Origin of the sequence: Rhodococcus yunnanensis NBRC 103083 (assembly GCF_001895005.1) — a bacterium.
GTDB classification, from domain to species: Bacteria; Actinomycetota; Actinomycetes; order Mycobacteriales; family Mycobacteriaceae; genus Rhodococcoides; species Rhodococcoides yunnanense.
Map to the genome: position 1 here is coordinate 1 of NZ_BCXH01000010.1, position 57671 is coordinate 57671.

Genomic DNA, 57671 nt, shown 5'->3' on the forward strand with positions numbered 1-57671 from the left:
GGATGCGGCGTTCGCGAAGTTCGCCAAGCCTGGGATGTGTAATCCGGCGGATGCGTCGCCGGTCGTCGACGAACCCGACACCGATACCGACAGCAGCAGTAGCGGTAGCAGTAGAAATAGCGACACCAGCAGGACCAGTAGCAGCGATACCAGCAGCAGTGGTAGCGGTGGCTCGGGTGGTGGCGGTCGGGGTGGGCCGACCTTGTTCGACGACCCCGACGACAGTCCCGGCCCTGACGACCCCGACGACAGTCCCGGCCCTGACGACCCCGACGACAGTCCCGGCCCAGACGACCCCGACGACCCAGGCAATGACGACCCAGACGCCGGTCCTGGCAGTGACAGTCCTGGCGGTGGTGGTTCGGCTGGTGGTGGCTCAGGTGGTGATGGTCCGGATGGTTCGGCTGGTGGTGATCCAGACAGTGGCGGTTCCGGTGATGATGCTGTGGTGCGGGCGGGGCGGGATCGGCGGGGGCAGGGGCGGCGTCAGCATGATGCGTTGAAGGTGATTGTGCGGGCGATGTTGGCGTCGGGTCGGTTGGGGCAGCATCGGGGGTTGCCGGTGACGGCGGTGGTGTCGATGACGTTGAGGGAGTTGGAGTCGGCGTCGGGGCATGCGGTGACGGCGACGGGGTCGTTGGTGCGGATGCGGGATGCGATTCGGATGGCCTCGCATGCGCATCATTATTTGGTAATTTTCGATGATGATGGTCGGCCGTTGTATTTGGGGCGGTCGAAGCGGATTGCGTCGGCGGATCAGCGGTTGGTGTTGATTGCCTCTGATCGGGGGTGCAGTTTTCCGGGGTGTTCTCGGCCGGCGTCGTGGTCGCAGGTGCATCACATCGATGAGTGGGTCGGTGGTGGGAATACTGATATCGATTCGTTGACGTTCGGGTGCGATGAGCATCATGGGTGGGTGGGTTCGGGTGATGGTCAGTGGGCGACGACGAAGGCGGGTCCGGGTCATGAGTATCCGGGTCGTACGTTGTGGCATGCTCCGGTGTCGGTGGATCCTTCTCGTCGGGGTCGGGTCAATCATTTTCATCATCCGAACGAGTACATCTATTCTGCGCAGTCCGGGGCGGGGTCGGTGCAGGTGCCGAAAGACCGGGCAGCGCAGGACATAACAGCGCAGGGCAGGCAAACGCAGGGCGGGCAAGCGCGGGACGGTGGATTCTGGGGCGGCACTGGATTCTGGAGCGGGACAGGACCGGACAGCGCAGGATCGGACAGCGCAGGATGGAACGGCGCAGGATCGGACAGCGTAGCTTCCGACAGCGCAGGATCGAACAGCGCAGGATCGGACATCACAGCTTCCGGCCGTGCAGGATCGGGCAGTGCAGGATCGGACAACTCTGATGGGCCTGGGACCTGCGGGTCGGAGCCGGGCATACCACCGCCTGCCTGACCGCGGGGCGTAGGGGGCTTGTCATCCCTGCGCCCCGCGGGTGGGGCTCCGCGCAGGGGGCCTGAGACGCCAGGAGCGGCACAGAGCATCACATGTGCCGCCTACAGTCATGCCCTCACGTGCCCTCACGGCCCGCACGTGCCTTCACAGGCCCCCGAACCGACGCGCCGCATTCTGCTCTAGCCAGCACACCACAGCGGGCGCAATAATCGATCCCTATGCAGGCGGCGGGCAGAGCGGCACTTCTCCTAGCGCTGACGGCTGCTGCATGTGCATTCGCGTCGCCGCTCACACCGGGAGTGCTCGATGCACCGCCATCACCGTCAGCACCACCGCCGGCTGTCGCGGATCCTGTCCCGCCGCCACTGAACCCCCAGGAACTCGCCGCGCGAGTGAATCCCACCGTCGTCACCATCACCGCCGAGTGGGGGTACTCCGGGATCGCAGGGACGGGCTTCGTCGTCGACCCTGACGGTCTGGTTCTCACCAACTTTCACGTCGTCGAGAACGCCACCGACCTGACAGCGGTGCACATCGGCAACGGACTGATCTACGACGCCTCGGTGCTCGGTTACGACAAGACTCGCGACCTCGCCGTCATTCAGCTCGCTGCAGGCACAGACTTGCCGACGGCAGCGATCGGGCGATCCGCAGATGCAGCCGTCGGTGATTCGGTCACTGCAATCGGAAATGCCTCGGGGGAAGGCGTTCTCGTACCGGCGCCGGGAAAGATCGTCGGCCTGGACTCCACCGTCATGGCGCAGAGTTCCGTCGACGGATCACGCAACGAACTGACGGGCATGATCCGGATCGACGCGGACGTCAGGCCCGGTGACTCCGGAGGTCCGCTCGTCGATGCGTGGGGACGCGTCATAGGGGTCGACGCGGCCGGCCTGTCGGACGAAGCCAGGCTCACTCGGGCTCCCGAGGCGTACGCGATCCCGATCGACGACGCGATGGCCGTCGTCGAGCAGATCCGTGAAGGCCGTTCCGAGGGAACGGTTCACGTCGGCCCGACGCCGTTTCTCGGTGTCGGTGTCCGAGACGTGTCGGCGTTCAACGGATCTGGGCCCTCACAGGGTGCTGCGGTTGCATCGGTGCAGTACGACTCGCCCGCCGAGCGAACCGGCATTGTCCGAGGCGATGTCATCGTCTCGTTCGACGGCAGACCCGTCCGCACATCGGATGACCTGACGGCGGAGATGGTCACCCGCCGGCCGGGTGATCTCGTCCGGCTGGAATGGGTCACCGCTCAAGGCCTACGTCAGCAGAAGTCCCTCACACTCGACACCGGCAGCCCCACAGCCTGATACAGCCTGATACAGCGCTTGATACAACAGCCGGTCAGGCTTCCAACACCGACAGGACGTTGCCCGCAGGGTCGGTGAACCACGCGATCAGTGGACCGCCGCGGCGGAAGATGCCGCGCTGATCGGTACCCATGTCCGGGTAGTGCTGGAAGGTCACACCTTTGGCTGCGAGGGCGTCGACGGCAGCCTCGATGTCGGCGACGGGGAAGTTAAGGATGGTGTAGGGCGCGGGTTCGTGGTGGGGTCGTGGATAGATCAGCACCTCGGAGGTCTCGGTGAGCTGCAGGTGGATCAGTCCCATCTCACCATCGACGACGGTCAACCCAAGTGTGTCGGCGTAGAACGTTCGGGCTGCCTCGATATCGTCGACGGCGAATCCGGAGAACGGCGGTCGGGTGAGTTCGAGTGTCGGCATGCGCCGATTGTTCACCCGATCGCCGAACCCTGCAATGGAATCTAGATCCGCTCGAGGATCTAGATTCTCTCGAGGATCGTTGCGTTCGCCAGGCCACCTGCCTCGCACATGGTCTGCAGGCCGTATCGCGCGTCGTTCTGCTCCATCGCATTGACGAGGGTCGTCATGATGCGCGCGCCGCTCGCGCCCAGCGGGTGCCCGATCGCGATGGCGCCGCCGTTGACGTTGACGCGTCTCGGGTCGACGCCGGTCTCCTGCTGCCACGCCAGCACTACCGACGCGAATGCCTCGTTGACCTCGAACAGGTCGATGTCGCCCAATTCGAGGCCCGCTCGCTTCAATACCTTCTCGGTCGCGGGAATGACGCCGGTCAGCATGTACAGCGGATCGGACCCGACGACGGCGAAGCTGTGCAACCGCGCGAGCGGCCGCAGCCCGAGACGCGCGGCGATCTCCGACGTCGTGATCAACAGCGCAGCACTACCGTCGCTCAACGGACTGCTGTTACCTGCGGTGACCGACCAGTCGATCTGCGGGAAGCGCTCTCCTACAACCGGATCGACGAAGGCAGGGCGCAACCCTGCCATCGATTCCAGCGTCCCACCGGCCCGGATGATCTCGTCGTGATCGAGCTCGGGTAGTGGCGCGAGCTCCTTGACGAACCCGCCTCCCGACGCTGCGGCATATGCCTTCGCGTGACTGTTCAACGCGAACCGGTCCTGCGTCTCCCGGTCGAATCCCCACTTCGCGGCGATCAACTCCGCACTGTGCCCCTGCGCGACGAGCCCTTCGGAGTATCGCTCCGCGAAGGCGATTCCGCGAGGGTCGGCACCTGCCCTGATACCCGAGCCCATCGGCACACGGCCCATCGATTCGACTCCGGCGGCGACGACGATGTCGTACGCACCGGACATGACACCTTGCGCGGCAAAATGCACTGCTTGCTGACTACTTCCACATTGTCTGTCGACTGTGGTGCCTGGCACGGACTCGGGATATCCGGCGGCGAGCAGCGCAGTGCGTGCGATGTTGGCCGCTTGTTCGTCGACCTGACTGACTGCGCCGGTGATGACATCGTCGATCAGCGCCGGATCGATTCCGGCCCGTTCGACGAGTGCGCGCAGGCTGTGTGCAAGCAGGTCCACCGGATGTACGCCGTGGAGGGCGCCGCTGGCCTTGCCCTTTCCGACGGGCGTTCGTACTGCTTCCACGATGACCGCATCGCGGCCGAACATGTGTGATCGTCCAGAGTTCACGGGCATGGCAGGACTCCTTCATCTGACTTCACATTTATCAACCTAGCCTGACTATATATTTCCGTAGTCACCTCGTCGACGTGGCATACGTCACCGACGGGAGTAGCGTTACTTTCGTGACTATTCGTCTCGGTTACCAGATGCCCAATTTCAGCTACTCAGGTTCCGTCAAGGAGCTGTTCCCGAAGGTCATCGCGCAGGCGCGCGAGGCCGAAGCCGCGGGATTCGATACCGCGTTCGTCATGGACCACTTCTACCAACTCCCCGGACTGGGCAAGCCCGACGAGCCGATGCTCGAGGCCTACTCCGCACTCTCCGCGTTGGCGACGGCCACCGACACCATCCAGCTGTCGGCCCTCGTCACCGGCAACACGTACCGGAATCCGGCGATCCTCGCCAAGACCGTCACCACGCTCGACGTCGTCAGCGGCGGCCGAGCGGTGCTGGGGATCGGTGCGGGCTGGTTCGAGCTCGAGCACACGAGCTTCGGTCTCGAATTCGGCACGTTCACCGACCGCTTCGAGCGCCTCGACGAGGCACTGCAGATCATCGAGCCGATGCTGCGCGGCAAGCGTCCGACGTTCGACGGCCTCTGGTACCAGGTCGAGGACGCCATCAACGAGCCTCGCATCCGCGACGACCTGCCGATCATGCTCGGCGGCGGAGGCGAGAAGAAGACGTTCGGCCTCGCTGCTCAGTTCGCCGACCACCTCAACATCATCTCCAACGCAAGCGAATTGCCGCGCAAGGTCAAGGCTCTCGAAGCCCGATGCGAGGAAGTCGACCGAGACCCGAAGGATCTCGAGACGAGCTTCCTCGCGTTCGTCATCATCGACGAGGACGGCGACAAGGCCAGGAAGCAGCAGAGCGACTTCCTGCTGTCCTCCGGCGTCGACCTGTCGAACCTCTCCGACGACGACAAGGCCGCGGCGACGGACCGTCAATTCTGCGGCACTCCCGACGACGTCGCCGAGCAGATCCAGAAGCGCGTTCTCGATCACGGTATCGACGGGATCATCATCAACCTCGTCACCAACGGCCACGAGCCCGGCGTCGTCGAACTTGCAGGCAAGGCACTGAAGCCTCTCGTCTGATTCATCTCTGGCACGGGGGAACTGTGCATGACATAGTTCCTCCGTGGCTCAGCTGACAACGAACGGGCACAGGGTGCTCGTCGCAAGTCTCCAAACGGGATCACCGCAGGGCGATACGCTGCGCGCGATTTCAGGATCGATGGTCGCGTACGAGGGCGACGTCGCCTTCAAACACGCAGGCATGGGCGGTGGCGGCGGCTTCCGCGCCGCGCTCAAACAGAAGGTCACCGGTGAATCCCTCTCTCTCATGGAGGTTTCCGGTAAGGGGACCGTGTACTTCGCTGTCGACGCACAGGACATCACCCTCGTCGAACTCGCAGGCGACGCCATGCACGTCGAAGCATCGCAGCTACTCGCGCTGTCGGGCCGGCTGCAGACCGAGGTGAAATTCGCTGGCCTGCGCGGAGCATCGTCCGGGCAGGGCCTGTTCACCACCATCGTCAGCGGATCCGGCACGGTGGCGTTGCTGTCCAAGGGCGGCCCGCTCATCGCATTGGCAGTGGACCCGCAGTATCCGCTCGTCGTTGATCCCGACGCCTTCGTCGCACATCGTGGTCAGCTGAACCAGAGCTTCGTCACCGACGTCACGTGGCGATCCGCCATCGGCGGCGGCAGCGGCGAGGCGTTCTCGCTCCGTTTCGACGGCCAGGGCGTCGTCTACATCCAACCCGAGGAGCGCTGACGTGCCGCTCGAACTCGTCAACAGCAAGGTCGTCAAGTCCAGTCTCGCGCCGGGCCAGAACGTGTTGGCGCGCAAGGGTTCCATGCTCTACTACACCGGCGACGTCCACTTCGTCCCGCATTCGATGGGCGGGTCGGCCGCCGGAATGCCCAGCATGGGCGGCGTGGCGGGAATGGCGGGCCGGATGATGTCCGGTGAGCACGTCGCGATGATGGCCGCCGAGGGACAGGGCGAGGTGTTCTACGGCCACGCAGGCCTGTACGTCGAGGTGATTCACCTCGACGGGTCGTCGATGCTGACGGTGGAGGCAGACCGGCTGCTCGTGCACGACGGCTACCTGCAGAGCTCGATCGTCGCGCTCACCTCGCAGGGCGGCGTCCGCGGCGCGGTACGTGGGGCGATGACGGGCCAAGGCCTGTTCACCACCCAGCTCACCGGACAGGGAAGCGTCGCGGTTCTCTCGCACGGAGGCGCTATTGAATTGCAGGTCGGGCCCGAGCACCCGCAGGTCGTCGTCGATCCGCAGGCGTACGTGTGCCATGTCGGCAATATCGACGTGGAGATCTCGGCGAACGTGGGCTGGCGCGACGCCGTCGGCAAGGGAAGCGGCGAGGCCGTCCAACTGAAGATGACCGGCTTCGGGACCGTGTGGGTCCAGGCGTCCGAGCAGAAGTTCTGAAGGGTCCTGAACATGACACTCGAGATCCACACTCCGCACACACTCCCGGTCGACGACAACGTTCCCGGCAACGACTATGCCTTCTGCGTCGAACTCGCGGGCCAGCCGTGGTTCACGTCCAAGGGCGCGATGATCGCCTATTACGGGAACGTGCGTTTCGAGCCGCTCGGCCAGACGTCGATGCCGGCGATCGTCGCGGCACGGTTCTCGTCGCCGCTGTACTCGAACGACTGGGTGCTCGCGCAAGGCCAGGGAAAGCTGATCCTCGGCGACCGCGGGTTCAACATCAACTCCTACGACCTCGACGACGGCAATCTGACGATCCGGGCGTCGAACCTGCTCGCCTTCGAACCGACGCTCGATCTGAAGCAGTCCATCGTGCCGGGGTTCCTGACGCTGCTGGGCACCGGAAAGTTCCTGGCGTCGTCGAACGGGACGGTGATGTTCGCCGAACCTCCGCTACGCATCGACCCCGAAGCGCTCGTCGGATGGGCGGACTGCCCGTCGCCGTCGCACCACTTCGACGCCGGGTGGATGCAGAACTTCCTCGGTGCGGCGCGTGGATTTCTCGGCGCGAACAGCGGTGAGGAGCGTCAGTTCGACTTCACCGGCACAGGCACCGTCCTCATCCAATCCAGCGAGAAGGTGCTCGACGACGGCCATCTCCTGCGGCACATCGAGTCGCAGACGGTCTCACTCGGGCAGAACAGTCTCCGGGCTCTGCACAGCACCATCGGTTCGCGTTTGCAGCAGTGATGCGCGCGCAGGCGCACACTGGAGAGATGACCAACAACGGACCGTTCAACATCGACCCCGAGGATTTCGATCGATTCGCCAAGGAGGCGAGCGATGGACTCCGCGACGTCGTCGATCAGGTAGGCAAGTTCATCGGCCAGTCGGGTGCCACCGGGCCCTGGGGCGCGTTCTTCGGTGACGCCGCGGCGCCCACCCGCAAGGCAGCTCCGGAGCCCGAGACCACCGGCGACAAGGGCGACGGCGTCTGGGCCATCTACACCGTCTCCGAGGACGGGGCTGCGCACATCGACCAGCTCTACGCCACCGAACTCGACGCCCTCCGCGCTCACAAGGACAACCTCGACCCGACGCGTAGGGTGCGATTTCTGCCCTACGGCGTGAGCGTCAGCGTCCTCGAGGACTAGCTGCGAGCACGGCCTCGACTGCCGTGTCGATGCCGCCGTGCGCGCGGACGTCTGCGCTGATCTCGGCCAGTCGGGCAGCGACGGCTGCCGAGGTGGCGACAGTGTCGACTGCCTCACGCAGGGCGTCGGCCGTCACGTCCTCCTCGGCCAGTTGCACTCCGACGCCGAGCGCGTCGAGGGTCGCCGCGTTGCCGAATTGATCGACCGCTTGCGGTATCGCGACGGTCGGCACACCGAACCACAGAGCTTCGGTGCAGCCGCCCATGCCTGCGTGGGTGACGAACGCCGATGCGGCCGCCAGCACTGTCAGCTGTGGGACCTGCCGAAGGATCTCGATGTTCGACGGCACATCCCCGAGAGATGTCGCATCGACCCGGTAACCGATGGCGATGACGACGTGCCATTCGGAATCCCTGAACGCCTCGATGCACGTTCGGTAGAAATCCGGTCGCTCGTTGAATCCGGTTCCGAACGACACGAGTAGAACTTTCCTGTTCTCCGGCGCAGTCCAGCACGCATCCGCCATGCGCACCGGGTCCAGACACGGACCGACGAACTGCACCGACGTCGGCACCCGATCGGCGTTCGGTTGCATCACCCGCGGAATCAGCGACAACACCTCGGACGGATGCGATATCCAGTCCCAGGGATCGGCGTCGATACCGTTGTCTCGCAGCCACTTCGCGTACACATCGCGGTATCGACTGCCCGACGGCGAGTTCCGGATCGACGCGAGCACCTCGCCCATGTCCTCCTCGTACCCGTCCCACGCCACGTAGGTAGGCGAAAGCTGTACTGCCCGAATGCCGTAGCGCCGACCGAGCAGCGGCGCCGCCAGCCCACCGATGTCGTAGAGCAGCAGGTCCGGGCGCTGCGCGTCGTAGAAATCGGTCAGCACCGCATAGGACCCGATCGCCTCGTCGAGAAACACCCGCATCGCCGACGCCGGATCCTCGGGCCAGGCCTCGCTGCCCTGCGGCAGCGTCGAATCGTACGAAACGATATCGACCCCAGCAGGTTCGACGACGTCCTTCATCGAAGCACCGACCGCATACGTCACTCGGTGGCCGCGCGCCACCAACTCGGCGATCAGGCCGAGCGACGGATAGATGTGGCTGGGAGCGGTACATCCGATCATTGCAATATGCACGTCACGACGGTAACTCCCGGGCGATGTCCGATTCCACCGAATTACGGCTCGTTGGCCAGCAGATCCAGCAGACCGGGGAATCGTTCGTTCACCTCGGTGCGGCGCAAGGTGACCTTGCGACTGTTTCCTCGATCGACCTGAAAGACGAGCCCCGACTCACGGAGCACCCGGAAGTGATGTGTCAGAGTCGATTTGGTGACACCGAGATCGAAGGACATGCAGGTGCGCTCGGCGCCGTCGTCGTCGCCGACGAGCTCGGTGATCACTTTCCGTCGCAATGGATCGGACAGCGCGGACATGACCGCACCCAGTTCCATCTCGGACACGTCCGGATGCCCGCTGACGTCGACCATGTCACCTCTCCCAATAGGTACGGCTTGCGTCGTACCTAGATTTCTGCTGTTCTTGGTACGGCATTCATCGTACCTAAGGGGGGCTCGGTGCACTCGAAACCGACATTGGTCGTAGTACTCGCAGCACAGTTCGTCATACCGATGTCCATCGCGGGCACCGCGATCGCGCTGCCGGAGATAGCCGCCGACCTCGGCGAAAGTCCCGGGCCGCTGCAGTGGGTCGTCAACGGCTTCAATCTCGCGTTCGCGCTGTTCACCGTCGTGTGGGGTGCGGTGTCGGACCGAATCGGGCACCACGTGTCCTTCCGCGCGGGCGTCGCACTGGCCGGTCTTGCAGGCATCGCCAGCGCCGCGGCACCGAATCTGCTGGTCCTCGACGGCGCCCGGATACTCGCGGGCATCGGCGCAGCTGCCGTGCTCGTCGGTTCGACGTCGATTCTGTCGAAGACCTACTCCGGCGCCGCCCGCGCGAGCGCATTCGCCGCGTTCGGCACCGTCAACGGACTCGGCCTCGCACTCGGACCCACCATCGCCGGAATCCTCGTCGGCGGCATCGGATGGCGCGGAGTGTTCGTCGCCCAGGCCGTCGTCCTCGGCCTGGCCTTCGCCGGCACGTTGGCCATCACCGGAACGACGGGCGCCACTGGAACGACGGGAGCCGAGCCAACACGCCGCGCCCCGATCCTGGACCTCGGCGTGTTGGCTAACCCGCGGTTCCTTGGGCTGTGCCTGGTACCCGTCGCAGGCGCGGTCGGTTTCGTCACGCTCCTGACCTACCTGCCCGGTGCACTGAGCGGCATCGTCTCGATGAGCCCTGGGACGGCCGGGCTGTTCATGCTCACGATGACCGCTCCGGTTCTGCTCGCACCCGGACTGGTCGCGCGGATGATCACCGCCGGTTTCGTACGCCCGATGACGATGATCCACATCAGTCTGGGAGCGCTGGTGATCGGCGATCTCGGGATGCTCGCACTGCGTCCGGACACCTCGGTGTGGTGGATCGTGGTTCCGATGATCCTGGTCGGGCTCGGATTCGGACTGCCCATCGGCCTGATCGACGGCGAAGCACTCGCATCGGTCCCCGTGGAGCGCACCGGTACTGCCGCAGGTGTTCTCAACCTCTTCCGGATCGGCGGTGAAGCCCTGCTCGTCGCGGGATACGCCTGGCTGCTGGCGCATTTCGTGCATGCCGCCATGCCGGGGAATCCGAGCGCCGACGCGACCGCCGCGGGACTACCAGGATTCCCGGACGAGTACGCGCAGGCGTTCGGTCATGTGGTGACAATTCTGGCGGTACTCGTGGCCGTGACCGCTGTCGCGGTCGTCGTACTGATCCGGGTGAGCGAGAAGGGGGCGAGAGTCCCGCGCGTGGATGCTCCCGCAACGACGCCTTCGTGACATGTCAGCAGGCACGGTAGGTTGACCGAACAGCGTCGACCGACGCCGTCACAGCTCTATCGAAGGTTCAGAGACAGTATGCGGGTTGACGGGCGCGACATTCCGGTGTCGGGGAGCCTGCTGCAACCGCTGGCTCGGCGTACCCGCGACATACAGCGCGTGGTGGTCTCGAGCATTCTGCTGGGCACGGTCATCGCGGGCTCGCTCATCACCAAGAATCAGTGGGACGCACTGGAAACGTCGGTGTCGGGCATCGTCGGAGTCCTCAGCCCGGACCAGTCGAATCTCGTCTACGTGCTGTACGGCATCGCGATCACCGCTCTTCCTTTCGGCATTCTCATCGGACTCATCGCAGGCCGCAAATGGAAGCTTCTTGCCGGTTACGCCGCCGCAGGTGTTCTCGCGGGCTTGGCGCTGTCCATCACCGGCACCGGGATCGCGACACCCGAGTGGCACCTCGACGTGCCGGACCGCCTCGGCACGCTCCCGTCGCAGGTCCTCGACGACTCACGGTGGATCGCGATGCTCGCCGCGGTTCTCACCGTGTCCGGTCCATGGCTACCCGCTCGGTGGCGTCGCCTCTGGTGGCTTCTGCTGCTCGCCTTCGTCCCGATCCATCTGTTCGTCAGCACGGTCGTCCCTGCGCGGTCGCTCTTCGGGCTGTCGGCCGGCTGGTGTATCGGTGCGCTGATAGTGCTGGTCGTCGGGACTCCTGCCCTCGAGGTCCCGCTCGACCAGGCTGCTCGGCTGCTCGCCGGACGCGGCCACGTGGTCGATTCGTTCAAAGTTCTCAAGCCTGCAGGCTCGGGTCCGCTCGTGCTGTCGGCGACGACCGAGGGAACTGCGCCTGCCGTCGTCGTCGAGATGTACGGGGAGAACCAGCGCAGCGGTGGTGCCCTGCGCCAGGCGTGGCGATGGTTGTCCTTCCGCAACAGCGAGAGTGCCCCGCTGCACGCCTCGATGCGACGAGCCGTCGAGCATCGCGCTCTGATGGCCATCGCCATCGGTGAGATCGGTGTGGCCAGCAGCAAACCGATCATGGTCGCCGCGCTCGCACGCGGGTGGGCTCTGTACGCCCACAGTGCGCCGCGCGGCATGCCGGTCGACGAATCCTCGCCGGATTCGCTGGCCACCAGCATCTGGACGGGTCTGCACACGCTGCACACCAACCAGATCTCACACGGCGACCTACGCAGCGTCGAGATCAGGAACGACAACGGGCAGGCATTGTTCGGCGGATTCTCGTTTGCCGAACTCGGCGCGTCGGACGCCCAGATGCAGTCCGACGTCGCCCAGATGTTGATCTCGACGTCGGCGCTCTTCGGTGAGAAACGCGCGGTGCGCATCGCGATCGAGACCCTCGGTGAGGACACGGTGCTGACCGCGTCACGCAGGCTCACCCGCTCGGCGATTCCGGCACGCGTGCGCAAGTCCGTCACCGACGGCAAAGGCGTGATGAACGCTGTCCGCGACGAGGTTCTGCAACAAACGGGTGCGGACAAGATCAAAGCCGAACAGGTCACCCGATTCACTCGGAACCAGATCATTCAGCTGGTGCTGTTGATCGGACTGGTCTACGTCGCATATCCCTTCATCAGTGCGGTGCCGACATTCGTCACGGAACTGAAGACCGCGAACTGGTCGTGGGCACTGCTCGGTCTCGCCGTGTCCGCGCTGACCTACGTCGGTGCCGCGGCGGCGCTGTGGGCGTGCGCGTCGGGCCTCGTCAGTTTCCGCAACCTGACGATCATGCAGCTGGCCAACACCTTCGCCGCCACGACGACACCCGCGGGCGTCGGCGGGCTCGCGCTGAGTGTGCGGTTCCTGCAGAAGGGCGGATTGGGGGCGGTGCGGGCAACGGCCGCGGTGGCACTGCAGCAATCGGTTCAGGTGATCACGCACGTCTCGCTGTTGATCTTCTTCAGCGTCGTGGCAGGCACCTCGGCGGATCTGGCGCATTTCGTCCCCGACCCGACCGTGCTCTATCTGATCGCCGGTGTTGCGCTGGGTATCGTCGGTACGTTCATGTTCGTCCCGACGCTTCGGCGGTGGCTGCGCAATGCGGTACGGCCGCAGCTCAAAGAGGTGTTCGGTGAGCTCGGCGACCTCCTGAAGGATCCGAAGCGGTTCTTCGTCATCATCATCGGATGTGCGGCAACCACTCTCGGTGCCGCTCTTGCACTGTGGGCGAGCATCGAGGCATTCGGAGGCGGGACCACGTTCGTCACCGTCACCGTCGTCACGATGATCGGTGGAACTCTCGCCTCCGCCGCTCCCACCCCTGGCGGCGTCGGCGCGGTGGAAGCCGCATTGATCGGTGGGCTCGCCGCATTCGGACTACCTGCCAGTATCGCGGTGCCGTCGGTGCTGCTCTACCGGGTTCTGACATGTTGGCTGCCCGTCTTCTGCGGCTGGCCGACGCTTCGCTGGTTGACACGAAAGGACATGGTCTGATGCCCACCGCAGACGAACTTCTCGGAACCGGGGTCGTCGACGATCTCGTCGACTGCCTCGGGCTCGAGCTACCTCTGACCGCGGCGACCGTAGACGGGTTCGACGGCGCGAGCCTGAGCGCTCGTGCTCGACTCGTCCGTGACGGCCTGCTCGCCGAACTTCCCTCCGACCACGCCGAATTCGAGGCCGTCGTACGGTCGGCACTGCTGCGTGACGATTTCGCCGGCTGGATGATCTGGCCGGTGACCGAGGCTCTCGCAGTCCGGGCCACCGCCGGGGACGCGGACACGTTCGATTCGGGGCTGGCTCTGCTCGCCGATCTCACGTCCCGGCTGACCGGCGAATTCGCCATTCGGACGTTCCTCGACGCCGATCTGGATCGCACCCTGGCGACGGCGCTGACCTGGACGACGCACGACGACCCGCATGTCCGACGCCTTGCCACCGAGGGCACACGGCCGTTCCTCCCGTGGGCCCGGCGGGTGCCTGCCCTCACCACGAGGCCCGATGCGACCCGCGAGATCCTCGGCGCGCTCTACCGGGACGAGTCCGACTACGTTCGGCGATCGGTCGCCAACCATCTCAACGACATCAGCCGCACCGATCCGGCTCTCGTCGTCGCACAGGCCACCGGGTGGACCGAGAACGCGGACGCGAACACGCCGAAACTGGTGCGGCACGCACTGCGGACCCTGATCAAGAAGGGCCATCCCGACGCGTTGTCCCTCCTCGGTTTCGGCGCTCCCACCGGTGTCGCCGTCGAAGATCTGGTGCTCACACCGTCGGATGTTCCGACCGGTGGTGACCTCGCGTTCGGCTTCGACCTGGTCAACGATTCCGATTCCGAGCGGTCCGTGGCCGTCGACTACGTCATTCACCACGTCAAGGCCAACGGCTCCCGTACCGCGAAGGTGTTCAAGCTGACCACCCGCTCCCTTCCACCCCGTTCACGTGTCCCGGTCGCACGTACGCATTCGTTTCGGCCGATCACCACACGGCGGTACTACCCCGGCGAGCATCTGGTGGACATTCAGGTCAACGGCCTTACACTCGGTGGAGCAAAGTTTTGGCTCGGGTGAACCTGTCCGACGATTCCCACGATCGCGCGTGCCGTGCACTGGTACGGTTCGTTGACCGGGTCGGGACCCGATTACGACACGATCACCCAGCGCGTCGTACTGTCCGCGCGAAATGATCCCGAACGAGAGGTCTCATGTCGGTGGGAGGCTTTCTCGCATCACAGGCGAAGCTGTCCGGCCCCCTCTCCGGTGACGTTCGCAGATCGGATGCTGTCCTCGGCGCCGAGGAACATGCCCTGAACCGGGGTCCGAACAACGAACGGTGGGCACGGGTCCTCATCGGGGGCCTGGCGATGTCGTTCGGGCTCGCCGGAATTCTGATGATTCCGTCGGGCCAGTTCACGTCGGCTCGGTCGATCTACGTCGCTGTCGCGGCCCTGTCCACCGTCCCCGTTGCCGTGGTCTGGTTCCTCAGCTCGTGGTCACGCCGTCGACTCGCGAATGTGTACGTCCTGTACGCCGACATCGGAATCCTGGCGGTGATGCTGTCGTTCGAGACTCCGTTCATCGCGATGGCGGGCTCCGCGATGTTCTCCGTCGTCGCCGTGTTCGCGATCGTCAGCACATCACCGCGGACTCTGGCACTGCACCTCGTCGGGGCGACAGCAGCGCTGCTGCTCATCGCCGTTCTCTCGATTCTCGACGGCACCAACCCGTGGACCGTCGCGTCACAGGCGGTGATCTTCGGGTCGCTGTTCGCAGTCCCCTTCGCCCTTCGGCCCTACATTCGGCATCTTCGGCGGCAGGCTCAGGTCGCCCTGCGAGATTCGCTGACGGGGCTGTGGAATCGACGCGGCTTGTTCGACGTCGTCGAGCATCTGAACAAGGCCGACGTCAGTACGCGCACCGGCCCGAGCGTCATCGGCGTCATGGTCATCGACATCGACCGGTTCAAATCCATCAACGACACCTACGGTCACCCATCCGGCGATGCCGTTCTCGTCGAGGTCGCGAATCGACTGTCCCACGCGGCATCGAAAGATTCCGCGGTCTCACGCCTCGGCGGCGACGAGTTCGTCTGCGTGCACATCGGATCGCCCACCGAGGTCGACGAAGCGGAGAGTCGAATCCGTGCGGCCCTGGAGGAATCCTTCAGCGGGCCGCCCTTCACCACCAGTATCGGATCGGCGGGCGACCACATCATCAAGGGTGATGCGACGGGCGCTCTGGTTCGACGCCTCGTCGCACTCGCCGACATCGAGCTCTATCGGAACAAGACACAGCCGAGATCCGTCGACCCCGGTGCCAGAGCCGATCCGCTGCAGATACGCCAGCGCATGACATCTCTCATCGAATCCGGTGGCCCGACCGTTGTGTTCCAGCCGATCTGCAACACCGCGACTCGTGCGGTCGTCGGATTCGAAGCACTGTCCCGGTTCCCGTTCGGGCACGGATCACCGATGATCTGGTTCCGGGACGCGACGCAGGCAGGAATCGGTACTCGGCTCGAGCTCGCTGCCATCGACAACGCACTGCGCGCAATGGAGACTCTGCCTGCACACGCGTTCGTGTCTCTGAACGCATCCGCCGAAACGATTCGGTCGACCGACCTGCACGCCCGGCTGGCACCGCACATCGGTACCCGCACGCTGTACCTGGAAATCACCGAACACGAACGCGTCGACGACTACCGATCCGTCGCCCGGTCGGTGGAAGACCTACGAGCAGCGGGAGTTCGCATCTCCGTCGACGACGTCGGTGCGGGATTCTCGGGCCTGCGCCAGGTCGTCGAGCTCAAACCGGATGCACTGAAGGTCGACTACGCGCTGGTGCACGGCATCGACAAGGATCCAACCCGCAGGGCAGCTGCTGCTGCCCTTGCGGGTTTCGCGAGGGAGGTCGGATCCACCCTCATCCTGGAAGGCGTCGAGACATCCGGTGAACTGCGCGTCGCCCTGGAACTGGGCGTCGAGATGGTGCAGGGTTTTCTCACCGGGCGCCCGGATGTGCCGTCCGCCTACGCCGAGAGTTAGATGTCCCGGACGCTGTACTTGGTCAAGCTGGGGACACCGGCGAGCAGCGGTCCGAGATCGGTGATCTTGCCGGGACCCTCACGGAATTCACGGTACTTCGCGTCGGCCTCGGCGGACTCCCAACGCTCGTAGGCGATCCAGTGGCCTTCGTCGGCGTCGTCGACGAGCACGTCGACTCCGAGGCATCCCTCGAACGCACGCGTGTCGGCGAGGATGCGCCCGAGGACGACCTTCGCGTCGTCGAGGGTTTCGGTCTTCAACTTCAGATCGAGCAAGGCGATGAGCGCCATCCGTGTCTCCTGATCATCGTTCTTCGATTACCTGTTCACACTATCGACATGACAATCATTCAGACAGTGTCACGGAGAACTTTCGCATCCCGTGCGAACGTCCGGACCTGTTCGTCGAGCCAGACATGCGCTGGGACACCGCCGCCGAGAAGCTCACGCGCCAGAGCGGGTTCCTGCGCCAGCGGCACGTCACTACCGGCGATGACGACGTTGCCGTACCGGCGGCCCTTCAGCATCGCCGGGTCGGCAATGATCGCCGTGTGCGGGAAGAGGGAGCCGATGGTTCTGGCCTCGCGTTTCGTTTGCACGAGATCACGCGTGTCACCGCAGTTGACGACGTAGATCCCGCCGGGCGCCAGGACGCGTCGAACATGCTCGGTGAATTCGGTCGTCTGCAACGCATCCGGTGTCGTACTGCCTGCGAAGACGTCACGCACGATCAGGTCCCGGCTGTCCTCGGTCAGAGTCTCGGTCACCGCGCGCGCCTCACCGACTCGAATACGCAGCAGCGGGGCTCGGGGCAGGTCGAACCACTCGCGAACGAGTTCTGCCAACTTTCCGTCGAGTTCGACCACCACCTGCCGTGCGTCGGGAAACACGGCCGCGAGATAGCGCGCGAGCGTGCACGCCCCACCACCGAGATGCAGTGATCTGAGCCTCGGCCCCGGAAAGACATGGTGCCGAACGAGTCCTGCCATCCACCGCATGTACTCGAAATCGAGCTGTGTCGGATCGTCGACGTCGATGTGCGAGCTGGGCACACCGTTGATCTGTATGGTCCAGCCGTCGGCCACGAGGGTGTCGCGGACCAGTTCGCACGTACCCGTGTCGATGTCGTAGACGCCTGCAACGGGACCGCCTGGCCCCGTGTCGACCGTTCTGCCTGCCGACTTCTTCCTAGCCATTCTTCCTAGCCATTCTTCTCAGCCATTCTTCTCCAGCGCGAAGTCCTCGAAGTCGAACCCGGGGCTGACGATGCAGGAGACGAGCGCAGCCTCGTCACCGAGGGGCCGTGCCCGCTGCCAGGTCGACGGCGGCACGACGCGCTGCGGCGACTGACCTGCGAGCACGTCCGGTCCGACGGTGAGTGGGGTGATCACACCCGGCCCTGGCCCGGAGCCACCGAGCTCGAGCAGCACGGGACTGCCGCGGTGATACAGCCAGATCTCGGTACCCCTGACGGTGTGCCACGCCGACTGTTCGCCTGGCAGGAGCAGGAACAGGATCGCGGTGGCTGCTGCCCGCGAGCTCGGGTACCCGCCCGGGAGGTGCGGGTGCAGAATCTCGACAGAGCTGCGCCACGTCTCGGTGTACCAGCCACCCTCGGGGTGACGGGAGAAGCCGAGGCCCTCGGCCCAGTCAGGCAGTTCGCTCACCGTCTCAGTATGCGGCTGCGCCGCGCACCCCGACGATTCGTGCGGCGCAGGCTCGAAGAGAATCGGTCGGTCCGGTCCACCCGAGTACTCGTACTGCAGCCGCCGCGACGACCTGCGCGTACTCCGCGGACGATTCGCCGCGCCCGTTCTCCCTGTCGGCGCGCCCGTTGACGACGGTCTCCACGAGACGGAACGGCAGGTCCTCGGTGCCGGGTACCAGCTCGACCCCGCTCTCGACGATCATTGCCGACGCGAGCGACGCATAGAGATCCATCAGCTCGTACCGGTGCTGCCGAAACGCATCGAACCGCTCCTCGCGCAGCTCGGGCAGCAGATACAGCGCACCCAGATTCCATCGCGAACGGGAGAGCTGATCGGCGTCGAACCAGGCCAGGGCATACACCCTTTCTGCGGCAGTCGCGTCCGAGTCCCTGACCGCGCGGCCAACGGCCAACGGCTCGTCGACGGTTCCGCTGAGCAGCGAGTCGAGTAGCTCGTCCTTGGTCGCGAAGTGGTGATACAGCGATGCCTGACGCATACCGACGGCGTCGGCGATCATGCGCGTGGAGGTGTTGGTGTAACCCCGTGTCGTGAACAGTTCGGCCGCTGCGTCGAGTATTTCCTCGCGTGCCGTCTCGCCCGGTCGCTTCTTCGTCGTGAGCCTGGGTCTGCCTGCGCCGGTGGTGGACATGACCCCATCCTGGCATCGAATACAGCGGTGTGAAATTTCTGTCACTTGATCGAAATACACGAAACACAGACGTTTCACGACGCCACGGTTTCGATACACGGCCGTCACCCAACGGGCATTCCGAAACGGAAAACTATCGACTGACAGAAACCCCGCACCGGCAGCGCAGACGGGCGGTCACTCTTCTTCCTTCCAGGAGACTTTCATGAGCTCGACTACTCTGCCCGTACCCGGTGAACGTGTACCGCCCACGACGAGTGATCACTCCGACCTCGCCGAGCTGGGTTACGACCAGCAATTGCACCGATCGCTCGGCAAGTTCGCGTCGTTCGCCGCCGGTTTCTCGTTCGTTTCGATCCTCACCACGATCTTTCAACTGTTCGGTCTCGGATTCAGTTTCGGCGGACCTGCATTCTTCTTCACCTGGCCCCTGGTATTCCTCGGTCAGTTCATGGTCGCGCTCAATTTCGCGGAACTCGCTGCGCACTATCCCATTTCGGGTGCCATCTACCAGTGGTCGCGCCGTATGGGAGGCGAGATCGTCGGATGGTTCGCGGGGTGGTTCATGATCATCGCGCAGATCGTCACCGCATCCGCTGCAGCGATCGCACTGCAGGTCGTGCTCCCGAGCGTGTGGAGCGGCTTCCAGTTCGTCGGCACGGACACGGCATTGACGTCACCGGACGGCGCTGCCAACGCCGTCATCCTCGGATCCGTCCTTCTCGTGCTCACGACGACCATCAACTGCATCGGCGTCAACTGGATGTCGCGCATCAACAGCATCGGCGTCACCTGCGAGATCATCGGTGTCATCGCCGTCGTCCTGGTGTTCTTCACACACGCCGAACGTGGCCCGCAGGTCGTGTTCGACACGGGCACAGCGGGAACCGAGCCCGGCTACATCTGGGCGTGGATCGTCTCGGGCCTGATGGCCGCCTACGTCATGGTCGGCTTCGGATCCGCCGGTGAGCTCGCCGAGGAAACCCACAACCCGCGACGCGTCGCACCGCGCACCATCCGGCTCGCACTGTCCGCTTCGGCTCTCGGCGGAGGGCTGATGATCGTCGGCGCACTCATGGCCGCACCGTCGTTGACCGACGGACAGCTTGCGGCGCAGGGCCTTCCGTACGTTCTCGACTCCATCCTCAGCTCACCGTGGGGAACCGTCCTGCTGATCGACGTCGCCATCGCGGTGTTCATCTGCACACTCGCCATCCAGACGGCTGCATCGCGCCTGATGTTCTCGATGGCACGTGACGGCCGACTACCCGCATCCACGCTGCTCGCCAAGGTCAACGGCACGACAGGAACTCCGATCGCACCGTCGGTCCTCATCGGATTCGCCTGCGTCGCAGTACTCGCCGTCAATGTCGGCAACGCTGCCATCTTCACCACATTGACGAGCGTCTGCATCGTGCTGATCTACCTGGCGTACATGATGGTCACCGTTCCCCTCCTGATCCAGCGCCTGAAGGGCTGGCCGCACGGCGGTCTCCACCACGACACGGACGGCAAGAAACTGTTCGCCCTCGGCTGGATCGGCATCCCGGTCAACATCCTCGCGGTCCTGTACGGCGGACTGATGGTCGTCAACCTGTCCTGGCCGCGCGCCGAGATCTTCAACCCCACCGGCGAATTCCCGCTGTTGCAATGGGCAGCACCGCTCACCGTCCTCGCGGTGGTGCTGGTCGGCGTCGCTTGCCTGCCTCGCGGAAAAGCCCACCCGAAGCCCGTCACGATCGGAGCCTGACACATGAGCACAGCAACCACACTTGCCGCCAAGGAACACGCTCGGTCCCAGTCGGCCGCGGTGACGACGCCGACCGCACCGGACGGCATCACCGATCTCACCTGGGCCGAAACGGTTCCCGGTGGCCGCTACACCACCAAGGTCCTTGCCCGCGGAACTCGGCTTCGTCTGCGCGACGTGGACGGAGCAGCGTGCGCGAACCTGCTGTTGTACCGCGCCGACGCGCCGTGGGAGCGCCTGAACACCGCCGACACCGTCAAGGTCCCGTGGCAGGCCTACCTGGGCGCGGGTCATCCCCTACTGTCCGATCAAGGACGCCTGCTCGCCACCATCGTCGCCGACAGTTCCGGTCACCACGATGCGCTCTGCGGCACCACCTCGCTCGCAACCAATCTCGCCAAGTACGGTGCAGGGTCGCTGCATTCCGGCTCACCTGCCGGACGCGAACTGTTCACCGTCGCAGCAGCCAAGAACGGTCTGGGCTTGCGCGACCTACCGCCGTCGATCTCCTTCTTCCACGGCATCCGCGTCGAAGCCGGCGGACAGCTGACGTCCACGGGCAGCGCCGGACCGAACACCGAAGTCGATCTTCTGATCCATCTCCCGGTCGTCGTACTGCTCGCCAACACCGCGCACCCGCTCGATCCGTCCCAGGAGTTCGGGACCACGCCTCTCGAGGTCCTCGCCTGGGATGCCTACGACGAGCTCGACTCACTGGGCAATACGGATCCCGAGTATCGACGCGCAGTCACCAACACCGAAGACGCCTGGAACGCCCTCCATGCACCGAAAGGCAGACGATGACAACCACACTGGACCCTGTCGTCCTGGACGAGACCGCCGAGGCCTACGGACCCTGGTCGGCCGTCGTGAAGGCCGGCAACATACTGACGATCGTCGATCTGCACGGCAACCAGGCAGTGGACACGCTGATGTATGCCGCCGACGATCACAGCATCCGCTACAGCGCCGCCGCTACCGTCACCGCACAGCGCAACCTGTTCCTCTCGGCGAGAACCGTTCTGCGAAGCGATGATTCGACGCCCCTGATGACCATCGTCGCCGACGAGGTCGGCAACCACGACACCGTCGGCGGTGCATGCTCGCAGGAGTCGAACACACTGCGCTACGGGCATCACACCGCGCATCAGCACGCCTGCGTCGAGAACTTTCTGATCGAGGGCGCCAGATGGGGCCTGGGCAAGCGAGACCTGGTGCCGAACATCAACTTCTTCATGAACGTGCCGGTCGACGCGGACGGCACACTCGGCATCGTCGACGGCTTGTCCGCCCCCGGCAAATCGCTGTCACTGCGGGCCGAGATCGACACGCTGGTTCTGGTGTCCAACTGCCCACAGATCAACAACCCGTGCAACGGCTTCGACCCGACGGCCGTCCGCATGATCGTGACAACGCCATGACCGGGGCCGGCTCGGCCGGGAGCAAGATGACCGTTCTGCGGCCCGGCATGCTCACCACGGTGCAGGACTGGCCGGGACGCGTCGGGTACTGGAAAGTCGGTGTGCCGCCGTCGGGTCCGATGGACGATCTGTCCTTCCGGCTCGGCAACGTCGCGCTCGGCAATCCCGAAGGCGCACCCGGTCTCGAATCCGCGATGGCCGGGCCTGCACTCACCTTCGACTCCGACACGCTCGTGTGTGTCACCGGCGCCGACGCCCGCGTCCGGATCGACGGAGTCGACGTTCCGCAGTGGCGTCCGGTGTTGGTTCCTGCCGGAGCCACCCTCGATGTCGGCATGACGGACGGCGCGGGGTTGCGCGTGTACGTCCTGATCCAGGGAACGATCGACGTCGACCCCTACCTGGGCAGCGCATCGACGTTCACTCTCGGCAAGTTCGGCGGCCACCGCGGAGGGACACTGACCGAGGGCGACGTCCTCGGAATCACCGGATCCACCGACGACGCCGACCGCGTCCGCTCGATCCCCATGGAACACCGACCGGTCCTGACCGCGGCGTGGGACATCGCCGTCACCGAGGGACCACACGGCGCGCCGGAGTTCTTCACCCGCACCGACATGAACACCCTGTTCGCGACGTCGTACGAAGTTCACTTCAACTCCGACCGCACCGGCGTACGACTCATCGGGCCGAAACCCGAATGGGCGAGGGTGGACGGCGGCGAGGCAGGTCTGCACCCGTCGAACATCCACGACAACGCATACAGCGTCGGCGCGCTCGACTTCACCGGTGACACACCGATTCTCCTGGGCCCCGACGGTCCGAGCCTCGGCGGTTTCGTGTGCCCGGTCACCGTCGTCGCCGCGGAGCGATGGAAGCTGGGCCAGTTGAAGGCCGGGGACACCATTCGATTCGTGCCCGTCAAAGCAGCGCACGCAGCGAAACTCGGGGCATTGGGAATCGAGCGTCGAGCATCTCTTCCGGTCGTGTTCTCGAGCGGCGGCGACGGCGACGACGGGGTCATTGCGCGTCGTGACGCCGAGACGTCGGTGACCTACCGCCGCTCCGGTGACGACAATGTTCTCGTCGAGTACGGAGACATGAAGCTGGACTTGGCTTTACGTGCTCGCGCACACGCACTGCACCAGCGCGTCGAGGCGCTCGCACCGAAGGGTCTGCTCGATCTCACGCCGGGCATTCGGTCGCTGCAGGTCAAGGTCGATCCGGATGTTCTGCCGATCACCACGCTGATGGGTCTGCTCGCGGAGGTCGAGGACGATCTGCCCGCGGCGTCCGAACTCGTGGTTCCCTCACGGACGGTCCGCATGCCGCTGTCGTGGGACGACCCGTCCACTCGCGAGGCGATCGAACGCTACATGCACGGTGTCCGCGCCGACGCTCCGTGGTGCCCGTGGAACATCGAGTTCATCCGCCGCATGAACGGACTCGGTACCGTCGCAGACGTGTTCGACACGGTCTTCGCCGCCGACTACATGGTGCTCGGGCTCGGCGACGTGTACCTCGGCGCGCCGGTGGCCACCCCGCTCGATCCGAGGCACCGACTCGTCACGACGAAGTACAACCCGGCACGCACGTGGACCCCGGAGAACGCCGTCGGAATCGGCGGCGCGTACCTGTGCATCTACGGCATGGAGGGCCCGGGCGGATACCAGTTCGTCGGCCGGACGACGCAGGTGTGGAACCATCGATTCCCTGCTGCCAGTGGACCGTTCGAGAACGGCAGCCCGTGGCTGCTCCGGTTCTTCGATCGCATCTCGTGGTACCCCGTCGAACCCGAGGAGCTGATGGACCTGCGGGCGGACACGGCAGCGGGCCGAGGGGGAGGTGTCGAGATCACCGAGGGTTCGTTCTCCCTCGCCGAGCACGAGAAATTCCTCGCCGCCAACACCGAATCGATCGACGCATTCCGTGCCACGCAGGCGGTAGCGTTCGACGCCGAACGGTCCGCATGGTCCGCGGCAGGCGAGTTCACCAGGAAGGGTGCCACCGATGCAGCAGCATGACAGCCTGACACAGGATTTCGCGAAACAGGATATCGCTCTGGAGGCTATCGCGGAGCGGGTGCGTCGGGCGTACGAGCGGATAGCCGATCTCGACAGGCCGGAAATCTGGATCACCCTGCGATCGGAGGACGATGTGCTGTCCGACGCGGCAGCCGTGGATCCGAGCCTTCCACTGGCCGGGCTTCTCGTCGCCGTCAAGGACAACGTCGACGTCGCAGGACTTCCGACCACCGCTGCATGCCCCGAGTTCGCCTACACACCGGAAGTAACGGCCACCGCCGTCGCACGACTGGTCGAGCGTGGTGCGCTGATACTCGGTAAGACGAACCTCGATCAGTTCGCCACCGGCCTCGTCGGCACCCGCAGCCCGTACGGCGCGGTCCGGTGCGGGTGGGATCCTTCCCGCGTGTCCGGTGGATCGAGTTCCGGGTCGGCCGTTGCCGTCGCCCTGGGCATCGCCGACATCGGAATCGGCACCGACACAGCAGGTTCCGGACGCGTACCGGCAGCCTTCCACGGTCTGGTCGGCATCAAGACGACCCTCGGTATCGTGCCCACGACAGGCGTCGTTCCGGCATGCGCCGACTTCGACTGCGTGACCGTTCTCGCGGCCGATCTCGACACTGCAACTCGCGCAACGAATGTCATGAGCGGGTACGACACAGCCGATCCGCGCAGCCGCGTCTGGCCACCGGACGTTCGACTCTCGGCGTCACCGACCCCGCACGTCGCGGTGCCTCGGGCCGAGGACCTCACCGCACTGAGCCCCGAGTACCGGAGTGCGTTCGCGCGCACGGTGGCAGAGTTGAACGGCCGCGGATTCACCTACGCCGAGGTCGATGTATCGTCGTTGCTCGCCGCCGCGACACTGCTCTACGACGGAGCGATCGTCGCCCAGCGATATGCTGCGGTCGGATCGTTCCTGGAGACCGCTCGCGAGACCGCGGATCCGACTGTTGCGCAGATCATTCGAGGCGCAGCCGAGCCGTCGGCGCATCGGTACGTCGACGACCTCGCGGCGCTGGCCTCGGGTAGACGCGCAGTGTCGGAGCTACTCGACGGCTTCGACGGTCTGCTGCTCCCGACCACCACCGAACACCCGACCATCGCTGCGGTACAGGCCGACCCGCTCGGCATCAACCGTCGTCTCGGGACGTTCACCAACTTCTGCAATCTGCTCGACATGGCCGCCGTCGCGGTGCCGGGGGAGTCGACCGACGCAGGTGATCCGTTCGGAGTCATGTTCGTCGTTCCCGGGTTCGCCGATCAGGTTGCGATAGATCTGGCCGCTCGCCTGATCGGGTCACCGTCACCGGCGCTCGTCGACGACGGTCTCGACGTCTTGGTCGTCGGCGCGCATCTGAAGGGTTTCCCGGTTCACCATCAGCTGACCGATCGCGGCGCGCGCTTTCTCGGCGATGTCGTCACCACGGACGCCTACCGGTTGGTGGACCTGCAGACCACCCCGCCGAAGCCAGGGCTCGTCCGACGCGGCCCCGGCCTCGGTGCGCCCATCGCAGGCGAGCTGTACCGCATGTCGGCGGCCGGGCTCGGCACCTTCCTCGCCGGGCTTCCGTCGCCGATGGGTCTGACGTCCGTCGAACTCACCGACGGCCGTTGGGTGACGGGATTCTGCTGCTCGTACGAGGCGGCGGAGGCCGGCGTGGACATCACCGAGTTCGGCGGCTGGCGTGCCTATGCGGCTGCGTCGCCCGCGCGCGCGTAGTCGGGCCGTTGGCAACTTTTGCGCTCGGGGGCCGCGCAGCGCATACTGACTTGCATCATGCAAGTTACTAGCCGTGAGGGGACCTCATGATCACCGAAGAGCATCAGCGTTCACAGACCTTCTCCTGGGTCAGCCCGATGGAAGTGCTGCAGGAGGCGGCGACGATGAGCGGGCTCGAGGTCATGCGCGCCGTCGCGAGCGGGGAACTCCCGCCGCCCCCGATCGCCGTGCTGATGCAGTTCGCACCGGTGGACGTGGAGGTCGGCAAGGTCGTGTTCCAGTGCACTCCGTCGGAGGCTCACTACAACCCCATCGGCACGGTGCACGGCGGCCTGGTGTGCACATTCCTCGACACCGTCGTCGGCTGCGCCGCCCACACCACGCTTCCCGCAGGCACCGGCTACACCTCGATCGATCTGAACGTCAGCTACTTACGGCCCGTGTTCGCCACGAGCGGGCCGTTGACCGGAACGGGCACGGTGGTGAAATCCGGTTCACGAGTGATCTTCACCGAGGGCTCGGTCGTCGACAAGGACGGTAAGCTCGTGGCGACCGCGACGAGTTCGCTTCTCGTCATAGCACCGAGGTAACGCATGCCACACAGCAGTTTCGACGCCATGGGGTGTCCCATCGCCGGTGCACTCGAGCAAGTCGGCGAGTGGTGGACTCTGCTGATTCTGCGCGACGCACTCGACGGTTTCACTCGTTTCGACGAGTTCGAGCGCAACCTCGGTATCGCACCGAACATGTTGACGCGCAGGCTCACTTCGCTCGTCGACGCCGGGCTGCTCGAGCGTCGGCAGTACACCGACAGGCCACCTCGATTCGAGTACGTCCCCACGAGGCGTGGACGAGAGTTGAGCCCGGTGATCGTCGCGCTGTACGCATGGGGCAACAAGCACGTCGAGCCACGCGATCGCACCGTCGTCCTGATCGACGACGCGGGCGAGAGCATCGATCCCGTCCTCGTCGACAGAAGGACCGGCCGCACGTTGGCCGAGTCGGGCGCTCGATTCGCCTCGGGCCCAGCGGCATCGGAGGCGATGACGCGTCGGCTCGACCCCGACCTGCGCGCCGAGCGCCGATCACGCAGTCCCAGAGCTACTTCCAGCGGTAAGCCCGACGGCAAGTAGCCCCGGCACAGTTCCCACAGTTCCCACAGATATATCGGGTGCCGCTGTCAGCTCGGACCGAGTGAATCGGCCACCACCCGAGCGAACGCGGCCATTCCAGCGGCTGTCGGATGCAGTGGGGCAGCGACCCCGGTGGGCACGACGCCTTCGAGGTACCGCTGCTCCGGGGCCGCACATCCGTCGTGGCCGACGCTGACCGGCCGGATGTCGACGAACTCGCCGCCGTGTTCCGCAGCCTGGGCGGCAAGGGCGTCGTTCATACGGTCGACGCTTCCCTGGAGGTAGTCGGCGTCGCGCGCCCAGATCGGCTGCACGCCGGGACATCCGCCGGGCTGCACGTACGTGCCGTAACCGACGACGACGATTCGGGCATTCGGCGCACGGTCGGCGATGTCGTCGACCATCCGGCCCCAACTCGGCGCAGCGTCGTCGATGGCGTCGGCGACGGTGTCCCGGCCACCCGCGGTGAACCTGTCCTTGCACGACGTGCCGTTCGGTTCCGGCGAGAAGTTGACGCATCCGAGGGCGGTCGACACGAGGTCGACGTCGTTGCCACCGATCGTGACGGTGACCAGGTCGGTATCCGGTGAGAGCGCGTCGAGTTGCACGGGCACGGTGCCACTGTTGGTGATCTGCGGGTCGGTGGCGATGTTGGCCGATCTGGCCGACGAGCACGAGACGTCGACGAACGAGGCCGCGCCGATCAGGCCTGCGAGCACGTGCGGATAGTTCGCATCGGATTGCAGGCAACCCGGAAATCCGGTGGCCCGTGGGATCAACGGCCCCGCAGCAGCGGAATCACCCAGCGCCACGTAGTCCAGCGCGGGCGGCGGATCGGGCTCTGCCACACCCGATGCCTGGGTGGCGGCGGCGCACCCCATGAGCCCGACGAGTGCCACGAAACCGACGAGTGCCACGGCGAGAACCCCTACCAGGCGTTGCATGCGTCGACGCTACCGCGCCCCACAGCCATCCCGCCCCATCCCATCCCACCGCACAGCCATCCCACAGTTCACAGCGATCCCACAGGTCCACGGGCTGCCGTTGGAGCCTCGACGCCGGTACCCTCGACCAGGTTCGCATCACATACGTAACGGTAAGGACTGGAACCCACATGATCACGAACTTCATCAATCTGATTCTCGGCAGTGTTGGATCGATCTCGGCAGGAAGCAGCGGCTTCGAGCTGGCACCGGGAGTTCTCCCCTTCGGTCTCTGAGACCTCGGGCGGTCCGAGACACGCCATGGGTGACGACCTCCCCATCTGCGTGACGTGCGGCGTCCAGTACCCACTGGACGCCGACCGCGCGCACTGCATCGTCTGCGAGGACGACCGGCAGTACGTCGGCTACGACGGCCAGCAGTGGACCTCGCTCGCGGAGCTTCGGTCGGCCGGCCACACCGTCGACATCCACGAGGAAGTCCCTGGACTGTTCGGACTCGCCACATCCCCCGCCCTGGGCATCGGCCAGCGCGCCCTCCTTGTTCCGGGCGAGGTTGGGAACGTGCTGTGGGACTCGATCTCGTACATCGACGACGCCGCGGTCGAGAGAATCACCGAACTCGGCGGGGTGTCGGCGATCGCGCTGTCGCATCCGCACTACTACAGCTCGATGGTCGAGTGGAGCCGAGCGTTCGACGATGCTCCCATCTACGTGCACGAACGCGATGCACAGTGGCTGACCAGGGACGAGAACGTCGTCCTGTGGTCGGGCACGTCCGAGGAGATCGCGCCGGGCCGCACCCTGATCAACGCGGGTGTGCACTTCGCGGGCGGTACGGTGATGCACTGGCGCGACGGGGTCGACGGACTCGGGGCGCTCTGTGCGGGCGACATCTTCACCGTCGTCGCCGACCGCCGGTGGGTCGGATTCATGTACAGCTATCCCAATCTGATCCCCGAGCATCCCGACACCATCCGACGAGCCGTCGAACTCGTGCGTCCGTACGCATTCGGTTCGCTCTACGGCGCGTGGTGGGATCGGATCATCACCCACGACGCGCGCGACGCGGTGTTTCGTTCGGCGCGCCGCTATTTCGAGCACATAGGAGCACCGTCCAACGGACTGCACCCCTAATATGTGACGATGCACAAGCTGCGGCGTTACTTCGCGCGCCTCGAACCTGCCGCACTGTTCTTCGCGATCGTGTTCTTCGTCTTCTCGATGACACCTTCCCTATTGCCGCGCGCCTGGTACCTCCAGGGCGTCGCGACGGGAATCAGCGTCGCCACCGGCTACGGCCTCGGGTGCCTGCTGATCTGGATCGGCCGCGCGTGTGGGATCGAACCGAAGTGGTCGGCATCGGTCAAGCGATACGGCTGGTGGGCGCTCGCTGTGACCGCGATCGTCGTGATCCCACTGTTCCTGATTCTGGGTTCGTGGTGGCAGGAGATCGTGCGCAAGATCGTCGAGGTCGAGGAGCCAGGTCGTGCACTGTATCTCGGCGTACTCGTCGTCGCACTCGCACTCGCCCTGCTGTTGCTGCAGATCGCACGCGGGTTACGGTGGTGCGCAGTAAAACTGGCGACGGTCTGCACACGATTCGTACCCGTTCCCGCTGCGAAGGGCATCGGGATCGCCGTCGTGGCGCTGCTGACCCTGTTCCTTGTCAACGGCGTCGTCAACAACGTGCTCATCGCCACGATCGCCAGCTCGTCGAAGATCTCCGACAAGGGAAGTCACGTCGGCGTCGAACAGCCTGCGGCGCCGGAGAACTCAGGGTCTCCCGACTCGAACGAGGACTGGGACTCACTCGGAATGGAAGGCCGACGGTTCGTGTCCTCCGGACCGACAGCAGAGGACATCGAGGCCTTCACCGGCGAGCCCGCGCTCACCCCGATTCGCGCCTACGTCGGTGCCGCGGACGTGGATTCGATCGACGAGGCAGCGGACCGCGTCGTCGCGGAATTGAAGCGAACCGGCGCATTCGATCGAGCCGTCGTCGCCGTCGCGACGACGACGGGACGTGGCTGGGTCAACGAATCGGTGGCGGGTCCGCTCGAGTACATGTACGGCGGAGACACGGCCATCGCATCTATGCAGTACTCGTTCCTCCCGAGCCCGATCGCGTTTCTCGCCGATCGTGATTCACCCCGCGAAGCCGGCCGTGTGCTGTTCGACCACATCTACGACGTCGTGAACGAGCTTCCGGCTGAGTCGCGGCCCAAGCTCGTCGCATTCGGGGAGAGCCTCGGCGCGTACGGCGGGCAGGACGCCTTCGGCGGCGCACGCGACATGCTCGCACGCACGGACGGGGCGTTGTGGGTCGGCAATCCGAACTTCACGAAGCAATGGTCCGAGATCACCGCCGATCGAGACGCAGGTTCCCGCGAGATCCTGCCGGTGATCGCCGGCGGCCGAAACGTCAGATTTGCCGGAAGACCCGACGACCTCGAAATCGGCACACCGTGGGAGCAGCCGCGCGTGGTGTACTGGCAACACGCATCGGATCCGATCACCTGGTGGTCGCCCGATCTGATTCTGCATCAACCGGATTGGCTGCGAGAGCCACGCGGCGACGACGTCGACCCCGGTGTTCGCTGGTTCCCGTTCGTCACGTTCTGGCAGACGACGTTCGACATGGTCTTCTCCACCGACGTCCCGCAGGGATACGGCCACAACTACGGCGAGGATGCCGTCGACCTCTGGGCCCAGATCCTGCAACCGGACGGGTGGACGAGCTCCGACACCGAACGACTGCGTGAGATCGTCGCCGGTTGAATCGCTGCCGGTTGATCGCTGCCGGTTGATCGCTGCCGGTTGATCGCTGCCGGTTGATCGCTGCCGGTTGATGACAGTGGTTACGGGTATGCGGTGGTTATGACTGGTAAGGATGCACAACAGCCGCACACCGAAGACACTGCCACCGGGTCACAGGACGCCGAGTCCGACGTTCAGTCCGATCCCGCCGAGGGCATCGAATCAGGCGACTGGACCGGCGAAGGCGGTGCCACCCCGAAAGGCCCGGCTACCGACAACGAGTAACGCGACAACGAGTAACGCGACAACGTGCGAGACTCAGGTACCGGTGAGGCGACGTTCGGCTGGAGTGACCAGTCGGACGTCGCATTCCGGTACCACCTTCTCGACCACGGTTCGTCCCCCGAACCAGTCGGCGATGTCGAACACCACGCGAAGGTCACCGAGCCAGTCGATGTCGACGACCACGCCGATCGACCCCGAAGGTACCCCGCTGCACCAGGTTCGCTTGCCCAGATCTCGCAGTGCGATTACCGAATCCCCGTCGCGCACCTTGTTCTCGTGCCACGAATGTTCGATTGCTGTTTTCATAGTCCCCCGACCTCGGATGTACCCGACCCAGTGAACAGCACCTCGGCCACTGTTTCAAGCCGTCGTAGGTCCGTTGACCTGGACATTCAGTGCCTAGGCGTCTCATTTTCGGTATCGAAACGGGGACCGGTTCCGAAGAAGGCGTCGAGAGAATTCCTGATGCCTGTGGTGTCGAGTCCGTGCGCACGTTCGTGGTCCTTCGGCGAACCGTATTCCGCAGCTCCGTGCGCCCGACACCGAGGGCGAGTATCCGATGCGGGACGTGCGCGAGAGCATCGGCGAGGAACGGGGTCGAGGTGCCGACGAGGTACGGCTCGACGAGTGCGACGTCCGGCCGCGTCAGCGTCGCGGTGACGGTTGCCGCATCGAAGGGACGGATCGTGTCGGCGTACAGAACCGTCACGTCTCGTTGTTCGAGCGCGCCGAGGACACGATCGGCGGTCGGGCCGACGGCGATCACCGTCCCGGCCGTCCCGGTGCGCAGGACGGTGAATCCGTCGCCCTCGGAAAGCCGCGTCCGGTTGGACAGACCGTCGAGCCGGATGTAGGTCCTCTCCTCCGATCGCGCGGCTCGGCGCAGCGCATCCTCGGCCTCGTCGGCGGTACCGGGAACGTGCACGGTCCATCCTTCGAGGGTGTCGAGGACGGCGACGTCCCGATGCCCGAAGTGCGTCTGACCCCCGGCGGCCATGCTGTAGGAGCCACCGGCACTGACCAGAATCGCGCCGACGCCTTGATGCCCGAGGTCGAGTTTCACTTGCTCGTACGGGCGCTCGACGAGGAACGGCGGGAAGGTGTGGACGACTGGGCGCATTCCGGCGAGAGCCATTCCTCCGGCCAACGAGATCATCAGTTGTTCCCGTATCCCGACGTTGACCACTCGGGGACGCACCGCGTCGGTCAGGTGGGGCTCGATGTAGGCCGCACCGATCTCGGCAAGGACGAGGGCGAGTCGCTCGTCCTGGGCGAGCAGTTCGGGCATCAACCGGTAGAAGCGTTCTCGCTGGTCCACCTCGGAACCGACAAACGTGGTCATGATCGATCCTTGTCTTCGACGCGGGCGACGACGGCATGCGGTTCATCCGATTCGTGTGCAGTGAAGGCATTTCGGAGTTCTCGGTGATCGCGGCCGTTCACGTTCTCGACGTTCCACCCCTCGATCTCGAAGCGTCGCCCGATGCCTCCGGGCCAGCCGAGGCCTGCGGATCGGTTGTCGATCACGACGGCAGTGAGGTTTCGCAGCCCTGCGCGTCCGGCGAACTGGATGGCTTCGGCGTTGCTGCCCTCGTCCAGTTCGGCGTCCCCGAGCAGGACGAACACTCTCGCGTGGCTACCGCGCAACCGCAGCGCCGACGCCACCCCGGCGGCCAGGCCGAGACCGTGCCCCAGCGAGCCCGAGGAAATTTCGACCCCCCGAATGAGGGTTCGGTCGGGATGATATCCGAGGACCGAATCGAACTCCCCGAACGTGTCGAGTAGATCGGGTGCCAGAAAGCCCTGTGCCGCAAGGACTGCGTAGTACGCCATCGGTCCGTGCCCCTTGGACAGGAGGAACCGATCGCGGTCCGGGTTCTCCGGATCGGCCGGGTCGATGCGGAGAACGTCTCGATACAGGACCCAGAGGACGTCGAGGGTGGAGGTGGCGCTGACGTCGTGCTTCTCGTCGCCGGTCATTCTGGTCATGAGCGCCGGCAGCTCGTCGTAGGTTGCTGTCATGACTCCACCGTGCAACCTGAAGTTATGTCGAGGTCAAGTGAAAACCGATAGTTGCCAATTCAGCAATTTGAATTGCCGAATCATGCGACCGTGCGTCACACTGTGTCCATGACATCGAATCCCGAGTACGACGTGATCATCATCGGCGGCGGGGCAGCCGGACTCGCGGCAGCCGTGACGCTGGGCCGAGCCCGTCGGCGCGTCCTCGTCGTCGACGCCGGCGCTCCCCGTAACGCGGTTGCAGCTCATGCCCACAACTACCTGGGGCTAGAAGGCATTCCGCCGCTCGAACTGCTCGCACGTGGCCGCGAGGAAGCCCGCTCGTACGGCGCGGAAATTCGACAGGGATCGGCGGTCTCGGCGTCCGGCACCATCGGCGACTTCACCGTCACTCTCACCGCCGGCCCTGATGTTCTGACCAGCAGTGCTGACGTGACCGCGAGCAGGGTTCTGGTGACCACCGGGCTGACCGACGAACTTCCGGCCATTCCCGGTCTCGCCGACCGGTGGGGGCGCGAGGTGCTGCACTGTCCGTTCTGCCACGGCTGGGAGGTGCGCGACAAGACGGTCGGAATCATCGGTAGCCCGTTCGCGGTGCATCAGGCGCTGATGTGGCGGCAGTGGGTCGACGACGTCGTACTGTTCACCCACGAGTCCGTCCCGACCGCGGAACAGAATGCACAGTTGGCCGCGCGCGGCGTGCGGGTCGTGCCAGGCTCGATAACGAGTGTGGCGGTCGAGAACGACACGCTGGTCGGAGTGAACCTGCACGGCGAGAACACTGTTCCGGTCGACGCGGTGGTCACCAAACCGACCTTCGCCGCAAACGCGGACATTCTGGTGGCCCTCGGACTCGAGGTGACCGAGATGATGATGGGCGAGGAGCCGATGGGCGCCACGTTCGTCGCCACGAACCAGGCAGGGGGCACGTCGGTGCCCGGTGTGTTCGCGGCGGGCAACGTCGCCGCCCCGATGGAGAACGTGATCGGTTCTGCCGCAGCAGGTGTGCGCGCGGCCGGTGGCATCATGGCAACGTTCGTAGAGGAGGATTCGCGCATCGCCGCCCCGGTTGCTACGCGCTAGATCGAGGAACGCCGCCGCGGCCTGCCTGTGGGCAACCCGAATCCACGAAACCAGACCATCGGACGTAGACTCGTCGTCCACATGAATCCAACGAAGGGGTGGGCGTGACGGACCGGCCTGCGTCACTCCGACGGGGCCGTGGACGCCGTCCCGCCGGTGAGGTCCGCGCTGCCGCACTCCGCGCCGCATCCGACATCCTCTTCGAGAGCGGCATGGCCGCAATCACTTTCGAGAAGGTCGCCTCGAAGGCGGGCGTGAGCAAGATGACGCTCTACAAGTGGTGGCCGTCGCCGGGAGCGCTTGCGTACGAGGCATATTCGGTTGCAGTCGAGGACACACTGGCATTCGAGGACACCGGCGATATCATCGTCGACCTGAAGACGCAGCTGCGCGCATTCGTGTCACTGTTGACGACCGATCGCGCAGGCCGGGTCATCGCAGAGCTCATCGGCGCTGCACAGACCGATCCCGCACTCGCCGACGAGTTCGTCCGCTCGTATGCAGGTCCACGCCGCAGCCTGGCGGTCGAGCGACTCATCTCCGCTCGCCGTGCCGGGCAGATTGCCGACGGGGTCGATCTGAACGGCGTCGTGGATCAGCTCTGGGGAGCCTGCTACCACCGGTTGTTGTTGCCGACCCTGCCACTGACCCCGGAGTTCGGCGACGCTCTCGTCGACAACCTCGCGTTGGGGATCACCCGGCCCCGCCGTTGACGTGGAGCACCTCGGGCGCGTCGCTGTCCGCGCTCAGACGTCGAGGCCGGCGAGCACCTCCACCACCTGAGACTCGATATCCTCCTTGTCCAGCCCAAGATCGGCGAGAACCCCCGTGCCCGACTCGAATTCGAGCAAGGCGAGCAGGATGTGCTCGGTGCCGATGTAGTTGTGCCCGAGACGAAGAGCCTGACGGAACGTCAGCTCGACGACCTTCTTCGAGCCGGCGTCGTACGGAATCAAGGCAGGCATCGTCTCGGCCGCAGCAGGGAGCAGCGGCGTAACGGCATCACGAACGGACTGCTCGGTGCGCCCCGCGGACAGCAGAAGCCTCGCACCGATCGACTCGGTGTCGCCGAGCAGGCCGAGAATCAGGTGCACGGGCATGATCTCCGCGTTGTGTGCCGCGTGCGCCTCGTTCTGCGATCCCACCATCACGTTCTTCGCACGGGGCGTGAATCGCTTGAAGCCCTCTCGGGGATCCATATCGGAATCGGAGCCCTTCGGCACGAAACGCTTCTGCGCAGCCTGTTTCGACACGCCCATGCTTCGCCCGATATCGGTCCACGACGCGCCTGACCGTCGGGCCTGGTCCACGAAGTGGCCGATCAGATGATCGGCGAGATCGCCGAGTGAATCCGCGGCGATGACGGCGTCGGACAGCTGTTCGAGCTCGTCGTCGTGCACCTTCTTGATGGCGTCGATCAGGTCGTCGAGGCGGACTGGGACGGTGATTTTCGTTGGCTCGGTCATGCGTCAACGATAGGTTGACGCATGGCTATCGTCAACCCTTGGTTGACGATTTGATGCTCGCGCCGCGTCTCATCGACTCAAGACCAAGCGGGACCACGACAGCGATGACGACGTGCATCAGCGACAACGTCACCGTGCTCGGAGTGTCGAAGTCGGCAGCAAGAGTCAGCGCGATCGTCCCCAGGGGCGCGAGGATGCCCACGACCTGGGCGATTCTGATCACCGGGAGCCACCACCTCGACACGACGGCTGCGATCGCCGTCCCGAGAAGAACGGGAATCACCGTCAGCGTCACCACGCCGCCAGGAGCCACGGCCATCGTCGTATCGCCGTCGGTGAGTTCGAACGAGGCGTCTGCCACCAGACCGATCAGCCAGAGCACGAGATTGCCGACGAGCGCGGCCACCGTCGTGACAATGATTGCCTGAGGGCGCGCGAGGGCAGGTACGGCGAGGGAGGTGAACGACCGAGATTCGGGTGAAACGGTCATGAGGAACTCCTGTCGTGGGATTGTCGAAGGCCGATCCAGAGGATGGACCACGGCACCGACAGAAATTCATCGCCGAGCGGTTATGCACGCGGTTAGGACCACCTACAGTAATCTCCCACTGGGTGGCATATTCGCCGCGGTTCGGTGACGACGACCATGCAATCATCACGCGAAACGAGCAAAGGGGGAGCCTTCGATGCACACGAAGGTTCCCACGATCACCAAAGCCCTCGTCGGTGCGCCCAAACTGGTCGGAATCCTGTCGGTCGTGCTCGCTGCCGCCGTGGTGTTCTACGTCGGCGATTCATCGGTTCGGTCGATCGTGCTGGGAAGTTTCGCGCTGGCGTCGGTGGTGTCGATCAGCGTCGGGATTCGCCGCTACCGACCTGCCGACTCGACATCGTGGTGGTGCCTGTTCGGCGCTTCGGCACTGTTTCTCATCGGAGTAGGCCTGCGCGGCGACCCGGCGGTGTATCCCGACGGCATCACCGCGCTGTCCAATGCACTGACGTTGGGTGGATACGTGCTCATCGGCACGGCACTCGCCCGGTGGATCCTCGAACGTCGATCCAGAGACGACATCACACCGCTGATCGACGCCGCACTGATCTCCATCGGCACCATGTTCCTGTCCTGGGTTCTGTTGATATCGCCGATACTCGGCGGTGAGGTCAGCACCTTCGCCGCTGTCGGCAACGGACTGTATCCGGCGATCGATGCAGGGATGATCACACTCGCGACCCACCTGCTCGTCTCCTCCGAGCGGCGCAATCGTTCACTGCGCCTGCTGCTGCTCGCGCTGGTGGCGATACTGATCGGCGACGTCGCCTACGCGTATTCGATCTCGCGCACCGATCAACTGTCTGCGGGAATTCTCGACGGCATCTATCTGCTCGCCTATGCCGCGGTGGCACTGGCTGCGCTCAGCCCTCAGATGGCGACCATGTCGCATCGCCAGAACGGCTCACCTCGGCACCGACGCCGCCAGGTCGTGTTCGTCCTCGTCCTGGCGGCGGTCTGTGCCTCCATCCCCATACTCGGCACCGCTCAGTCGACAGCCGATCTGGCTGTGCGCTCGGCACTCCTCGCAGCAATGCTCATCGGTACGTTCCTGCGCGGCGAACGCGCGATGAGTCTGGTCGAACGTAGCGAGGACGACGCGCGGTACCGAGCCGCACACGACGCACTCACGGGGCTGCCCAATCGAACCATTCTCGACGAGGAGTTCGCGCGGCTCTCCGCACAGGACGGCCGCGGTCGTATCTTCGTTCTCTTCGTCGATCTCGACAATTTCAAGATGGTCAACGATTCCTACGGGCACCGGGTCGGCGACGAGATGATCGCCGCCGCAGCACATCGACTGCGGGCGACGGTCCGTTCCTCGGACACCGTGGTTCGGTACGCGGGCGACGAGTTCATCGTGATCGGCCGATCGACGAGACCCCAGATCGAGGCACTCGCGCAGGCAGTCATCGATCGCATCGCGGAACCGTTCGCACTCAGTGCCGCCGCCACCTACGTCACCGCTTCGGTCGGTATCGCGACGGCAGACAATCGATCCAACGACCTCGACGAGGTCATACGCGAGGCAGATATCGCGATGTATCAGGCGAAAGCCCATGGCGCCTCGCGTTTCTCGATCTTCGACGAGTCACTACGGGCGTCGTCGACGGCAGCCATCGAGACAGCGACAGCACTGCGAGGCGCCGTCGCCAGAGGTGAACTCGAGGTCCACTACCAACCGATCGTGGCCACCGTGTCGCGGAACACCGTGGTGTACGAGGCGCTGGTCCGGTGGAATCGCGACGGCGAACTCCGGTTGCCCGGCGAGTTCGTCTCCATCGCCGAGACGACCAATCTCATGGGCGATATCGGCGCATGGGTTCTGCGGACCGCGCTCGCCGACCTGGCCACACTGCGCGCCCACGGACACACGGTCACGATGTCGGTCAACGTGTCACCGACACAGTTGCGCGACGATTCGCTTCCGGTGCTCGTGGCTGCACTGCTCGACGAGTTCGAGCTCGACGGTGCGGATCTGGCGCTGGAAGTCACCGAGACCGCGCTGATCGACGACATCGTCGCCGCGAAGGACATACTCGAGCGACTCGCGGCCATGAACGTGCTGATCGTGCTCGACGATTTCGGAGTCGGATACTCCTCGATCGGGCGCCTACGCGAGCTTCCCATCGCGATACTGAAGATCGATCGGTCCTTCATCGCCGAGATCGACTCGAGCAAATCGGCCGGATCCATCGTCACCGCGATCGCGTCGATGGCGCGTGCGCTCCCGATCTCGATCGTGGCCGAGGGAGTGGAGACCGAAGCGCAGGCGGCCGCCATCGAGGCTCTCGATTGCCGCTTCGCACAGGGCTTTCTCTACGGCAGACCTGCACCGTTGCACCACTGGATAGAACTCGCCCGGGTGAACGGCTAGCAGCTGATGCGGTGTCCGTGACCTCACTGGAATCGATATCCCATTCCCGTTTCGGTGATCAGGTGCTTGGGATGCGACGGATCGTCTTCGAGCTTCTGGCGCAGCTGGCCGAGATAGATTCGGAGATAATGAGTCTCGCGCTCGTGCCGCGGACCCCACACCGTCTGCAGTATCTCCCGCTGCGACACCAGCTTTCCTCGATTGCGCGCGAGGATCTCGAGCACTCCCCATTCGGTACGGGTCAGGTGAACCTTCTGTCCATCACGCATCACGGTTTTGTTCGACAGGTCGACGGTGAAGGTCTCGGTCACCACCACAGCGTTCTCGGTCGCGTGCGGCCCACGGCGCTGAGCCGCCCGCAGCCGCGCCAACAGCTCGTCCATGCCGAACGGTTTGGTGACGAAGTCGTCGGCACCGGCATCGAGGGCTTCGACGGTATCCGCGGAATCGGTTCGCGCAGAGAGAATCACGATCGGAACATCGGTCCAGCCTCGTAAACCACCGATGACGTCGATCCCGTCGATATCGGGCAGCCCCAGATCCAGGATCACGATCTCGGGACGGAAATTGGCGGCGACGCGCAGCGCCTCGGCACCCGACACCGCGACGGCGACCTCGTAACCGCGGACATTGAGGTTGATGCGCAGCGCTCGGACGATCTGCGGCTCGTCGTCGACCACGAGAACGCGCGTCCTGGCCCCCGTCATCGGATTACCGCCGTCATCGGATTACCGCTGTCATCGAATTACTGCCTTCAGATCGACGGTGATCGTCAGTCCGCCGCCCGGGGTGTCCGACGCCGCGACCGATCCACCCATTGCGTCCACGAATCCTCGGACGACGGACAGCCCGAGGCCGACGCCGACGCTGTTGTTGCGGTCGCCGAGCCGCTGGAACGCGTCGAACATCGTGCTTTCGGTGCCCTGTTCGATGCCGGGACCGCTGTCGGCGACCATGATCGAGACCTGTTCGCCGTTGCGGGTTGCGCCGATTCTGATGTCGCTGCCGGCTGCATGGCGCGCGCTGTTGTCGACGAGGTTGGCCAGAACACGCTCCAGCAGTCCTATGTCCGCCAGTACCTCGATGTCACCGACGTCGATGTGCACGCGTTCGGCGGGTGCGACGGAGCCGACGAGTGCGCGGTGAACCACGTCCTCGACGAACACCGGTTGCAGATTCGGCCGAACGGCACCCGCCTGCAGTCTCGAGGAGTCGAGCAGATTCCCGACGAGGGCCGTGAGTTGATCGGTGGATTCGTCTATCGTCGCGAGCAATTCGGCCGTGTCCTCGGGGGAGAACTCGACGTCGGTGCTTCGGAGCGAGGACGACGCAGCCTTGACGGCGGCCAATGGGGTCCGCAGGTCGTGGCTGACGGCCGACAGCAACGCTCGGCGCAGCACGTCCGCCTCCGCCAGTGCGCGTGCGCGGCTGGCTTCCTCGGTCAGTCGCGCCTGCCGTACGAGCCCTGCCGCCTGGTTGGCGACCGCGGTGAGAACTCGTCGGTCGTGCGCGCGAGTCCGCGTCCCCGCCAGAACCATCGTGAATTCGCCTCCCGGCGCATCGATTCGAGTGTCGGCCTGCTCCATCGTCGGCGCCGGTGCAGGCCCGACGCTGCCCACCGGTTCACCCGTCGCATCCTCGACGAGCGCCACGGCGCGTTGACCGTACGTTTCGCGGACCCGGCCGAGCAGCGCGTCGAGATCTGCGCCCCGCAGCACGGATCCGGCGAACAGAGTCAGCAATTCGGCTTCCTGCGAGGCGCGGCGTGCCTCCCTCGCACGCCGAGATGCGGTGTCCACCAACACGGCGACCGCAACTGCCACGATCAACAGCACGACCGTCACGACGAAATTCTCGGGTTCTGCGACGGTGAGGCTGTAGCGGGGCGCGGTGAAGAAGAAGTTCAGCAGAAATCCGGCGATGAGCGCCGACAGTGCCGCAGGCGCAACACCTCCCAACAATGCGACACACAGCACCACCATGAAGAACAGTGCGCTCTCACCGCTCGAATCGAACTGGGGATCGACGAGTGCGAGCACTCCGGCGGCACCGCACGGGACGGCAACAGCGGCAATCCACGACAGAATCCGGCGGCTGCGTGGATCGGTGGTCGCCCGCCGTCGCCACCGAAAGCCCGTCTCCCCGTGCGTCACCATGTGGACGTCGATGGTGCCGGAATTCTGGACGACGGCCGATCCGATTCCCTCGTCGAGAATCCGCGCGAACCGGGAGCGCCTGGAGGTCCCGATGACCAGCTGGGTCGCATTGACCCCGCGCGCGAACTCGAGCAGCGTGGAGGGGACGTCGTCGCCGACGACACTGTGCATGCTGGCGCCGAGAGCCGTGGCCAGCGTTCGGACGGCCCCCATCTGCGGCGCGGAGACACCGGCCAATCCGTCGCCGCGCACGATGTGCAGCACCATCAACTCGGCACTCGATCGCGAGGCGATGCGGCTGGCTCGTCGAACCAGCGTTTCCGACTCCGGGCCTCCCGTCACCGCCACGACGACTCGTTCGCGCGCCTCCCAGGTGTCGGTGATGTGTTTGTCGTTGCGGTACTTCACCAATGCGGCATCGACCTGGTCGGCGATCCACAGCAGCGACAGCTCTCGCAGCGCGGTCAGATTCCCGCGCCGAAAGTAGTTGTCGAGTGCCGCGTCGATCTTGTCCGGTGCATAGATGTTGCCGTGTGACAGCCTGCGGCGCAGCGCTTCCGGAGTGATATCGACGAGTTCGACTTGCGCGGCGGCGCGGACGACGTTGTCGGGGACCGTCTCCCGTTGTACGACACCGGTGATCTGCTGGACGACGTCGTTGAGAGATTCCAGATGCTGAACGTTCAGCGTGGAGACGACGTCGAGTCCTGCGTCGAGCAACACCTCGACGTCCTGCCATCGTTTCGCATTGACCGAGCCGGGTGTGTTGGTGTGTGCGAGCTCGTCGACCAACACCAGATCCGGGCGACGAGCCAGCACGGCGACGAGATCCAGTTCGAGGCCGACGGTTCCCCGGTACTCGATCTCGATCGGCGGAACGACCTCGATGCCCTCCATCGCAGCCGCCGTTCGTGCGCGGCCGTGTGTTTCCACGAGCGCCGCGACGACGTCGCATCCCCGTTCCCGGCGTCGATGCGCTTCACCGAGCATCGCGAACGTCTTCCCGACGCCGGGTGCCGCACCCAGGTAGATCCGCAACTCACCGCGAGCGTTCACAGATGTCTTCTCCTACTCGGTACTGCAGGCCGGCGCGGTCAGCCCGAGAGCCACGTTGAGCTCGGGGACGTCGACTGCAGCTGCCCCGAGTACACCGTACTGCGGTGGGTCGGTGTAGTCGCGCACCAACGCTTCGACGTCGGACACGCTCATCCCGTTGACCTGTGCGACGCGCGCCACCTGGATCGCCGCATAGGCGGGGCTGATGTCCGGGTCGATACCCGATCCGGAGCCGGTGAGGGCGTCGACCGGCACCTGCGCGGGATCCACGTTCTCCCGCTCGGCGACGTAGGCCCGCCTCTGAGCGACGAACGATGCGAGCACTTCGCTGCTCGGACCCTGGTTGGTGGGCAGCGCCGCGCTCGGATCGCCCGGTGCGAACGCGTCCTCGTCCGCCACCGACCCGGTGACGCGGGGATGGAAGTACGGGTCGGGTTGCCCGGCGGGGACCTGTGGGTCGACGCCGATCAACGAGCTCCCGACGACGCAGCCGCCAGCGTCACGCAGCGGTGATCCTTCCGCCGAGTGCGTGTCGAGGCGACTGATGCCCCACACCGCGGCCGGGTATCCGATTCCGAGCACGACGGTGAACACCGCCAGTACCGCGAACCCCGCGAGCATCTGACGCAGAAAACCCTGAGCGAAGCGCATGTCAACCAATCCCTGGAATGAGTCGAACGAGCAGATCGATGAGCCAGATGCCGACGAACGGCGCGACGACTCCGCCTATCCCGTAGATCAGCAGATTCCTTCGCAGAAGGCCGGCCGCGGAGGACGGACGGTAGCGAACACCTTTGAGTGCCAACGGGATCAACACCACGATGACCAACGCGTTGAAGATGACGGCGGACAGTATCGCGGACTGCGGTGTCGCCAGCCGCATGATGTTCAGCCCGTCCAGTTGCGGGTAGAGGCCACTGAACATCGCCGGCAGGATGGCGAAGTACTTGGCCAGGTCGTTGGCCAGGGAGAACGTCGTCAGCGCACCGCGCGTGATCAGCAGTTGTTTCCCGATTTCGACGATCTCGATCAGCTTGGTCGGATCCGAGTCCAGATCGACCATGTTGCCCGCTTCCTTCGCCGCGGAGGTGCCCGTGTTCATGGCAACCCCGACGTCGGCCTGCGCGAGGGCCGGGGCGTCGTTGGTTCCGTCCCCGGTCATCGCCACCAGCCGGCCGCCCTCCTGTTCGGTCCGAATCAACGCGAGCTTGTCCTCGGGTGTGGCCTCGGCGAGGAAGTCGTCGACCCCGGCCTCGGCCGCGATGGCCCTGGCCGTCAACGGATTGTCGCCGGTGACCATGACGGTCCTGATACCCATGGCTCGCAACTGCGCGAACCGATCCGCGATGTGCGGCTTGACCACATCCGACAGCTCCACCACTCCCAGCACCCGCGCGATCCCATCGAACACCACCGCAACGACCAGCGGTGTACCGCCGAGCTGGGCGATCCGAGAGACGATGGCGTCGAGCTCCGGGTCGTGTGGCTCGCCGCCGTTGTCACCGACCCACGCAGCCACCGAATCCGCTGCGCCCTTGCGGATTCGGCTACCGTCGAGATCGACACCGCTCATTCGGGTATGGGCGGTGAATGCGACGAATTCTCCCGCGCTCTCCGACGCCTCGGCCGTCGGCGCCAGATCGAAATCGCGGCAACACAATTCGACGATGCTGCGGCCCTCGGGCGTCCCGTCGGCCAACGACGACACCCTGGCTGCGCGTGCAAGTTCGACAGTACCGACACCGGGGACCGGATGCAGTCCGGTAGCACGTCTGTTGCCGAATGTGATGGTCCCTGTCTTGTCCATCAACAGTGTGCCGATGTCACCTGCAGCCTCGACGGCCCGTCCGGACATCGCCAGTACGTTCCGCTGAACCAGTCGGTCCATCCCGGCAATGCCGATGGCGGACAGCAGCGCACCGATGGTGGTCGGGATCAAACACACGAGCAGTGCAATCAGTTGCACCGGATCCTGCGCCTGACCCGCGTAGGCACCCATGGGACCGATCGCGACGACCGCAAGCAGAAAGATCGTCGTCAACGATGCCAACAGGATGTTCAAGGCAATCTCGTTCGGTGTCTTGCGCCGCGACGCACCCTCGACGAGTCCGATCATCCTGTCCACGAACGTCTCACCCTGTGCGGCGGTGATTCGCACGACGATCTCGTCGGACAGCACCGTCGTACCGCCGGTGACCGCGGATCGATCGCCACCGGATTCACGGACGACGGGTGCGGATTCGCCGGTGATGGCGGACTCGTCGACACTGGCGATCCCGTCCACGACATCGCCGTCGCCGGGAATCACCTCACCTGCCGCCACGAGAACCTCGTCGCCGACCCTCAGGTCGATGCCGCGGACCTCCTCCAGCCGGCCGTCCCGTGTGCGTCGTCGTGCAGCACTGTCCTGCTTGACCTTTCGCAGGCTCGCTGCCTGCGCCTTGCCTCGACCTTCGGCGACCGACTCGGCGAGGTTCGCGAACAACACCGTGAACCAGAGCCAGCCGGCGATCGACCACGCGAAGACCGACGGCTCGAGCGCGGCGAGGACCGACGTGATCGCAGATCCCACGAAGACCACGAACATGACAGGGTTTCGGGCGAGGTGGCGCGGGTCCAGTTTGCCGAACGCCCCCGGCAGGGCCGTCCACATCTGCCGGCCGTCGAATTTGCCTGCTGGAACTGCAGTTCCGGATTCGACGGGCGTTTCCGGTGACATCAGAGCGGTCATTGCATTGCCTCCGCGATCGGGCCCAGAGCGAGGGCAGGAAAGAAGGTGAGTGCGGCGACGAGCACCGCAGTACCGAGAAGAAGTCCGCCGAACAGGGGACCTGTGGTGGGCAGTGTGCCGGCGTCGGTTGCCGTCCGTCTGGATCGGACCAACGATCCGGCGAGTGCCAGCACGAAGACGATGGGAAGGAATCGACCGAACAGCATCGCCAGCCCGAGCGAGGTCTGGAACCAGTCGCTGGTGACGGTCAAGCCACCGAAGGAACTGCCGTTGTTGTTCGCGGCGGACGCATACGCGTAGAGAACTTCGGTGAATCCGTGTATCGATCCGGGGGTGCCCGGGTCGCCCGAGTTGCCCTGAAATCCTGTCGTCGAACCGAGGATCACCGTGATCGATGTTCCGAGCAGTACGAGCGCAGGCATCACCAGGACCGACAGTGCAGCCATGGTGATCTCGCGGCGGCCGAGTTTCTTGCCGAGGAATTCCGGTGTGCGACCGACGAGCAGTCCACCGACGAACACCGCGATGATCGCCAGCACGAGCATTCCGTACAGGCCGGTACCGACGCCGCCGGGGGCGATCTCCCCGAACAGCATGTTCAGCAGTACTGCGCCACCACCCAGCGGTGACAGACTGTCGTGGGCGGCATTGACTGCGCCCGTCGAGGTTCCGGTGGTCGAGACCGCGAACAACGCAGATCCCGGGATCCCGAACCGGACTTCTTTTCCTTCCATCATCGCGCCCGCTGCCTGAGCGGCGACGCCTCGGGTGCCCGATTCCGCGGCGAGCGTGACCGCGAGCAGACCGCCCCACAGTGCTCCCATGACGGCCAGCACGGTCAGTCCTTGCCTGCGACTTCCGACCATGGTTCCGAAGGTTCGCGTCAGGCAGACCGGGATCAGCAGGAGTGCGATGATCTGGACGACGTTGCTCAGCGGTGTCGGATTCTCGAACGGGTGCGCAGAGTTCGCCGCGAGTATCCCGCCGCCGTTGGTGCCCAGTTCCTTGATGGCTTCCTGCGACGCAACCGGGGCAAGTGCGTTGTGGGCGAGGGTTCCGTCGAGACCGGTGGAGGAAAATCCCGTCGAGAAGGACTGAACGACGCCCTGCGTCAACAGGATCAGTGCGATCACGAAGGACAGTGGGAGCAGAATTCGCACCGTTCCACGAGTGAGGTCGACCCAGAAGTTGCCGATCTCACCACCGCTCCGCACACGAACGAATCCGCGCACGAGTGCAACTGCGACCGCGAGACCCACTGCCGCGGACAGGAAGTTCTGGACCGCGAGACCCAGTGGCTGAGTAAGATTCGACATCGTCGTCTCGGGGACGTACGACTGCCAGTTGGTGTTGCTGACGAACGAGACGGCGGTGTTGAACGCAACGGCCGGGCTCACCCCGGCCAGGCCGCCGTTCATCGGCAGTACACCTTGGATCCGTTGCAGCACATAGAGGAAGAGCACCCCCGCTGCCGAGAATCCGAGGACGCTGGTGGCGTAGCCGACCCAGGTCTGTTCGACTCCGGGGCTGATCCGGCAGATGCGGTACACCAGGATCTCGACTCGCGTGTGACGTGCGCTCTCGAACACGCGGGCCATGTAGTCACCGAGCGGGACATAGAGCAGGGCGAGCACTGCGATCACGACGGCGATCTGCAGGCCCGCGAGAAGTGCGGGGTTCATCTGTGGCTCAGAACCTCTCGGGATCGAGCAATGCTACGAGAAGGTAGACGACAGCGGCGGCGGCAAGCACGAGCAGCGCGACGCTGACGATTCCTGGGAACGTGATCATGCGGCCGCTCCGAGTACCCGCACCACAAGGGCACAGAATCCGAATCCAACGGCTGCGACGACGAGAAAGGCTGTATCGGCCATTGCGTCAGTACTCTCTTCGAGCTCGGAAGTAACCACGTGATCGTCCCCGAACGGACGGGCGAACAGTGGGGACCGGTCGACGACCGGTTCGCTTTCCAGCATCGTCCCGGCCGATCGAGGTGGCGAGAATTCTTACGAGCTGCTTATGCGTTCACCAGCCATTGTTGACGAAATCCTTACGTCTCGACCCGATCGTGATGCCGAATTCGCACCCGATCGAGAGAACGGGCATTTCGGGCACGCTCTCAGGTTGACACCGTATCGTTACCAAAATCGAACTCGCGACAGGGAGATCCATATCAGTCAAGAACACAGGGCCCACAACTTTCGCCACGCTGCTGCGGGGACAGCCTGGATACTCTCGTTCGCCTACTTGCTGGCCGAGGTGTTCACGGCCGCTGCGTGGAGGACGCCGTACAGCTTCGCGCAGGATTCGATCAGCTCACTCGGTGTCACCACGTGCGATCTCGAGTCCTGTTCACCGATGCACGACGTCATGAACTCGTCGTTCGTCGTTCTCGGTGCATTGACGCTGGTCGGGGCCCTGTTCCTGCATCGCCACATCAGAAGCGGGCGCGAGAAGAAGTGGATCCTGTCGCTCGCCGTCGTCATTGCCGTGAGCACGGCGGCGACCGGGCTGTTTCCTGCCAACGACGGCACCTTCGTGCACTGGACCGCGGTGCTGCCCGGATTCATCGCGCGACACGTGGTGCTCGTTCTGATCGCATGGCACCTGTGGCACGAAAAACGTCTGGTCGCGGTGTGGTCGGCGCTGTGCGCGGCAGTCGGCGTGGTCGGCGCGGTGTTGCTGATGGCGCAGACTCTGCACTTCGGCCTCGGTGAGCGCCTCGCGCTGTACCCGATGCCCACCTGGATGGCCGTCACCGGCACAGCCGTCCTACTGGCACTCGCCAGGCGGACCGTACTGCGACGGTTCGACTTCTCGTTCGCACCCGACCCGCGGCGCTGGATCCGCAGGGCGGCCCGCGAGACCGTTCCCGGCACACCCACGATGCTCGGTCAGCGCAGCGAGTCCAGCGCCTCGGCGACCGTCGGCGACGCCGCGTAGCGATCGGCGACCCTTCGTGCCGCAATGCGGTAACTGTCGTCGTTCAACACCTTCCTCACCGCAGCTTCGAGTCGCGGCACATCGGCCTCGGTCAACCCCCTGAGCTCGACGCTTTCCCCGGACGCTAGGTCTTCCCCGGACGCTAGGTCTTCCCCGGGCGCTAGGTCTTCCCCGGATACAGACCTTCCCGCTGGCGCAACGGTAATTCCTGCGCCGAGCTGTTCCACCATCGCCGCATTGGTCGGCTGATCGGCGAGCATCGGTACGACGACGGTGGGAATTCCCGCGGCAAGCGCGGCGAGTGTTGTTCCCGACCCTCCGTGGCACACCACCACACTCGCGCGGCTCAGCACGTCGGACATCTCGACCCATTCGACGACCCGAACGTTCGCCGGTGCTCGAAGAAGAGGACGACCCCGGCCGACACTGGCGATCACCTGCACATCGAGCCCGCCGAGTGCTTCCAGCGCAGCGTCCCAGGTCCGTGCGGTGTGCTCGAACGTGGCGTTGACCGTACCGAACGTCAACCACACCAACGGGGGAGACTCGGCGAGGTCGGCGCGGGATCGGGCACCGAATCCGTAGCGCCTCGTGTCGGTGAATCCCGTCGGCTCGTCCATCGGAAATCGGGTGAGGTACGGCGCAGCCGAGGTGAGTGCAGCGAATCCCGGCTCCAGCGATTCGAGCACCTCGGATGCCATGTGCAGACCCGAGATGTCGGCCAGGCCCGGCGAGATGCCGACCGTCGCGATCGGGACCGCTTGCCGATGCGCCACGATCGCGGAGGCGTAGTCGCACGGTTCCCGCAGAATCAGATCGGGACGACACCGCGTGGCCGTCTGTTCCATGACCGGTAGCGCGGCGGCGGTGAACAGACGCCCGAACAGTTCGACTTCCGCGGCATGCACCCGAACCGCTCGATCCGCGGATGCCATCGCGCGACGCACCTGTTCCACGGCGGCCGGATCGGGCGAATGGGTCGTCTGGTAGCGCGATCCTGTGAATCGAGCCGTCTCCTCCAGCGCAGGTGGGACGACCATGATCACGTCGTCGCCGCGGTCTCGCGCAGCCGAGACGAATGGAAGGAGCGGTCCGAGATGGCCCTCGCCACCGCATGCAGCCACCAGTATTCGCACGACGCTCAACTTATCGGCAGACACGAACACACGCCTGTCGTACACTGTACGGTATGACGATTCTCGTGACCGGGGCCACCGGAAACATCGGACGGATGCTCGTCGACCATCTCATTGCGGCGGGCGCGCCGAGCATCAGAGCCTTGACCACCGATCCCGAGCGCGCCGAGCTTCCCGACGGTGTCGAGGTGGCGACGGGCTACATCGGCAGACCCGACACGCTGCCCGACGCGTTCGACGGCGTCGAGAGTGTGTATCTGGCGCCACTGGAGAAGACCGTCCACGACGTGCTCGGCATCGCCGCGGCCGCCGGAGTGCGCCTCGTCGTCGACCTCGCCGGGCCGCCGGAGAACTGGTGGTATCCCATTTCCGAGGCCGTCGAAGCCTCCGGCATCGATTGGACGCATCTCTGGCCAGGGGAGTTCATGGAGAACACCACGACATGGTCCGAGCAGATTCGCGAAACCGATTCCGTCCGTGAACCTTTCCCGAACTCGGCCAACGCTCCGATCGCGATGGACGACATCGCCGCCGTCGCGGCCGTATGCCTGACCCAGCCCGGTCACACGAGGAGTGCGTACACCCTCACCGGGCCCGAAACACTCTCGCGGACAGATCTTCTCCAGCACATCGGTGATGCCCTCGGAAGAACACTCTCGTTCCGTACCGTCTCACGCGAGGAGGCGCTCACCATCCTGGAACCCGTCATGGGCAGCTTCGCGCACACCTATCTGGACGGTCTGCGGTCCTACGCCGAACACCCACAGCAGGCCTTGACGACGGTGGCCGACCTCACCGGCCACGTCACCGACTACGCCCGGTGGGCGCGAGATCACGTGGACGAGTTCCGTACGCCTGCTCCGAACCGGGATTGACCTCACGACAACCCGAGAGACGAACTGTCCACGGCTGCACCGAAGAACCACCCCTGCCCGAGGGTGGCGCCGAGCTCGACAGCGCGCAGTCGGTCGCGCTCGGATTCGATACCTTCGGCGAGCACCGTGGCCCCGGTTGCGGCGACGAATGCACGGACGGCGCGCAGCGTGCGCCTCGACCGCAGCGACCTCGGCCGACGCAGTATCCGTGCATCGAGCTTGACGATGTCGGGCTCGACGACACTCAGTGCGCTCAACGTACTCGGATTTGCCCCGACATCGTCGAGCGCGATGGCGAACCCACGCCTACGCGCCGCTCCGACCATCGACCGCAGGCCGTCGTGTACCGAATCCAAGCCACGCTCGGTGATCTCGAGAACCACGTTCAGATCACCACCGAGTGCGTCGAGATGCTCTTCGGTGCGAGCCAGGTCACCGATCCCCGACGGCTCGTAGTTCAGGAACAACGTCAGATCCCGCGAGAATTGCGAGGATCGCGCCTCTTTCACAGCGGCGCTGCGACAGGCGAAGTCGATGTCGGCGACAACCCCTCGCGTTCGGGCCAAGGCGAACACCTCGGCGGGATCGACTCCGACGACGGTAGGCCACCGCGCGAGAGCCTCGACCCCGATGACCCGTCCCGACAGCAGCGAGACAACGGGCTGGAAGGACGGGATCATCTGCTCGATCGCCACGAGCGCGGCACGTGCGGACATCGAAGTCACGCTCACTGTTTCGTGACTGTCGGCTGCGCACGACCATCCAACACTGTCGGCTGCGCACGACCATCCAGGGAGTCTGCGATCAGTGCGGCGTGAAGCGACCGCAGACCGGACGACTTCATCGGATCTATGCCGGTGATCTGCTCGATTCGCTTGAGCCGATAGTCCACGGTGTTGGGGTGCACGACCAGCTCTTTGGCAGCTTTCTTCCTGTTGGCCTCGGTGTAGACGAATGCCTTCAACGTGGGCAGTAGATCAGGAGCCATGCGCAGTGGATCGAGCAGCTTCTGCAGGTGTCGCCGGCCGACGCCCGGTCGCGCGATCTGAAATTCCAGGGCCAGATCGGCGATTCGGTGGACGCCAGGGCGGTAGCCGAGTCGCTGCACGAGCCGCATCAGTTCATAGGCGTTCTCGGCTGCATCCGGAAGTCGTTCCGGCACAGCGGCTGCCGCTGCCGCGTAGATCGACACACCGCCTGCGACACTCATGTTCTCGATGAGTCGATCGACGACGACCGAGTCGGCGTCGGGCACGAGAATCGTTCCGCCCGAACGACTCAGTATGGCAAGAGCAGGTGACGGGGCGAAGAAGCTCGCGACCGCACCGTGTATGCGCCTGAGTTTCTTTCCGGCCGCGAGGTCGCGTTCGGAGGGTGAGCCGGTCTCGTCGGGGTGCGGTGGGAAATGTACTGCGACCACCTCGTACGTCGACGCCAGCTCCACACCGATCCTCTCGGCGATGCGATACGCATTCGCGTCACCGGCCAGGAGCGCAGTTGTCATCGAATGAGCCTGGTCGTGGTGGTGCGTCGCCACGCTGCGGTACTCGTCGAGGTAGGCGGTCGAGACAGCAGCGGATACGACGTCGAGGAGTCCGAACATCAGCACGGCACCGTCGACGAGCGCCGAATTCTCACCGTCGACGGCGGTACCGGCCACCAATCGCAGTCCTGCAGAGAATCCTTCGTGCAGTGCGTGCTGAATCGGTGCCAGCGGGATTCCGGCGCGCGCCCACTTCGCCGCGGCCCGGCGTAGGCCGCCGAGGTCCACCGAAGACGGTTGGGTTCCGCTGTCGAGGACGTCTGCAGCGAGTTCGACGCACAATGCGGCAATCTCGGCGACCTCACCGCGACCGGATTCTTCGGTCCACTCACGACGGTCGGTGCGAGACAGGATGTGGTCGACGACGGTGGCCGTCGCGTCCGGTGTGCGGCGAAGGCTGTGCGACGCCGGGCGCCCGCCCAACGAGAGAGTCTCCGCGATGACGGTGCCTGCGACTCCTGTGCTCATGGTTGTTGCCACGCGTGGCCACCTTCCGGGTCGACTACTGAAGCTCGTGCACGCCACCATAGACCAGAAATCCAACTCCTATGATGTTTTGATGGTCATAAACAAACTCCGAGTTTGTTTACTGTGAAACCGCACCTTCTCACATCGAATGAACGGACAACCTGTTGCCGCCGCACGTCTTCGATCGATACATCATGGCGTCGGACATGCGCAGCATCCGGGCGATGATGGTGTTACCCGCGTGCCATAGAACAGACGTCGACTCGAGCACCGCGACCCCCACGCTCGCGGTCACCGGCACGGCGTCGCGCGGGTCGTTCACCAGAGCGACCACGGCGGACAATGTTCGTTCGATGTCGTGGCGACTGCCACTGACGACCACGACGAACTCCTCGCCACCGGTACGTGCGACGACACCGCGGTCGCCGACCCCCGTCTCCAACCTGCGCGAGATGTTGACCAGCACCTCGTCGCCCGCGTCGTGGCCGTACACATCGTTGACCGCCTTGAACTTGTCCACGTCCACCATGGCCACCGCGATCGAGACCTGCCTGTCGATCGACTCGCGCCACAGATCGCGTACCGCCGAGTCGAGTCCACGCCGATTGAGGAGCCCGGTGAGCGGATCCCGAGACGAACTACGTGCATCGCCTGCGATCGCAGTCCATGCGATGTGCGCGAATATCGGGACACCGGCGATCGAGGTGAGAATGACGGTGAGAGCGGCCAGCGTCGTGGCGGGGTGCTCTCCGGACGTGGACCATCCGCGGTACGCCGAGTAGATGGCGAACGAACACGTGAACAGCAGGTGCGCCACCACCCACCGGGGGCTGAGAAAGAACGTGCAGTACGCGCCGATGATGACGAACAGTGCGCTGCCGATGATCGCGCCGGTCGCGTCGTAGCAGGCCAGCACCGATGCCAGTCCGACGTCGCCGAACACCCCGAATGCGATGAAACCCGCCTTGTTCGGCACCGGGCAGACCATCAGCGTCACCGCGACACCGACCTGGACGAACAGCACGAACACCACCCACAGCCGTGCCTCGACCGTGTGCGGCCCGCGCGGACTGAACAGCATGATGGCCGACGTCATCGCGAAGATGATCGTGGCAAGGCTGAACACGCTTCGGATGACCGGATGCAGGTGGCGAACCGATCGATGTCGCACGATCCACTGATAATCGTGAGGTTGATGCAACCAGTCGGAGAACGCGGCAGCCACCTGCGACGGCCCGCCGCGCCGATGCCGACCGGACCGCCTAGTGTCGAACGTGCCCCGTTCGGCTCTCTTCGTTTCGAGTGTCGTCACGAGTAGTACCTCCAAGCGTCATCTCGAGAAGTTCTGTCGGATGTCCAAGGCGGAACACACCTCGGTCACGCCGTGATCACGCTAGGGCACCAAACCGTCCTCGAGAATGTTTTGAGCACCACTGGATGACCTCGACGCCGAATATGAGGACACTTCAAGACCACAGTTCTGTAGACGTGTGACGATTACCCATTGACTTCGGACAAATTCACAGGCGTGCGGGCCGTCCCGGGAGCCGACTACCGACCACTGCAGCGACGGCAGCAGTCACCGAGATCACCGCGAACACGGTGCCGAACACTTCGGGACCTCCGCGATCGAGCAGCAGGCCCATCACCGTCACGCCCACCGATGCGAAGAGTTGAACCACGATGAACAGCGCCGTCGTGCCCTGCGGCGCATCCTCTGCAGGTAACGCTCGGTACACACTCGCGAAGCTGGGCGCGGCGACAGAACCGAAACCGAGACCGATCACCACGTAGAGAGCGAGAAGCGCAGGGAGCGGTAGGAAGTCGTAGACGAACGCAACGACGCCGAGCCCGAGTGCGGTGACCACCGCACCGGTCACCACCAACGGCCGCGGACCGAGCTTGTCGCTGAGTCTGCCCGCGTTTGCCATCGAGAACAGAAGCCCGACTCCCAATGCCGACGTGATGGCTCCGCGGGCGACACCGTGCAAGCCGAACTGCTCCGCAGCCAACACCGGTAAGACGCTGAGCTGCGAGAACATGAGGAACCCGACCGCACACATCGTCAGCAGAGCCGCTGCGAAAGCCGGGGTACGAAGCAGGCGTAGGTCGAGCACCGGCGTCACGGGCGTCCGAAGAGCATGCGCTGTGTACGCCAGCAGCAGCGCCAGCCCGACCACGGCAAGACCGACCACGACGACCGTGCCTGCGCCCGCGCCCCACCGGTTGATCGCGAGCAGCACGAAGACGAAACCGGGGGACAGCAGGACCATCCCGCGCAGATCCGGCCTCGGCGGCACACCTGGACCGCGGCCCGACGGGATCCACCGGAAGGCAGCGGCGATGATGAGCAGCCCGAGCGGAAGATTGATCAGGAAGATCCACCGCCACAATCCGTTGTCCGCCAGCATCGTTCCGAACAACGGGCCGACGACCGGCGCGATATTGATGATCAACGAGAACCGTCCCATGACGTGGCCGACATGCTCACGAGGGGCGAGTGCCGCCGCCACTGCAATGGCGGCCGGTTCGACGAGTCCTCCGCCGAATCCCTGCAGGACGCGGAACACGATGAGCGTCGGAACCGACCACGCCAGACCGGTGAGTACCGATCCAGCGACGAAGCCCGCCAACCCGGTCAGGAACACCGCGCGCCCGCCGAATCTCTCGATCGCCCATCCGACCAGCGGGAGAACGGATCCGGCCGCGAGAAGATAACCCGTCGTCACCCAGACGACGACGGGAAGAGTTGTGTCGAACGAGCCGGTCAGCGTGCCGAGTGAGGCCGTCACCGCCGTGCCGTCCAGTACCGCGACGAACGCCGCGGCACCGAGTACCGATACGAGAACCCTGGTGCGGCGATCGAGGCCGCCCTTCATCGCCGCGGAAGCTTCGTTTACTGTCATGGCAGCAGAATTTACTACACGGTTTAGTTTTGTCCAGTACTACCGCATTCAAACACAGACACACGCGCGGAAGGCGACGACAGTATGATGCGAGGATGACCACCCCCGGGATCGTCCGCCGCCGCAGCATCGACAAGCGCCGAAGCATTCTCGACGCCGCTGCGCCGGTGTTCGGCGACGCTGGGTACGAGCGAGCGAGCATCGAGACCATCGCTGCCGCGGCCGGGGTGTCGAAGCCGACGATCTACAGCTATTTCGGTGGCAAGGAAGAGCTGTTCCGCGAGTCCGTCGCCGACTCCGCCCGAGCCCTCAACGCGGATTCGCTCGCAGCTGTGCAGTCGATGGATGTGCGAACGAAGAATTGGCGGGCGAGTTTGATCCGAACTGCCTTCGAACTGACGGCGTGTCAACGTAGCGAGTGTGCGAGCGCTCTGTCCAGGCTCGTCAACGCCGAGATCCGCAGGGACCCCGGCTTGTTCGACGCAGTGCGCACAGCCGGATACGACCCCGTCGTCGACGCGTTGGCCGGCAGGTTGGCGATGCTCGGAAACAGCGGCGTGCTGGCGGTCGAAGATCCGATTCTGGCAGCCCGGCAGTTGATGGCGTTGGCGATGGCCGAACTTCCGAATCTGACATCGCTGGGAACACATCCGGTATCGGACGCCGCGGTCAGGAAAGCCGTGACGCTCGGCGTGGAGACCTTCATCAGGGCCTACACGCCGAGCTAGCCTGCAGTCGAGTGTCCGACGATCACGCCGCGGCGCGTTCGTCCTCGGTGTCGACCTGCTCGTCCCGCTGGTCCCACTTGTCGGTGTACTGGAAGTGCGGGCGGCGATCTCCGATGTACGAACTCATCCACGAGACGACCGCGACGTACCGGTTCCTGAACCCGACCATGTACATCAGGTGGACCGCCAGCCACATGACCCAGGCGATCGGCCCGGACATGTCCACCTTGCCGAACAGCCGAACGACGGCGCTGAAGCGTCCGACGATCGACATGCTGCCCTTGTCTCGGTAGCGGAACGGCGTGCCCTCCTTCACCTTTCCGGTGATGGTCTTCGCGACGTGGCGGCCCTGCTGCATTGCGACCGGCGATTGGCCGGGTAGCCCGTTCAACGATGTCACGTCGCCGATGGCGAAGATGTCCTTCGCTGTGCCCACCGTGAGGTCTTCGTGCACGAGTAGCCTTCCGGCACGGTCGGTCTCGCATCCGGTTCGTTCGGCGACCGTCGCGGCGAGGTCGCTCGCCTGCACTCCCGCCGACCAGATGACCGTCTTGGCGGCAATCGTCCGCGAATCCTTGGTCTCGACATCCTGCACGGTCACGACGTCGTCGGAAATGTCGGTGACGAGAGCACCGGTGACGACGTCGACGCCCGAGGACTCGAGCTTGGCTCGGGCGTACTTGCTCAGCTTTCCGCCGAAGGCAGGAAGGACGTCCTTCACACCGTCGACGAGGGTGACACGGACGTCCTCGGGGGCGATGTCGGGGAACGAGCCCGCGAAGTAGCGGTGTGCCAGGTCACGGATCTGACCTGCCAGTTCGACGCCGGTGGCCCCGGCACCGACGACCACGAAGCTCAGAAGATCCTTCTTGACGTCCGGGTCGGTCGTCAGGTGGGCACGCTCGTAGCAGCTGAGGATCTGCTCGCGCAGTGCAATGGCGTCGTCGACGGTTTTGAGCGCGAACGTTCGGTCCTTGAACTCGTCGCGCCCGAAGTAGGCCTGAGTAGCTCCGGTCGCGACGATGAGTCGGCCGTAGCCGATGGTGTGCGTCGTACCTGCCGATGCGTAGGTGACCTGGTGGCGTTCGGGATCGACGTCGACGACCCGGCCGAGCCGGACATCCGCCGAGTCGTACTCGGCGAGGATTCGCCTGATCGGCGGCGCGATCTCGCCGGTCGAGAGCATCCCTGTCGCAGCCTGGTAGAGCAGAGGCTGGAAGAGATGCTCGGTGGTGCTGGAGATCAGAGAGAACGGGACGCCCGCCTTGCCCAGAGTCTTGGCAGCAGCCAAAGCTCCGAATCCCGATCCGACGATGACGACCTCGTACGTGTCCACTGTTGACCCCTTTCCACGGTTCGCATCGATTGCGTGCGAACTCTCCCTACCCATGGAACCCGTGCAACCGATGGTTATCAACGCGAAAGTTGGAATAGCATTGATGAGTAGAACTCATGAATGGAGACCAGGTGGAGCTTCGTCAGTTGAAATACTTCCTCGCCGTGGGCGAGGAACTGAACTTCTCTCGCGCCGCCGAGCGCTGCTACGTCTCCCAATCTGCAATCAGTCTCCAGATAGCCAAGTTGGAACGCGAGATGGGTGAGGCGCTCTTCGAGCGCTCGTCACGCTCGGTTCGATTGACCGTTGTAGGAGCACAATTGGTGTCGATCGCCCGGCACATGCTCGAGCTCGAGCAAGCTGCACTTGCCTTGACGGCCCGCCGACAGAACCAGTTGCGACTGACCGGCAACATGACGTTCGCTGCGAACGCACTCGCTGCCATCGTTCGCGTCCGTGAACATCACCCACAAGCAGAGATCGACTTCGTTCTCAAACGATTCGCCGAACAAATCGAAGCCGTGACGTCGGGTGACTGTCAGGTCGCGTTGATCAGAGGGAGCGTCGAGCGCTCGGGGCTGCACGTCACCGAACTCTGGACCGAGGATCTCGTGCTTGCGCTCGCCGAGGGTCACCCCCTCGCCGGAATGGAGCATCCGAGCCTGGAAGAGCTCGCTGCCTATCCGCTGCTGCTGCCCAAACGAAGCGAACAGATACTCCTGCATCGAGTCGTCGAAAGGGCAATGAAACGCAGCGGGCTACGACTGACGTTCGGCCCTCCCGTCGCCGTCGACCACACTGCGAGTGCCGAGCTGCTCAACCATCCGGACTGCTGGTCGATTCTGTATGCCAGCACAGCCGAGAGCACACCGACCACCGGACTCGTCTTTCGAACCGAGGCGCAGCACCGGCTGCAGCTACCCGTGTCCGCTGTCGTGGATGCCTCCATCCCGGAGACCGCGATTCAGCGTGATCTGATTGCGGCGCTGGCAGATACGGCGCCCGAACGCAGCGCCTGAGCCGTTCGGCGGCTCACAGCACGCCGGACTCGCGCATCTTCTGGACCACCTGCGGTCCGGCACTCACCTCGACGGCGCGAGCCTGAGTTCTCGCGGGAGCGTATGCGACGCCGAAGTCGGCTCGCGTCGAATCGATGGGTGCCAGAACAACATCGACGTGATAGAGCGTGTTCTCCACCATCAAGTTGCCGACTCTGTACTTGTAGTCGTCCACACCGATCCGAACTTCGCCCTGCGCCGACACCTCCGACCAGTCCGGCTCGATCAAACCGACACACGAGTACACGAGCCTGAACATCGAATTGTCATCGGCCGCTTCCACTGTCGATACCCGACCACTTCCCGACGCCCCGTCCTCGTTCGGTTGCCAGATCCGCGCCCAACTCGGAGCGTCGTCTCTCGCAACCTCGAGCGCGACGCCGCCGGCATCGATGCACGGCGGGGCATCCCCGCGCCCTTGCGAGAGGG

Annotated in this window: 56 protein-coding genes (1 of these 56 running past the window's edge); 29 read left to right on the plus strand and 27 right to left on the minus strand. The window is 64.9% G+C overall.

Going from position 1 to position 57671, the window contains the following annotated elements; translation table 11 throughout:
- Nucleotides 1-311 precede the first annotated feature (311 nt).
- The 3 genes from RY1_RS30650 (at nt 312) to RY1_RS16490 (ending at nt 2718) form a co-directional block, all read left to right on the plus strand.
- The gene (locus tag RY1_RS30650; RefSeq protein WP_169914732.1) at nt 312-503 is read left to right on the plus strand and encodes a hypothetical protein; all 192 of its coding nucleotides are present in this window, start codon (nt 312-314) and stop codon (nt 501-503) included.
- Between the two features lie 8 nt (nt 504-511).
- Entirely contained in the window at nt 512-1408 is an 897-nt protein-coding gene (locus RY1_RS31130; protein ID WP_503629807.1) for an HNH endonuclease signature motif containing protein, read from the plus strand.
- Between the two features lie 218 nt (nt 1409-1626).
- Nucleotides 1627-2718 carry a S1C family serine protease gene (locus tag RY1_RS16490; RefSeq protein ID WP_072804944.1) on the plus strand — a complete coding sequence of 364 codons (1092 nt, stop codon included), beginning with the start codon at nt 1627-1629 and terminating at the stop codon, nt 2716-2718.
- Between the two features lie 34 nt (nt 2719-2752).
- Here the strand turns inward: RY1_RS16490 and RY1_RS16495 are convergent, their stop codons facing one another.
- Both RY1_RS16495 and RY1_RS16500 read right to left on the minus strand, forming a co-directional pair.
- Nucleotides 2753-3133 (minus strand): VOC family protein, encoded by a 381-nt coding sequence (locus RY1_RS16495; RefSeq protein ID WP_072804946.1) that lies wholly within the window; start codon nt 3131-3133, stop codon nt 2753-2755.
- 59 nt (nt 3134-3192) lie between these two features.
- Entirely contained in the window at nt 3193-4395 is a 1203-nt protein-coding gene (locus RY1_RS16500) for a thiolase family protein (protein ID WP_245819700.1), read from the minus strand.
- Nucleotides 4396-4505: 110 nt separating this feature from the next.
- On the opposite strand from RY1_RS16500, the gene RY1_RS16505 reads away from it, so the two are divergent.
- The 5 genes from RY1_RS16505 to RY1_RS16525 are packed head-to-tail and all read left to right on the plus strand — an operon-like array spanning nt 4506 to nt 8004.
- Entirely contained in the window at nt 4506-5483 is a 978-nt protein-coding gene (locus RY1_RS16505; protein WP_174565404.1) for an LLM class F420-dependent oxidoreductase, read from the plus strand.
- 52 nt (nt 5484-5535) lie between these two features.
- Nucleotides 5536-6165: an AIM24 family protein gene (locus RY1_RS16510; protein WP_371829485.1), complete on the plus strand. Its 630-nt coding sequence runs from the start codon at nt 5536-5538 to the stop codon at nt 6163-6165.
- A gap of 1 nt (nt 6166) precedes the next feature.
- The gene (locus tag RY1_RS16515; protein ID WP_072804953.1) at nt 6167-6844 is read left to right on the plus strand and encodes an AIM24 family protein; all 678 of its coding nucleotides are present in this window, start codon (nt 6167-6169) and stop codon (nt 6842-6844) included.
- Nucleotides 6845-6856: 12 nt separating this feature from the next.
- Nucleotides 6857-7600: an AIM24 family protein gene (locus tag RY1_RS16520; RefSeq protein ID WP_072804955.1), complete on the plus strand. Its 744-nt coding sequence runs from the start codon at nt 6857-6859 to the stop codon at nt 7598-7600.
- Nucleotides 7601-7626: 26 nt separating this feature from the next.
- Nucleotides 7627-8004, plus strand: coding sequence for an Rv0313 family protein (locus tag RY1_RS16525; protein WP_072805207.1), 378 nt, complete (start codon nt 7627-7629; stop codon nt 8002-8004).
- On the opposite strand, the gene RY1_RS16530 is transcribed toward RY1_RS16525, so the two are convergent.
- Nucleotides 7985-9154 (minus strand): macrolide family glycosyltransferase, encoded by a 1170-nt coding sequence (locus tag RY1_RS16530; protein WP_218019808.1) that lies wholly within the window; start codon nt 9152-9154, stop codon nt 7985-7987. The genes RY1_RS16525 and RY1_RS16530 overlap by 20 nt on opposite strands.
- Nucleotides 9155-9195: 41 nt before the next feature.
- The gene (locus RY1_RS16535; RefSeq protein WP_072804957.1) at nt 9196-9507 is read right to left on the minus strand and encodes an ArsR/SmtB family transcription factor; all 312 of its coding nucleotides are present in this window, start codon (nt 9505-9507) and stop codon (nt 9196-9198) included.
- An 87-nt stretch (nt 9508-9594) separates the two neighbouring features.
- Here RY1_RS16535 and RY1_RS16540 point away from each other — a divergent pair, with 87 nt between their 5' ends.
- The 4 genes from RY1_RS16540 to RY1_RS16555 all read left to right on the plus strand — a co-directional run bounded on the left by RY1_RS16540 (nt 9595) and on the right by RY1_RS16555 (nt 16411).
- The gene (locus RY1_RS16540) at nt 9595-10905 is read left to right on the plus strand and encodes an MFS transporter (RefSeq protein ID WP_072804959.1); all 1311 of its coding nucleotides are present in this window, start codon (nt 9595-9597) and stop codon (nt 10903-10905) included.
- Nucleotides 10906-10983: 78 nt separating this feature from the next.
- Nucleotides 10984-13359 carry a lysylphosphatidylglycerol synthase transmembrane domain-containing protein gene (locus RY1_RS16545; protein WP_072804960.1) on the plus strand — a complete coding sequence of 792 codons (2376 nt, stop codon included), beginning with the start codon at nt 10984-10986 and terminating at the stop codon, nt 13357-13359.
- Nucleotides 13359-14438: a DNA alkylation repair protein gene (locus RY1_RS16550; protein WP_072804962.1), complete on the plus strand. Its 1080-nt coding sequence runs from the start codon at nt 13359-13361 to the stop codon at nt 14436-14438. Before RY1_RS16545 ends, RY1_RS16550 begins: the two co-directional genes overlap by 1 nt.
- 134 nt (nt 14439-14572) lie before the next feature.
- Nucleotides 14573-16411: an EAL domain-containing protein gene (locus RY1_RS16555; RefSeq protein ID WP_084727478.1), complete on the plus strand. Its 1839-nt coding sequence runs from the start codon at nt 14573-14575 to the stop codon at nt 16409-16411.
- Here RY1_RS16555 and RY1_RS16560 read toward each other — a convergent pair.
- Genes RY1_RS16560 through RY1_RS16575 form a run of 4 tightly spaced genes read right to left on the minus strand, consistent with a single transcriptional unit; the run spans nt 16408 to nt 18768 of the window.
- Nucleotides 16408-16701: a putative quinol monooxygenase gene (locus tag RY1_RS16560; protein ID WP_072804963.1), complete on the minus strand. Its 294-nt coding sequence runs from the start codon at nt 16699-16701 to the stop codon at nt 16408-16410. The two genes, RY1_RS16555 and RY1_RS16560, sit on opposite strands and share 4 nt — an antisense overlap.
- A 59-nt stretch (nt 16702-16760) precedes the next feature.
- Nucleotides 16761-17606 (minus strand): spermidine synthase, encoded by an 846-nt coding sequence (locus tag RY1_RS16565; protein WP_072804965.1) that lies wholly within the window; start codon nt 17604-17606, stop codon nt 16761-16763.
- Nucleotides 17607-17624: 18 nt separating this feature from the next.
- Complete coding sequence (locus RY1_RS16570) at nt 17625-18077, minus strand: cupin domain-containing protein (RefSeq protein ID WP_072804967.1); 453 nt, start codon at nt 18075-18077, stop codon at nt 17625-17627.
- A gap of 4 nt (nt 18078-18081) precedes the next feature.
- Entirely contained in the window at nt 18082-18768 is a 687-nt protein-coding gene (locus RY1_RS16575; protein WP_072804968.1) for a TetR/AcrR family transcriptional regulator, read from the minus strand.
- A gap of 205 nt (nt 18769-18973) precedes the next feature.
- On the opposite strand from RY1_RS16575, the gene RY1_RS16580 reads away from it, so the two are divergent.
- The 7 genes from RY1_RS16580 (at nt 18974) to RY1_RS16610 (ending at nt 26822) form a co-directional block, all read left to right on the plus strand.
- Nucleotides 18974-20518 (plus strand): amino acid permease, encoded by a 1545-nt coding sequence (locus RY1_RS16580; protein ID WP_072804970.1) that lies wholly within the window; start codon nt 18974-18976, stop codon nt 20516-20518.
- A gap of 3 nt (nt 20519-20521) precedes the next feature.
- A complete protein-coding gene (locus RY1_RS16585) occupies nt 20522-21322 on the plus strand; it encodes an urea amidolyase associated protein UAAP1 (protein WP_072804971.1) in 801 nt (266 codons plus the stop codon).
- Complete coding sequence (locus RY1_RS16590; RefSeq protein WP_072804973.1) at nt 21319-21939, plus strand: urea amidolyase associated protein UAAP2; 621 nt, start codon at nt 21319-21321, stop codon at nt 21937-21939. The genes RY1_RS16585 and RY1_RS16590 overlap by 4 nt, the downstream gene beginning before the upstream one ends.
- Nucleotides 21936-23963, plus strand: a complete 2028-nt coding sequence (locus RY1_RS16595; protein WP_072804974.1) for a 5-oxoprolinase/urea amidolyase family protein — start codon at nt 21936-21938, stop codon at nt 23961-23963. The genes RY1_RS16590 and RY1_RS16595 overlap by 4 nt, the downstream gene beginning before the upstream one ends.
- A 4-nt stretch (nt 23964-23967) precedes the next feature.
- The gene (gene atzF, locus RY1_RS16600) at nt 23968-25689 is read left to right on the plus strand and encodes an allophanate hydrolase (protein ID WP_072805211.1); all 1722 of its coding nucleotides are present in this window, start codon (nt 23968-23970) and stop codon (nt 25687-25689) included.
- An 86-nt stretch (nt 25690-25775) separates the two neighbouring features.
- Nucleotides 25776-26279, plus strand: a complete 504-nt coding sequence (locus tag RY1_RS16605; protein ID WP_072804976.1) for a PaaI family thioesterase — start codon at nt 25776-25778, stop codon at nt 26277-26279.
- 3 nt (nt 26280-26282) lie between these two features.
- Entirely contained in the window at nt 26283-26822 is a 540-nt protein-coding gene (locus RY1_RS16610; protein WP_072804977.1) for a winged helix-turn-helix transcriptional regulator, read from the plus strand.
- 47 nt (nt 26823-26869) lie between these two features.
- Here RY1_RS16610 and RY1_RS16615 read toward each other — a convergent pair whose 3' ends face one another.
- A complete protein-coding gene (locus RY1_RS16615) occupies nt 26870-27766 on the minus strand; it encodes an SGNH/GDSL hydrolase family protein (RefSeq protein ID WP_218019809.1) in 897 nt (298 codons plus the stop codon).
- Nucleotides 27767-28066: 300 nt separating this feature from the next.
- Between RY1_RS16615 and RY1_RS16620 the strand changes: the two genes are divergently transcribed.
- The 3 genes from RY1_RS16620 (at nt 28067) to RY1_RS30150 (ending at nt 30808) form a co-directional block, all read left to right on the plus strand.
- Complete coding sequence (locus RY1_RS16620; RefSeq protein WP_072804979.1) at nt 28067-28900, plus strand: MBL fold metallo-hydrolase; 834 nt, start codon at nt 28067-28069, stop codon at nt 28898-28900.
- Between the two features lie 9 nt (nt 28901-28909).
- The gene (locus RY1_RS16625) at nt 28910-30544 is read left to right on the plus strand and encodes an alpha/beta hydrolase (RefSeq protein WP_072805215.1); all 1635 of its coding nucleotides are present in this window, start codon (nt 28910-28912) and stop codon (nt 30542-30544) included.
- Nucleotides 30545-30643: 99 nt separating this feature from the next.
- Complete coding sequence (locus RY1_RS30150; RefSeq protein WP_169914734.1) at nt 30644-30808, plus strand: hypothetical protein; 165 nt, start codon at nt 30644-30646, stop codon at nt 30806-30808.
- Between the two features lie 33 nt (nt 30809-30841).
- On the opposite strand, the gene RY1_RS30660 is transcribed toward RY1_RS30150, so the two are convergent.
- From RY1_RS30660 to RY1_RS16640, 3 genes are read right to left on the minus strand one after another with little or no spacing between them, the layout of a single operon-like run.
- Nucleotides 30842-30991: a hypothetical protein gene (locus RY1_RS30660; RefSeq protein ID WP_245819702.1), complete on the minus strand. Its 150-nt coding sequence runs from the start codon at nt 30989-30991 to the stop codon at nt 30842-30844.
- Nucleotides 30963-32150, minus strand: a complete 1188-nt coding sequence (locus RY1_RS16635) for a transketolase family protein (protein ID WP_245819704.1) — start codon at nt 32148-32150, stop codon at nt 30963-30965. Before RY1_RS16635 ends, RY1_RS30660 begins: the two co-directional genes overlap by 29 nt.
- On the minus strand, nt 32147-32830 hold the full coding sequence (locus RY1_RS16640) for a thiamine pyrophosphate-binding protein (protein ID WP_072804982.1): 684 nt from the start codon (nt 32828-32830) through the stop codon (nt 32147-32149). The genes RY1_RS16635 and RY1_RS16640 overlap by 4 nt, the downstream gene beginning before the upstream one ends.
- A 108-nt stretch (nt 32831-32938) precedes the next feature.
- On the opposite strand from RY1_RS16640, the gene RY1_RS16645 reads away from it, so the two are divergent.
- Together RY1_RS16645 and RY1_RS16650 are read left to right on the plus strand one after the other, a co-directional pair.
- Nucleotides 32939-33913 (plus strand): NAD(P)/FAD-dependent oxidoreductase, encoded by a 975-nt coding sequence (locus RY1_RS16645; RefSeq protein ID WP_072804983.1) that lies wholly within the window; start codon nt 32939-32941, stop codon nt 33911-33913.
- A gap of 104 nt (nt 33914-34017) precedes the next feature.
- The gene (locus tag RY1_RS16650) at nt 34018-34626 is read left to right on the plus strand and encodes a TetR/AcrR family transcriptional regulator (RefSeq protein WP_072805216.1); all 609 of its coding nucleotides are present in this window, start codon (nt 34018-34020) and stop codon (nt 34624-34626) included.
- 33 nt (nt 34627-34659) lie between these two features.
- On the opposite strand, the gene RY1_RS16655 is transcribed toward RY1_RS16650, so the two are convergent.
- Together RY1_RS16655 and RY1_RS16660 are read right to left on the minus strand one after the other, a co-directional pair.
- The gene (locus RY1_RS16655; protein WP_072804985.1) at nt 34660-35379 is read right to left on the minus strand and encodes a Clp protease N-terminal domain-containing protein; all 720 of its coding nucleotides are present in this window, start codon (nt 35377-35379) and stop codon (nt 34660-34662) included.
- A 31-nt stretch (nt 35380-35410) separates the two neighbouring features.
- Entirely contained in the window at nt 35411-35869 is a 459-nt protein-coding gene (locus tag RY1_RS16660) for a DUF6069 family protein (RefSeq protein WP_072804986.1), read from the minus strand.
- Between the two features lie 196 nt (nt 35870-36065).
- Between RY1_RS16660 and RY1_RS16665 the strand changes: the two genes are divergently transcribed.
- Nucleotides 36066-38306, plus strand: a complete 2241-nt coding sequence (locus tag RY1_RS16665; RefSeq protein ID WP_072804987.1) for a putative bifunctional diguanylate cyclase/phosphodiesterase — start codon at nt 36066-36068, stop codon at nt 38304-38306.
- Nucleotides 38307-38329: 23 nt separating this feature from the next.
- Here RY1_RS16665 and RY1_RS16670 read toward each other — a convergent pair whose 3' ends face one another.
- The 6 genes from RY1_RS16670 to RY1_RS16695 are packed head-to-tail and all read right to left on the minus strand — an operon-like array spanning nt 38330 to nt 46037.
- A complete protein-coding gene (locus tag RY1_RS16670; RefSeq protein ID WP_072804989.1) occupies nt 38330-39013 on the minus strand; it encodes a response regulator in 684 nt (227 codons plus the stop codon).
- A gap of 30 nt (nt 39014-39043) precedes the next feature.
- Nucleotides 39044-41518, minus strand: a complete 2475-nt coding sequence (locus tag RY1_RS16675; protein ID WP_072804991.1) for a DUF4118 domain-containing protein — start codon at nt 41516-41518, stop codon at nt 39044-39046.
- Nucleotides 41519-41530: 12 nt separating this feature from the next.
- Nucleotides 41531-42169 (minus strand): potassium-transporting ATPase subunit C, encoded by a 639-nt coding sequence (locus tag RY1_RS29755; protein WP_072804992.1) that lies wholly within the window; start codon nt 42167-42169, stop codon nt 41531-41533.
- Between the two features lies 1 nt (nt 42170).
- Nucleotides 42171-44249 carry a potassium-transporting ATPase subunit KdpB gene (kdpB, locus tag RY1_RS16685; RefSeq protein WP_072804994.1) on the minus strand — a complete coding sequence of 693 codons (2079 nt, stop codon included), beginning with the start codon at nt 44247-44249 and terminating at the stop codon, nt 42171-42173.
- Nucleotides 44246-45931, minus strand: coding sequence for a potassium-transporting ATPase subunit KdpA (gene kdpA / locus RY1_RS16690; RefSeq protein ID WP_072804996.1), 1686 nt, complete (start codon nt 45929-45931; stop codon nt 44246-44248). The genes kdpB and kdpA overlap by 4 nt, the downstream gene beginning before the upstream one ends.
- Nucleotides 45932-45938: 7 nt before the next feature.
- A complete protein-coding gene (locus RY1_RS16695) occupies nt 45939-46037 on the minus strand; it encodes a potassium-transporting ATPase subunit F (protein ID WP_139279894.1) in 99 nt (32 codons plus the stop codon).
- 459 nt (nt 46038-46496) lie between these two features.
- On the opposite strand from RY1_RS16695, the gene RY1_RS16705 reads away from it, so the two are divergent.
- Nucleotides 46497-47192: a DUF998 domain-containing protein gene (locus RY1_RS16705; RefSeq protein WP_084727480.1), complete on the plus strand. Its 696-nt coding sequence runs from the start codon at nt 46497-46499 to the stop codon at nt 47190-47192.
- Here the strand turns inward: RY1_RS16705 and RY1_RS16710 are convergent.
- Nucleotides 47144-48352 (minus strand): glycosyltransferase, encoded by a 1209-nt coding sequence (locus RY1_RS16710; protein WP_245819705.1) that lies wholly within the window; start codon nt 48350-48352, stop codon nt 47144-47146. The two genes, RY1_RS16705 and RY1_RS16710, sit on opposite strands and share 49 nt — an antisense overlap.
- 29 nt (nt 48353-48381) lie before the next feature.
- Between RY1_RS16710 and RY1_RS16715 the strand changes: the two genes are divergently transcribed.
- The gene (locus RY1_RS16715) at nt 48382-49203 is read left to right on the plus strand and encodes an SDR family oxidoreductase (RefSeq protein WP_072805002.1); all 822 of its coding nucleotides are present in this window, start codon (nt 48382-48384) and stop codon (nt 49201-49203) included.
- A gap of 2 nt (nt 49204-49205) precedes the next feature.
- Here the strand turns inward: RY1_RS16715 and RY1_RS16720 are convergent, their stop codons facing one another.
- From RY1_RS16720 to RY1_RS16735, 4 genes are all read right to left on the minus strand, one after another.
- Complete coding sequence (locus RY1_RS16720) at nt 49206-49919, minus strand: EAL domain-containing protein (RefSeq protein ID WP_072805220.1); 714 nt, start codon at nt 49917-49919, stop codon at nt 49206-49208.
- Between the two features lie 11 nt (nt 49920-49930).
- The gene (locus tag RY1_RS16725; protein WP_245819706.1) at nt 49931-51226 is read right to left on the minus strand and encodes a PucR family transcriptional regulator; all 1296 of its coding nucleotides are present in this window, start codon (nt 51224-51226) and stop codon (nt 49931-49933) included.
- Nucleotides 51227-51353: 127 nt separating this feature from the next.
- Nucleotides 51354-52526, minus strand: coding sequence for a GGDEF domain-containing protein (locus RY1_RS16730; RefSeq protein WP_139279882.1), 1173 nt, complete (start codon nt 52524-52526; stop codon nt 51354-51356).
- Nucleotides 52527-52734: 208 nt separating this feature from the next.
- Nucleotides 52735-54120, minus strand: a complete 1386-nt coding sequence (locus RY1_RS16735) for a DHA2 family efflux MFS transporter permease subunit (RefSeq protein ID WP_084727482.1) — start codon at nt 54118-54120, stop codon at nt 52735-52737.
- A 95-nt stretch (nt 54121-54215) separates the two neighbouring features.
- Between RY1_RS16735 and RY1_RS16740 the strand changes: the two genes are divergently transcribed.
- Complete coding sequence (locus RY1_RS16740) at nt 54216-54848, plus strand: TetR/AcrR family transcriptional regulator (RefSeq protein ID WP_072805007.1); 633 nt, start codon at nt 54216-54218, stop codon at nt 54846-54848.
- A gap of 22 nt (nt 54849-54870) precedes the next feature.
- On the opposite strand, the gene RY1_RS16745 is transcribed toward RY1_RS16740, so the two are convergent.
- Nucleotides 54871-56184, minus strand: coding sequence for an NAD(P)/FAD-dependent oxidoreductase (locus tag RY1_RS16745; RefSeq protein ID WP_072805009.1), 1314 nt, complete (start codon nt 56182-56184; stop codon nt 54871-54873).
- Between the two features lie 131 nt (nt 56185-56315).
- Between RY1_RS16745 and RY1_RS16750 the strand changes: the two genes are divergently transcribed.
- On the plus strand, nt 56316-57203 hold the full coding sequence (locus RY1_RS16750) for a LysR family transcriptional regulator (protein ID WP_072805223.1): 888 nt from the start codon (nt 56316-56318) through the stop codon (nt 57201-57203).
- Between the two features lie 13 nt (nt 57204-57216).
- Here the strand turns inward: RY1_RS16750 and RY1_RS16755 are convergent, their stop codons facing one another.
- Nucleotides 57217-57671, minus strand: partial view of a hypothetical protein gene (locus RY1_RS16755; RefSeq protein WP_072805010.1) — the 3' portion only. 85 nt of this gene lie beyond the right edge of the window; the window shows 455 of its 540 coding nt (coding positions 86-540); its start codon lies off the right edge, out of view; the stop codon is at nt 57217-57219.

Bases quoted from the DNA above. Each gene is read 5' to 3' on its own strand.
- RY1_RS30650 (WP_169914732.1), top strand. From the start codon at position 312: ATGACGACCCAGACGCCGGTCCTGGCAGTGACAGTCCTGGCGGTGGTG.
- RY1_RS16490 (WP_072804944.1), top strand. From the start codon at position 1,627: ATGCAGGCGGCGGGCAGAGCGGCACTTCTCCTAGCGCTGACGGCTGCT.
- RY1_RS16495 (WP_072804946.1), bottom strand. From the start codon at position 3,133: ATGCCGACACTCGAACTCACCCGACCGCCGTTCTCCGGATTCGCCGTC.
- RY1_RS16500 (WP_245819700.1), bottom strand. From the start codon at position 4,395: ATGCCCGTGAACTCTGGACGATCACACATGTTCGGCCGCGATGCGGTC.
- RY1_RS16520 (WP_072804955.1), top strand. From the start codon at position 6,857: ATGACACTCGAGATCCACACTCCGCACACACTCCCGGTCGACGACAAC.
- RY1_RS16525 (WP_072805207.1), top strand. From the start codon at position 7,627: ATGACCAACAACGGACCGTTCAACATCGACCCCGAGGATTTCGATCGA.
- RY1_RS16535 (WP_072804957.1), bottom strand. From the start codon at position 9,507: ATGGTCGACGTCAGCGGGCATCCGGACGTGTCCGAGATGGAACTGGGT.
- RY1_RS16545 (WP_072804960.1), top strand. From the start codon at position 10,984: ATGCGGGTTGACGGGCGCGACATTCCGGTGTCGGGGAGCCTGCTGCAA.
- RY1_RS16550 (WP_072804962.1), top strand. From the start codon at position 13,359: ATGCCCACCGCAGACGAACTTCTCGGAACCGGGGTCGTCGACGATCTC.
- RY1_RS16555 (WP_084727478.1), top strand. From the start codon at position 14,573: ATGTCGGTGGGAGGCTTTCTCGCATCACAGGCGAAGCTGTCCGGCCCC.
- RY1_RS16560 (WP_072804963.1), bottom strand. From the start codon at position 16,701: ATGGCGCTCATCGCCTTGCTCGATCTGAAGTTGAAGACCGAAACCCTC.
- RY1_RS16565 (WP_072804965.1), bottom strand. From the start codon at position 17,606: ATGGCTAGGAAGAAGTCGGCAGGCAGAACGGTCGACACGGGGCCAGGC.
- RY1_RS16575 (WP_072804968.1), bottom strand. From the start codon at position 18,768: ATGTCCACCACCGGCGCAGGCAGACCCAGGCTCACGACGAAGAAGCGA.
- RY1_RS16580 (WP_072804970.1), top strand. From the start codon at position 18,974: ATGAGCTCGACTACTCTGCCCGTACCCGGTGAACGTGTACCGCCCACG.
- RY1_RS16585 (WP_072804971.1), top strand. From the start codon at position 20,522: ATGAGCACAGCAACCACACTTGCCGCCAAGGAACACGCTCGGTCCCAG.
- RY1_RS16590 (WP_072804973.1), top strand. From the start codon at position 21,319: ATGACAACCACACTGGACCCTGTCGTCCTGGACGAGACCGCCGAGGCC.
- RY1_RS16595 (WP_072804974.1), top strand. From the start codon at position 21,936: ATGACCGGGGCCGGCTCGGCCGGGAGCAAGATGACCGTTCTGCGGCCC.
- RY1_RS16605 (WP_072804976.1), top strand. From the start codon at position 25,776: ATGATCACCGAAGAGCATCAGCGTTCACAGACCTTCTCCTGGGTCAGC.
- RY1_RS16610 (WP_072804977.1), top strand. From the start codon at position 26,283: ATGCCACACAGCAGTTTCGACGCCATGGGGTGTCCCATCGCCGGTGCA.
- RY1_RS16615 (WP_218019809.1), bottom strand. From the start codon at position 27,766: ATGCAACGCCTGGTAGGGGTTCTCGCCGTGGCACTCGTCGGTTTCGTG.
- RY1_RS16620 (WP_072804979.1), top strand. From the start codon at position 28,067: ATGGGTGACGACCTCCCCATCTGCGTGACGTGCGGCGTCCAGTACCCA.
- RY1_RS16625 (WP_072805215.1), top strand. From the start codon at position 28,910: ATGCACAAGCTGCGGCGTTACTTCGCGCGCCTCGAACCTGCCGCACTG.
- RY1_RS30150 (WP_169914734.1), top strand. From the start codon at position 30,644: ATGACTGGTAAGGATGCACAACAGCCGCACACCGAAGACACTGCCACC.
- RY1_RS16635 (WP_245819704.1), bottom strand. From the start codon at position 32,150: ATGACCACGTTTGTCGGTTCCGAGGTGGACCAGCGAGAACGCTTCTAC.
- RY1_RS16640 (WP_072804982.1), bottom strand. From the start codon at position 32,830: ATGACAGCAACCTACGACGAGCTGCCGGCGCTCATGACCAGAATGACC.
- RY1_RS16645 (WP_072804983.1), top strand. From the start codon at position 32,939: ATGACATCGAATCCCGAGTACGACGTGATCATCATCGGCGGCGGGGCA.
- RY1_RS16655 (WP_072804985.1), bottom strand. From the start codon at position 35,379: ATGACCGAGCCAACGAAAATCACCGTCCCAGTCCGCCTCGACGACCTG.
- RY1_RS16660 (WP_072804986.1), bottom strand. From the start codon at position 35,869: ATGACCGTTTCACCCGAATCTCGGTCGTTCACCTCCCTCGCCGTACCT.
- RY1_RS16665 (WP_072804987.1), top strand. From the start codon at position 36,066: ATGCACACGAAGGTTCCCACGATCACCAAAGCCCTCGTCGGTGCGCCC.
- RY1_RS16670 (WP_072804989.1), bottom strand. From the start codon at position 39,013: ATGACGGGGGCCAGGACGCGCGTTCTCGTGGTCGACGACGAGCCGCAG.
- RY1_RS29755 (WP_072804992.1), bottom strand. From the start codon at position 42,169: ATGCGCTTCGCTCAGGGTTTTCTGCGTCAGATGCTCGCGGGGTTCGCG.
- kdpB (WP_072804994.1), bottom strand. From the start codon at position 44,249: ATGACCGCTCTGATGTCACCGGAAACGCCCGTCGAATCCGGAACTGCA.
- kdpA (WP_072804996.1), bottom strand. From the start codon at position 45,931: ATGAACCCCGCACTTCTCGCGGGCCTGCAGATCGCCGTCGTGATCGCA.
- RY1_RS16715 (WP_072805002.1), top strand. From the start codon at position 48,382: ATGACGATTCTCGTGACCGGGGCCACCGGAAACATCGGACGGATGCTC.
- RY1_RS16720 (WP_072805220.1), bottom strand. From the start codon at position 49,919: ATGTCCGCACGTGCCGCGCTCGTGGCGATCGAGCAGATGATCCCGTCC.
- RY1_RS16735 (WP_084727482.1), bottom strand. From the start codon at position 54,120: ATGACAGTAAACGAAGCTTCCGCGGCGATGAAGGGCGGCCTCGATCGC.
- RY1_RS16740 (WP_072805007.1), top strand. From the start codon at position 54,216: ATGACCACCCCCGGGATCGTCCGCCGCCGCAGCATCGACAAGCGCCGA.